The organism is Sphaerisporangium siamense (genome assembly GCF_014205275.1).
Lineage (GTDB): Bacteria > Actinomycetota > Actinomycetes > Streptosporangiales > Streptosporangiaceae > Sphaerisporangium > Sphaerisporangium siamense.
Window position 1 is genome coordinate 628,515 of sequence record NZ_JACHND010000001.1, and the last position, 56,208, is coordinate 684,722.

57 protein-coding genes and 1 tRNA gene (2 of these 58 running past the window's edge) are annotated in these 56,208 nt (G+C 70.8%); 25 read left to right on the plus strand and 33 right to left on the minus strand.

The features are described 5' to 3' along the window. Positions 1–350 carry the 5' portion of a helix-turn-helix domain-containing protein gene (locus tag BJ982_RS02890; RefSeq protein WP_184876286.1) on the minus strand. 511 nt of this gene lie to the left of the window's left edge, so the window shows 350 of its 861 coding nt (coding positions 1–350); it begins with the start codon at positions 348–350; its stop codon lies beyond the left edge, outside the window. A 467-nt stretch (positions 351–817) separates the two neighbouring features. Between BJ982_RS02890 and BJ982_RS02895 the strand changes: the two genes are divergently transcribed. The 4 genes from BJ982_RS02895 to BJ982_RS02910 all read left to right on the plus strand — a co-directional run bounded on the left by BJ982_RS02895 (position 818) and on the right by BJ982_RS02910 (position 3,534). After that, complete coding sequence (locus BJ982_RS02895) at positions 818–1,132, plus strand: hypothetical protein (protein WP_184876288.1); 315 nt, start codon at positions 818–820, stop codon at positions 1,130–1,132. Continuing rightward, a complete protein-coding gene (locus tag BJ982_RS02900; RefSeq protein ID WP_184876290.1) occupies positions 1,129–1,785 on the plus strand; it encodes a hypothetical protein in 657 nt (218 codons plus the stop codon). The genes BJ982_RS02895 and BJ982_RS02900 overlap by 4 nt, the downstream gene beginning before the upstream one ends. Positions 1,786–1,914: 129 nt before the next feature. After that, the gene (locus BJ982_RS02905; RefSeq protein ID WP_184876292.1) at positions 1,915–2,526 is read left to right on the plus strand and encodes an HD domain-containing protein; all 612 of its coding nucleotides are present in this window, start codon (positions 1,915–1,917) and stop codon (positions 2,524–2,526) included. 135 nt (positions 2,527–2,661) lie between these two features. Further along, the gene (locus tag BJ982_RS02910; protein ID WP_203959402.1) at positions 2,662–3,534 is read left to right on the plus strand and encodes a Rieske (2Fe-2S) protein; all 873 of its coding nucleotides are present in this window, start codon (positions 2,662–2,664) and stop codon (positions 3,532–3,534) included. A gap of 21 nt (positions 3,535–3,555) precedes the next feature. Here the strand turns inward: BJ982_RS02910 and BJ982_RS02915 are convergent, their stop codons facing one another. The 4 genes from BJ982_RS02915 to BJ982_RS02930 form a co-directional block, all read right to left on the minus strand. Next, complete coding sequence (locus tag BJ982_RS02915; protein ID WP_239123569.1) at positions 3,556–3,807, minus strand: DUF8836 family protein; 252 nt, start codon at positions 3,805–3,807, stop codon at positions 3,556–3,558. Positions 3,808–3,819: 12 nt separating this feature from the next. Then, positions 3,820–4,575: a sulfite exporter TauE/SafE family protein gene (locus BJ982_RS02920; protein WP_184876294.1), complete on the minus strand. Its 756-nt coding sequence runs from the start codon at positions 4,573–4,575 to the stop codon at positions 3,820–3,822. 120 nt (positions 4,576–4,695) lie between these two features. Next, positions 4,696–5,616, minus strand: coding sequence for an SPFH domain-containing protein (locus BJ982_RS02925; protein ID WP_184876296.1), 921 nt, complete (start codon positions 5,614–5,616; stop codon positions 4,696–4,698). A 239-nt stretch (positions 5,617–5,855) separates the two neighbouring features. Beyond that, positions 5,856–6,650, minus strand: a complete 795-nt coding sequence (locus BJ982_RS02930) for an ABC transporter ATP-binding protein (protein WP_184876298.1) — start codon at positions 6,648–6,650, stop codon at positions 5,856–5,858. Positions 6,651–6,781: 131 nt separating this feature from the next. Between BJ982_RS02930 and BJ982_RS02935 the strand changes: the two genes are divergently transcribed. Both BJ982_RS02935 and BJ982_RS02940 read left to right on the plus strand, forming a co-directional pair. Next, positions 6,782–7,540, plus strand: a complete 759-nt coding sequence (locus BJ982_RS02935; RefSeq protein WP_184876300.1) for an Rv1486c family protein — start codon at positions 6,782–6,784, stop codon at positions 7,538–7,540. A gap of 125 nt (positions 7,541–7,665) precedes the next feature. After that, on the plus strand, positions 7,666–8,664 hold the full coding sequence (locus tag BJ982_RS02940) for an IS481 family transposase (protein WP_184876302.1): 999 nt from the start codon (positions 7,666–7,668) through the stop codon (positions 8,662–8,664). Here BJ982_RS02940 and BJ982_RS02945 read toward each other — a convergent pair. After that, the gene (locus BJ982_RS02945; RefSeq protein ID WP_184876304.1) at positions 8,661–9,296 is read right to left on the minus strand and encodes a response regulator; all 636 of its coding nucleotides are present in this window, start codon (positions 9,294–9,296) and stop codon (positions 8,661–8,663) included. The two genes, BJ982_RS02940 and BJ982_RS02945, sit on opposite strands and share 4 nt — an antisense overlap. Beyond that, positions 9,293–10,426, minus strand: a complete 1,134-nt coding sequence (locus tag BJ982_RS02950) for a GAF domain-containing sensor histidine kinase (RefSeq protein WP_239123269.1) — start codon at positions 10,424–10,426, stop codon at positions 9,293–9,295. The genes BJ982_RS02945 and BJ982_RS02950 overlap by 4 nt, the downstream gene beginning before the upstream one ends. Before the next feature lie 124 nt (positions 10,427–10,550). On the opposite strand from BJ982_RS02950, the gene BJ982_RS02955 reads away from it, so the two are divergent. The 4 genes from BJ982_RS02955 (at position 10,551) to BJ982_RS02970 (ending at position 14,033) form a co-directional block, all read left to right on the plus strand. Next, positions 10,551–11,237 (plus strand): SDR family NAD(P)-dependent oxidoreductase, encoded by a 687-nt coding sequence (locus BJ982_RS02955; RefSeq protein ID WP_184876308.1) that lies wholly within the window; start codon positions 10,551–10,553, stop codon positions 11,235–11,237. Further along, on the plus strand, positions 11,234–12,250 hold the full coding sequence (locus BJ982_RS02960; RefSeq protein WP_184876310.1) for an S-adenosylmethionine:tRNA ribosyltransferase-isomerase: 1,017 nt from the start codon (positions 11,234–11,236) through the stop codon (positions 12,248–12,250). The genes BJ982_RS02955 and BJ982_RS02960 overlap by 4 nt, the downstream gene beginning before the upstream one ends. Before the next feature lie 74 nt (positions 12,251–12,324). Next, on the plus strand, positions 12,325–12,891 hold the full coding sequence (locus tag BJ982_RS02965) for a hypothetical protein (RefSeq protein WP_184876312.1): 567 nt from the start codon (positions 12,325–12,327) through the stop codon (positions 12,889–12,891). Between the two features lie 572 nt (positions 12,892–13,463). Beyond that, positions 13,464–14,033: a DUF11 domain-containing protein gene (locus BJ982_RS02970; protein ID WP_184876313.1), complete on the plus strand. Its 570-nt coding sequence runs from the start codon at positions 13,464–13,466 to the stop codon at positions 14,031–14,033. 71 nt (positions 14,034–14,104) lie between these two features. Here the strand turns inward: BJ982_RS02970 and BJ982_RS02975 are convergent, their stop codons facing one another. Both BJ982_RS02975 and BJ982_RS02980 read right to left on the minus strand, forming a co-directional pair. Continuing rightward, positions 14,105–14,980, minus strand: a complete 876-nt coding sequence (locus BJ982_RS02975) for a lysophospholipid acyltransferase family protein (protein ID WP_184876315.1) — start codon at positions 14,978–14,980, stop codon at positions 14,105–14,107. Further along, positions 14,977–15,819: a GNAT family N-acetyltransferase gene (locus tag BJ982_RS02980; protein WP_184876317.1), complete on the minus strand. Its 843-nt coding sequence runs from the start codon at positions 15,817–15,819 to the stop codon at positions 14,977–14,979. Before BJ982_RS02980 ends, BJ982_RS02975 begins: the two co-directional genes overlap by 4 nt. 112 nt (positions 15,820–15,931) lie before the next feature. Between BJ982_RS02980 and serB the strand changes: the two genes are divergently transcribed. Beyond that, positions 15,932–17,158 carry a phosphoserine phosphatase SerB gene (gene serB / locus BJ982_RS02985; RefSeq protein WP_184876319.1) on the plus strand — a complete coding sequence of 409 codons (1,227 nt, stop codon included), beginning with the start codon at positions 15,932–15,934 and terminating at the stop codon, positions 17,156–17,158. Positions 17,159–17,219: 61 nt separating this feature from the next. Here serB and BJ982_RS02990 read toward each other — a convergent pair whose 3' ends face one another. The 4 genes from BJ982_RS02990 to BJ982_RS03005 form a co-directional block, all read right to left on the minus strand. Then, positions 17,220–17,702, minus strand: coding sequence for a SixA phosphatase family protein (locus BJ982_RS02990; RefSeq protein ID WP_221482264.1), 483 nt, complete (start codon positions 17,700–17,702; stop codon positions 17,220–17,222). 89 nt (positions 17,703–17,791) lie between these two features. Next, positions 17,792–20,128, minus strand: coding sequence for a sodium-translocating pyrophosphatase (locus BJ982_RS02995; protein WP_184876321.1), 2,337 nt, complete (start codon positions 20,126–20,128; stop codon positions 17,792–17,794). A gap of 925 nt (positions 20,129–21,053) precedes the next feature. Beyond that, a complete protein-coding gene (locus tag BJ982_RS03000; protein WP_184876323.1) occupies positions 21,054–21,521 on the minus strand; it encodes an ATP-binding protein in 468 nt (155 codons plus the stop codon). Positions 21,522–21,523: 2 nt separating this feature from the next. After that, positions 21,524–21,874: an STAS domain-containing protein gene (locus BJ982_RS03005; protein ID WP_114029683.1), complete on the minus strand. Its 351-nt coding sequence runs from the start codon at positions 21,872–21,874 to the stop codon at positions 21,524–21,526. 155 nt (positions 21,875–22,029) lie between these two features. Here BJ982_RS03005 and BJ982_RS03010 point away from each other — a divergent pair, with 155 nt between their 5' ends. Then, complete coding sequence (locus tag BJ982_RS03010) at positions 22,030–24,348, plus strand: DNA 3'-5' helicase SftH (RefSeq protein WP_184876325.1); 2,319 nt, start codon at positions 22,030–22,032, stop codon at positions 24,346–24,348. Positions 24,349–24,712: 364 nt separating this feature from the next. Here the strand turns inward: BJ982_RS03010 and BJ982_RS40845 are convergent, their stop codons facing one another. The 8 genes from BJ982_RS40845 to BJ982_RS03050 form a co-directional block, all read right to left on the minus strand. Next, the gene (locus tag BJ982_RS40845; RefSeq protein WP_376697681.1) at positions 24,713–25,096 is read right to left on the minus strand and encodes an Rv3654c family TadE-like protein; all 384 of its coding nucleotides are present in this window, start codon (positions 25,094–25,096) and stop codon (positions 24,713–24,715) included. 9 nt (positions 25,097–25,105) lie between these two features. After that, positions 25,106–25,624 carry a TadE family type IV pilus minor pilin gene (locus BJ982_RS40235; RefSeq protein ID WP_184876330.1) on the minus strand — a complete coding sequence of 173 codons (519 nt, stop codon included), beginning with the start codon at positions 25,622–25,624 and terminating at the stop codon, positions 25,106–25,108. Positions 25,625–26,297: 673 nt separating this feature from the next. Further along, complete coding sequence (locus BJ982_RS03025; RefSeq protein WP_311772219.1) at positions 26,298–26,606, minus strand: DUF4244 domain-containing protein; 309 nt, start codon at positions 26,604–26,606, stop codon at positions 26,298–26,300. A gap of 436 nt (positions 26,607–27,042) precedes the next feature. Next, the gene (locus tag BJ982_RS03030; RefSeq protein ID WP_239123267.1) at positions 27,043–27,624 is read right to left on the minus strand and encodes a type II secretion system F family protein; all 582 of its coding nucleotides are present in this window, start codon (positions 27,622–27,624) and stop codon (positions 27,043–27,045) included. 435 nt (positions 27,625–28,059) lie between these two features. Continuing rightward, complete coding sequence (locus tag BJ982_RS03035) at positions 28,060–28,812, minus strand: type II secretion system F family protein (RefSeq protein WP_184876334.1); 753 nt, start codon at positions 28,810–28,812, stop codon at positions 28,060–28,062. A 311-nt stretch (positions 28,813–29,123) separates the two neighbouring features. Next, a complete protein-coding gene (locus BJ982_RS03040) occupies positions 29,124–30,278 on the minus strand; it encodes a TadA family conjugal transfer-associated ATPase (protein WP_184876336.1) in 1,155 nt (384 codons plus the stop codon). Then, on the minus strand, positions 30,275–31,567 hold the full coding sequence (gene ssd / locus BJ982_RS03045) for a septum site-determining protein Ssd (protein WP_184876338.1): 1,293 nt from the start codon (positions 31,565–31,567) through the stop codon (positions 30,275–30,277). Before ssd ends, BJ982_RS03040 begins: the two co-directional genes overlap by 4 nt. 1,463 nt (positions 31,568–33,030) lie before the next feature. Further along, positions 33,031–33,819 (minus strand): Fic family protein, encoded by a 789-nt coding sequence (locus tag BJ982_RS03050; RefSeq protein ID WP_184876340.1) that lies wholly within the window; start codon positions 33,817–33,819, stop codon positions 33,031–33,033. Positions 33,820–34,541: 722 nt separating this feature from the next. On the opposite strand from BJ982_RS03050, the gene acs reads away from it, so the two are divergent. The 4 genes from acs (at position 34,542) to BJ982_RS03070 (ending at position 38,638) form a co-directional block, all read left to right on the plus strand. Next, the gene (acs, locus tag BJ982_RS03055; protein ID WP_184876342.1) at positions 34,542–36,518 is read left to right on the plus strand and encodes an acetate--CoA ligase; all 1,977 of its coding nucleotides are present in this window, start codon (positions 34,542–34,544) and stop codon (positions 36,516–36,518) included. Between the two features lie 184 nt (positions 36,519–36,702). Then, positions 36,703–37,215, plus strand: coding sequence for a phage holin family protein (locus BJ982_RS03060; RefSeq protein ID WP_184876344.1), 513 nt, complete (start codon positions 36,703–36,705; stop codon positions 37,213–37,215). A gap of 8 nt (positions 37,216–37,223) precedes the next feature. After that, on the plus strand, positions 37,224–38,150 hold the full coding sequence (locus tag BJ982_RS03065; protein WP_184876346.1) for an alpha/beta fold hydrolase: 927 nt from the start codon (positions 37,224–37,226) through the stop codon (positions 38,148–38,150). Continuing rightward, on the plus strand, positions 38,147–38,638 hold the full coding sequence (locus BJ982_RS03070; RefSeq protein ID WP_184876348.1) for a DUF309 domain-containing protein: 492 nt from the start codon (positions 38,147–38,149) through the stop codon (positions 38,636–38,638). Before BJ982_RS03065 ends, BJ982_RS03070 begins: the two co-directional genes overlap by 4 nt. Positions 38,639–38,683: 45 nt before the next feature. Here BJ982_RS03070 and BJ982_RS03075 read toward each other — a convergent pair whose 3' ends face one another. Next, positions 38,684–39,874 (minus strand): MarP family serine protease, encoded by a 1,191-nt coding sequence (locus tag BJ982_RS03075; protein WP_184876350.1) that lies wholly within the window; start codon positions 39,872–39,874, stop codon positions 38,684–38,686. Between the two features lie 164 nt (positions 39,875–40,038). Between BJ982_RS03075 and BJ982_RS03080 the strand changes: the two genes are divergently transcribed. Then, complete coding sequence (locus tag BJ982_RS03080) at positions 40,039–40,572, plus strand: HEAT repeat domain-containing protein (RefSeq protein ID WP_184876352.1); 534 nt, start codon at positions 40,039–40,041, stop codon at positions 40,570–40,572. Here the strand turns inward: BJ982_RS03080 and BJ982_RS03085 are convergent. Continuing rightward, a complete protein-coding gene (locus BJ982_RS03085) occupies positions 40,569–41,216 on the minus strand; it encodes an NUDIX hydrolase (RefSeq protein ID WP_184876354.1) in 648 nt (215 codons plus the stop codon). The genes BJ982_RS03080 and BJ982_RS03085 overlap by 4 nt on opposite strands. Positions 41,217–41,307: 91 nt before the next feature. Then, positions 41,308–42,027 (minus strand): endonuclease III, encoded by a 720-nt coding sequence (gene nth / locus BJ982_RS03090; protein WP_373869670.1) that lies wholly within the window; start codon positions 42,025–42,027, stop codon positions 41,308–41,310. Positions 42,028–42,154: 127 nt separating this feature from the next. On the opposite strand from nth, the gene BJ982_RS03095 reads away from it, so the two are divergent. Then, positions 42,155–42,835 (plus strand): Crp/Fnr family transcriptional regulator, encoded by a 681-nt coding sequence (locus BJ982_RS03095; RefSeq protein WP_184608933.1) that lies wholly within the window; start codon positions 42,155–42,157, stop codon positions 42,833–42,835. Between the two features lie 19 nt (positions 42,836–42,854). Here BJ982_RS03095 and BJ982_RS03100 read toward each other — a convergent pair whose 3' ends face one another. From BJ982_RS03100 to sp36, 4 genes are read right to left on the minus strand one after another with little or no spacing between them, the layout of a single operon-like run. Next, on the minus strand, positions 42,855–43,652 hold the full coding sequence (locus BJ982_RS03100) for an MBL fold metallo-hydrolase (protein ID WP_184876356.1): 798 nt from the start codon (positions 43,650–43,652) through the stop codon (positions 42,855–42,857). Further along, on the minus strand, positions 43,649–44,482 hold the full coding sequence (locus BJ982_RS03105; protein WP_184876358.1) for an NUDIX hydrolase: 834 nt from the start codon (positions 44,480–44,482) through the stop codon (positions 43,649–43,651). The genes BJ982_RS03100 and BJ982_RS03105 overlap by 4 nt, the downstream gene beginning before the upstream one ends. Next, the gene (locus tag BJ982_RS03110; RefSeq protein WP_184876360.1) at positions 44,479–44,940 is read right to left on the minus strand and encodes a RidA family protein; all 462 of its coding nucleotides are present in this window, start codon (positions 44,938–44,940) and stop codon (positions 44,479–44,481) included. The genes BJ982_RS03105 and BJ982_RS03110 overlap by 4 nt, the downstream gene beginning before the upstream one ends. Beyond that, positions 44,937–45,092 (minus strand): Sp36 family protein, encoded by a 156-nt coding sequence (sp36, locus tag BJ982_RS03115; protein ID WP_184876362.1) that lies wholly within the window; start codon positions 45,090–45,092, stop codon positions 44,937–44,939. The genes BJ982_RS03110 and sp36 overlap by 4 nt, the downstream gene beginning before the upstream one ends. Before the next feature lie 179 nt (positions 45,093–45,271). Here sp36 and bagA point away from each other — a divergent pair, with 179 nt between their 5' ends. Further along, positions 45,272–46,276, plus strand: coding sequence for an ATPase BagA (gene bagA / locus BJ982_RS03120; protein ID WP_184876363.1), 1,005 nt, complete (start codon positions 45,272–45,274; stop codon positions 46,274–46,276). A 58-nt stretch (positions 46,277–46,334) separates the two neighbouring features. Further along, positions 46,335–47,507, plus strand: a complete 1,173-nt coding sequence (bagB, locus tag BJ982_RS03125; RefSeq protein ID WP_184876365.1) for an ATPase BagB — start codon at positions 46,335–46,337, stop codon at positions 47,505–47,507. Between the two features lie 141 nt (positions 47,508–47,648). Here bagB and BJ982_RS03130 read toward each other — a convergent pair whose 3' ends face one another. Further along, positions 47,649–47,945 carry a WhiB family transcriptional regulator gene (locus tag BJ982_RS03130; protein ID WP_114029663.1) on the minus strand — a complete coding sequence of 99 codons (297 nt, stop codon included), beginning with the start codon at positions 47,943–47,945 and terminating at the stop codon, positions 47,649–47,651. Between the two features lie 299 nt (positions 47,946–48,244). On the opposite strand from BJ982_RS03130, the gene BJ982_RS03135 reads away from it, so the two are divergent. After that, a complete protein-coding gene (locus BJ982_RS03135; RefSeq protein ID WP_307784650.1) occupies positions 48,245–50,461 on the plus strand; it encodes a transglycosylase domain-containing protein in 2,217 nt (738 codons plus the stop codon). A 232-nt stretch (positions 50,462–50,693) separates the two neighbouring features. Here the strand turns inward: BJ982_RS03135 and BJ982_RS03140 are convergent, their stop codons facing one another. Continuing rightward, positions 50,694–51,149 (minus strand): GatB/YqeY domain-containing protein, encoded by a 456-nt coding sequence (locus BJ982_RS03140; protein ID WP_184876368.1) that lies wholly within the window; start codon positions 51,147–51,149, stop codon positions 50,694–50,696. Between the two features lie 56 nt (positions 51,150–51,205). Here BJ982_RS03140 and BJ982_RS03145 point away from each other — a divergent pair, with 56 nt between their 5' ends. From BJ982_RS03145 to BJ982_RS03160, 4 genes are all read left to right on the plus strand, one after another. Then, positions 51,206–52,111, plus strand: a complete 906-nt coding sequence (locus tag BJ982_RS03145) for a metallophosphoesterase (RefSeq protein ID WP_184876370.1) — start codon at positions 51,206–51,208, stop codon at positions 52,109–52,111. Positions 52,112–52,196: 85 nt separating this feature from the next. Then, positions 52,197–52,270, plus strand: a tRNA-Pro gene (locus BJ982_RS03150). Positions 52,271–52,682: 412 nt separating this feature from the next. Then, positions 52,683–53,123, plus strand: coding sequence for a hypothetical protein (locus BJ982_RS03155; RefSeq protein ID WP_184876372.1), 441 nt, complete (start codon positions 52,683–52,685; stop codon positions 53,121–53,123). A 1,041-nt stretch (positions 53,124–54,164) separates the two neighbouring features. Further along, positions 54,165–54,371 (plus strand): DUF1918 domain-containing protein, encoded by a 207-nt coding sequence (locus BJ982_RS03160; protein ID WP_184876374.1) that lies wholly within the window; start codon positions 54,165–54,167, stop codon positions 54,369–54,371. A gap of 37 nt (positions 54,372–54,408) precedes the next feature. Here BJ982_RS03160 and BJ982_RS03165 read toward each other — a convergent pair whose 3' ends face one another. The 3 genes from BJ982_RS03165 to BJ982_RS03175 all read right to left on the minus strand — a co-directional run. Next, a complete protein-coding gene (locus tag BJ982_RS03165; RefSeq protein ID WP_184876376.1) occupies positions 54,409–54,690 on the minus strand; it encodes a multicopper oxidase domain-containing protein in 282 nt (93 codons plus the stop codon). A gap of 74 nt (positions 54,691–54,764) precedes the next feature. Next, entirely contained in the window at positions 54,765–56,162 is a 1,398-nt protein-coding gene (locus BJ982_RS03170; RefSeq protein WP_184876378.1) for a serine hydrolase domain-containing protein, read from the minus strand. 11 nt (positions 56,163–56,173) lie between these two features. After that, on the minus strand, positions 56,174–56,208 hold the end of the coding sequence (locus BJ982_RS03175) for a hypothetical protein (RefSeq protein WP_184876380.1). It continues 223 nt past the right edge of the window; the window shows 35 of its 258 coding nt (coding positions 224–258); its start codon lies off the right edge, out of view — the gene reads right to left on this strand; its stop codon occupies positions 56,174–56,176.

Genomic DNA, 56,208 nt, shown 5'->3' on the forward strand with positions numbered 1-56,208 from the left:
GGTTCCCAGTTGCGCAGCTCCACCGCCTCCGATTCGAGGTCGATGAGCTCCACGGTCGGTTCCGGCAGGGAACTGCGGTACTCGTCCCACCACCCCTTCTGGGCGGCGCTCCTGCGCAGGTCCAGCAGCTCCCGCCGCAGGACCTGGTCGGCCTCGTACAGCTCCAGGAGGGCCTCGACGTCCTTGAGCGTGGGGAACGTCTTGGCGGTCTCGATCCTGCTCACTTTGGCGGCGGACCAGCCCAGCCTGGTCGCCGCGTCCTCGCCGATCATGTCGGCGCGCTCCCGCAGCCGCCGGAGTTCCCGGCCGAGCCGCTGACGGCGGAGAGAAGGACTGCCACGGTCAGGCACACGGCCTCCTCGTCGAGACACAAGTGGTGGGCGCAGGCGTCGTCGCCTCCACGGACGTGATCCTAGCCGCTCCACCGTGCAACTTGCACATTAAGTTGCACGGCATCAGATGAAATCACTTTCAGATTTTCTTGCGGACGGCCTTGCAAGGCAATATGCCATGAGGGAGCATTTGAGAAGTAGAACCCCGGAAGATCCGGGAAGGGGGGCGAAATGATCTCGTGGGGAGATGACCAGGGGACGTTATTCGATCACGTCCGCTTCCGGCGTCATCCCCACGCCCGATTCCGCCGCGCCGGCACCACGGACAACGACCTCAAAGGGAGGAAAGATCTGGAACGCCGGCATCTGTTAGATGGGGGATGAAACGCCCCTTTTGGGCGTGTACGAAAGCCGGGCCGAAGGCTGCCACCTGTCGACCCGGCCATTACGAGAACTCCGTCCCAAGCCAAAGTCAGGAGTCTCCGATGACTCACCACGGTACCAAGCAATTGTCGCGAATCAAGAACTACTTGGCCCGATTACTGGAACGTGCCGACCGTGCCATCTGCGCCGAACCGGACGAGCGGGCGCGCAAGCGCGGCTGGACGGTCACGCGGACCGGGTTCGGCGCGAGGAGCTACCGGGACCCGCGCTTCGACCGGCTGCGCGGCGCCGGCGGGCCCGGCGCCCTCCCCGAGGACGGTCCCCGCGCCGTACGCGCCCGGCCTCCGGCCGGCCGTGACGACCTCCTGTACGCCACCTCCCGGCGTGCCGTCCCCACGGGGAGGGAGCGGTCATGAATCCGCGCAACACGCGGCACGGCTCCCACCACCTCGCGCCGCCTCCGCCGCCCGGGGCGCTCACCCGGCTGTGGCGCCGGCGCAGCGAGGTCCTCCTGGCCACCGGTGCGGTCGTGTTCGGCGTGGGGGCGTACGCGGCGCACGGCTGGGTCGGGTTCGGGCTGCTCACGGGGCTGGTCGCCGCCCCGGCGACGGTCAGGGCGGGCCGCAGCCGGTTCGTGGCGCACTTCTGGTGCGTCTACTCCCGGCGCCGCATGCAGCGGGTGTTCATGAACACCTCGCTGCAGACCCCGGCCGGCCGCGTCCCGCTCATCCTCTGGATCACCCCGACGCCGGCGGGCGAGAAGGCGCTGATCCTGTGCCGGGCGGGCATCAGCCCGGAGTCCTTCCACGCCTACGCCGCCGAGCTGGCGGCGGCCTGCGGCGCGGGCGCCGCGCGGGTGGCCCGGCACCGCAAGTGGTCCAACCTGGTGACGGTCGAGATCGTCCGGCGCACGGCCGTCCCCGCGCGGGAGCCCGTGGGCGTCCACCGCCTGATCTCCGACCCGTACCGCTGGGAGTCGCTGGACCTCCCGTACCCGGAGGCGTTCCCCGAGATCGCCGGGCGCGCGGAGCGCCGCGACCGGCGCGAGGACGTCTTGACCTGGCACTGAGCCCTGAGGTGCGGCGGTCATCCCGCGTCGGCGAACGGCCCGGACGGCGCACGGCCGTCCGGGCCTGACACGGCCGGGAACGGCGATGCCGGGCGGTTTCTGGTGCTTGCCGGTAATAGGCTGGTCGGCGTGACCACCGTGCCCGATAAGGAACGTCTGCTGGCCCAGGTCGGTTTCGCCGTGGAAATCGACAAATTGAAGCGCGTGCTCCGCCGCAACACCTTGATGGACGGCTCGCGCAGGGAGAACGACGCCGAGCATTCGTGGCACCTCGGGATGCTGGCCATGGTCTTCGGCGAGCACGCCCCGCCGGGCACGGACCTCGGGCGCGTCACCGCGATGCTGCTCCTCCACGACATCGTCGAGATCGACGCGGGCGACGCGTTCGTCTACGACGTGGCGGCGGTCGAGGTGCAGCGCAAGGCCGAGCGCGTGGCGGCCGACCGCATCTTCGGACTCCTCCCCGCGGACCAGACGGTCACGCTGCGGGCCCTGTGGGACGAGTTCGAGGAGCGGGTCACGCCCGAGGCCAGGTTCGCCCGGGCCCTCGACCGGCTGGCGCCGATGCTGGCCAACCACCACACCGAGGGCGGGAGCTGGGTACGGCACGGGGTCACGATCGAACAGGTGATGGAGAAAGTCGAGATCATCCGGGAGGGATCGCCGGCGCTGGGCGACTACGCGACCGAGATCGTCGAGCTGTCGGCGGCCCGTGGCCACCTGGCTCGCGGCCAGGCGTAGCGCTCTTCACGGTGTTCCCTTCGGGTCTTAGGGGTACGTCCCCTAGGGCGAGAGGGGGCGAAAGTGGAGGAAACTTCGAAGTCCATCAACTCGCGACGCCGTCGAACGATCAGGGAGTCCCTGGGCCTGGGACCCATGACGTTGCCGGTGAAGGTCACCGAGCGCCTTGAGCACGTCAGGGCGGGCGACCATATGATCACGCGGCTGGCCAAGACGGTCCGCCGCCGGCTCCCCCTCGGGAGCCGCACGAGAGACCTGTTGCACGGCGTGCCGACCGGGCATCCCCTGCATCCCCCGCTCGCGACCGTCACCCTGGGCTGCTGGACGGCGACGGCCGTGCTGGACGTCATCGACGCCGACCCGCGCGCCTCGCAGGCCGTGCTGGCGACGGGCATCGCCGGGGCCATCCCCACGGCCGCGGCCGGGATCACCGACTGGTCGGTCCTGCATCTCGGGCAGCAGCGGGTGGGTTTCGTGCACGCGCTGGTCAACCTGACCGCGCTCGGCCTGTACTCCGGATCCCTGCTGGCCAGGCTGGCCGGGAACCACCGCGCGGGGCGCGCCCTGGCGTTCGCCGGGCTCGGCGCGGCCGGCGTCGGCGGGTACCTCGGCGGCCACCTGGCCTACCGCATGGCGGCCGGGCCCACCCACGCCGAGACGACGACGCATCTGGTGCCGCTCGGCTGGCACGACCTGTGCCGGCTGTGGGACCTGCCCGACGGGCGTCCCGTCCCCCGGCGGCTCGGCTACATCCAGCTCTTCGTGCTGCGCCACGGGGCGCAGGTGAAGGTGCTCGCCGACCGCTGCTCGCACCTGGCCGGGCCGCTGCACCAGGGGCGGCTCAAGCTGGAGAACAACGAGGCGTGCGTCGTGTGCCCCTGGCACGGCAGCACCTTCCGGCTGGAGGACGGCGCCGTCGTCCACGGCCCGGCGACGTCGCCGCAGCCGTCGTTCGAGGTCAACGTGCGCGGTGACGGGCTCGTGCAGGTGCGCCCGCGCCAGGTCTGAGCGTCCCGGCCGCCCGGCGCCTCACGCGCCGTCGCGGTCGGCCGCCGGATGCTCCACGAGGGCCAGGATGCGGCTCGCCATGAAGCGCGCCGTGCGCACGGGCGTGCCGCTCCTGGTCACCTCGCTCACCTCGACCAGGCCCCTGCGGGTCGCGACGTCCACGCGCCGGCCCGCCTTCGTCGCGACGACCTCGTACGTGCGCGGTCCGAGTGTCCCGCCCGCGTCTATGACGATCTCGACCCGGTCACCCTTCATGTCCAGGTAAATACCCACTTGCAGTCCTGGTTATCCGTACACCAGTTTGACTATCGCGACGACGCCGACGCAGACGATCACCGCTCTCAGCACCCGCGGCGGCATCCTCCGGCCGATCTTGGCCCCGACGAAGCCTCCCACCAGCGTGCCCAGCGAGACGAAGAGCACGGCCCACCAGTCGACCGGGGCGATCACCGTGAACAGGAGGGCGGCCGTGAAGTTGACCAGCAGCGACAGCAGGTTCTTCGCCGCGTTGACCCGCTGCAGGTGGTCGTCGAGGAAGATGCCGAGCAGGCCGACCAGCACCACTCCCTGCGCCGCGCCGAAGTAGCCGCCGTAGACGCCCGCGGCGAAGACGCCGGCCCACAGCCACGGCCCGCCGTCCGCGCGCGGCTCGTCCTGGCGCGCCGACAGCCAGGCCTGCAGGCGGGGCTGGACGACGACCATCACGCACGCCAGCGCGATGAGCACCGGGACGATCACCTTGAAGGCCTCGGCGGGCAGCAGGAGCAGCAGGAAGCCGCCCGCCAGGGAGCCGAGCACCGAGCCGACGCCGAGCCGGAGCAGGCGCCGCCGCTGCCCCGCGAGCTCCGGGCGGTAGCCGAGCACGCTGGTCACGCCGCCGGCCACCATGCCGATGTTGTTGGACACGTTCGCGACGATCGGCGGGTACCCGAGGGCGACCAGCGTGGGAAAGGTGATCAGCGAGCCCGACCCCACGACCGCGTTGATGGCTCCCGCCGCCAGCCCGGCCGCGAGGATCGCGGCGACCTCCCACGCTGTCAAGACCTCACCCTCCCTCGGGACTTCGCCCGATGCTAGGTCGTCCGCCCCGGCCCGGCGCGCGGCAGGGTGCCCGGGCGGCATCCGGGAGGTCAGAGTACGGGGGAGGCCGGCGCGGCCGGGTCAGCGGGCCGGAGGAGCGTCCTTCGGGCGCCGGTCGAACAGGCCGCCCAGCCCTTCCAGCGCCTTGCCCATCTCGGACGGGACGATCCACACCTTGTTGGCGTCGCCCTTGGCGATCTCGGGCAGCGTCTGGAGGTACTGGTAGGCGAGCAGGTTCTGGTCCGGGTTGCCCTCGTGGATCGCCCGGAACACCATCGCGATCGCGTCGGCCTGGCCCTTGGCCCGCATGGCCTGCGCCTCGGCGTCCGCCTGCGCCCGCAGCACCGCGGCCTCCGCCTCGCCGCGCGCCTTCAGCACGGCGGCCTGCCGCTCCCCCTCGGCGGTCAGGATCGCCGCCTGCTTCTGTCCCTCGGCCGACAGGATGGACGCGCGCTTGTCGCGGTCGGCGCGCATCTGCTTCTCCATCGAGTCCTGGATCGAGGCGGGCGGGTCGATGGCCTTGAGCTCGACCCGGTTGACGCGGATCCCCCACTTGCCGGTGGCCTCGTCCAGCACGCCGCGGAGCTCGGAGTTGATCTCCTCACGGGAGGTCAGCGCGCGCTCCAGGTCCATGCCGCCGACGACGTTGCGCAGGGTGGTGACGGTGAGCTGCTCGACGCCGGTCAGGAAGTTGGCGATCTCGTACGTCGCGGACTGGGGGTCGGTCACCTGGAAGTAGATGACGGTGTCGATCGACACGACCAGGTTGTCGGAGGTGATCACCGGCTGGGGCGGGAAGGAGACGACCTGCTCGCGCAGGTCCACCGTGGTCTTCACCGCGTCGACGAACGGCACGACGATGTTCAGGCCCGGCGTCAGCGTGCGGTGGTAGCGCCCGAGCCGCTCCACGATGTACGCCCGCGCCTGCGGCACGATCCGGACGGTCCGATACAACGCGAACCCGGCGATGGCCACCACGACCACGGCCACGATCAGTGTCAATGGCGCTCTCTCCGTTCGCGCGTCGTGAGGACGCCTTTGAGCCGGTGCTCTTCCGTCGTCACTCGGAAGGGGGCTCGTTCCTCACCCCCTTCCTCCCTCCTCCTCCAGAGCACCGGCGCGTCCTCACGGAGAAGTGAGCGGGGTTGGAATTATAGGCGCACCGTAAGGGGGAATGGTGGGAGTTATCTCCATTCGCGGGGAAATGGGGATTTTGGGAGGGAGAGACAGGGGTGTACTAGTTAGCCGGGGAGGGCGCGGGCGTACCAGCGGCCGTCGGGGCTGCGTTCCAGGCTCAGGGGGACGCCGAAGGTGCGGGAGAGGTTGTCGGCGGTCATGACGTACTCCAGGGGGCCCTGGGCGACCACCGCGCCGTGGCGCAGGAGCAGGACGTGCGTGAAGCCGCTCGGCACCTCCTCGACGTGGTGTGTGACCAGCACCATCGTGGGCGCCGTGGCGTCGTGGGCCAGCGCGGACAGGCGGCGCACCAGGTCTTCGCGGCCGCCGAGGTCGAGGCCGGCGGCGGGCTCGTCCAGCAGCAGCAGCTCGGGGTCGGGCATCAGCGCGCGGGCGATCTGGACCCGTTTGCGCTCGCCCTCCGACAGAGTGCCGAACCGGCGCCTGATCAGATGGGCGCACCCGAGCTGGTCGATCAGCTCGACGGCGCGCGTGACGTCGCCGGAGTCGTAGTCCTCGTTCCACCGCCCGAGAATCGCGTACGAGGCGGTGAGCACGAGATCGATGACCTTCTCGTCGGAGGGCACCTTCTCGGCGATCGCCGAACTGGCGAGCCCGATGCGGGGCCGCAGATCGAAGACGTCCGTCTGGCCGAGCCGCTCGCCGAGGATCTCGGCCGTGCCCTCGCTGGGGTACATGAGGGCCGCCACGACCTGCAGGAGCGTGGTCTTCCCCGCGCCGTTCGGCCCGATGACGACCCAGCGCTCGTCCTCCTCGACGGTCCAGTCGATGCCCCGCAGCAGGGCCGCGCCATCTCTGCGGACGGCGACGTCCTGGAGCCGAAGCACCTGACCACCCATCCCCACTACCTCCCTGACATAGAACCCGGGCGGCCCGGTCACCCCGGAACCACCCGGCTTCACCGCGCGGGTGCCCCCGCCCGATGCCTCCGGACCAAACCTATTGCAGCATCAACGCATATCGTGGATCGGTGCACCCCGATTCACCGATCTCCGCCACCTTGGTCGCATGGGGCAATTCTTGGCTTGCCGGACATGTCGGCCTGGACGAAGCAGTGGACCGGCTGGAGCGCGCCGCGGGACCTCACGTCGTCTCCGTTGAGGGAACAGAGACCCCGCTGCGCGTGTTCCTCGCCGGCCTCCGCGCCGAGGGCGTGACCGGACTGCGCCTCTCCCTCCCTGTCGCCGGCGACCCGCTCGGGCTGACGGGTCCTCCCCCCTTCACCATGGCCGCCGTCGACGCCGGCGAGGCCGCCACGGCGCTGCTCCCCGGCGGCTGCGCCGGCCTGGTCCCGGCGCTCGACCGCCGCGGGTCGTCCTACACGGGCGTTCTCTGGACGGCGATGCCCGCCTCGCCGGCCCCGCCCGACGTCCCCGCCCTCGCCGAGGCCGAGCACGCCCTCACGCTGGCGATGCGCTCGGCCACCGACACCCTGGTCGCCGTCGAGGGGCCGGGCGGCGGCCCGCCGTCGATCGCCTCCGGCGGCGAGGGCCTCGCGCCCGGGTACCCGGCCCGCGCCCACCGCGTCGCCGCCCTGACCGCGCGGCTGGCGGCGGTGCTGCGCCTGGCCGACGACCGCGGCCTCACCGCCGGGCAGATCGCCACGCGCGGCCAGGCCCTGCGCGACCTGGACCGCGCGGTGCGGCGGGCCCGCGTGGCCGCCCACAACGCGATCATGGAGGGACGCCCGGCCTCGCTCAACACCCCGCCGGGCGGCTCCCGCCCCTGACCGCCTAGCTGTACTGACCACAGAGGTTGGGTACGGGGCGACACGAGCGAATGATCTTGTAATGGGTGAGGGCCTTCGGGTTCGGTGTGGATTGCGACATCTGCACCAAGACCCGAAAGGCCCTCATGCCCCACCGTAACGCCCCCCTGACCGAACTGGGACGCCTTCGCCTGGCCCGGTGCGTCGTCGAGGACGGCTGGCCACTGCGCCGTGCCGCCGAACGCTTCCAGGTCGCGGTGACCACCGCCCGCCGCTGGGCCGAGCGCTACCGCCTGCACGGTGCGGCAGGCATGACCGACCGCTCCAGCCGTCCACGCCACAGCCCTCGGCGTACTCCAACCCGTACCGAGCGGCGCATCATCAAGGTCCGTCTGGCCCACCGCTGGGGACCGGCCCGCATCGCCTACCTGCTGCGCCTCAACCCCGCCACCGTGCACCGCGTCCTGACCCGCTACCGCCTGGCCCGCCTGTCGCATCTGGACCGCGCCACGGCCACCCCCATCCGCCGCTACGAGCGCGCCACCCCAGGTGAACTCATCCACGTCGACATCAAAAAGCTGGGCAACATCCCCGACGGCGGCGGCCACAAGATCCACGGCCGGGCGGCAGGCGGCCGCAACAGCTCCGCCCACCGCGACCCGGCCCGGCCACGAACCCGCCACGGCCGCCCCAACCTGGGCTACGGCTATCTGCACAACGCCATCGACGACCACTCCCGCCTGGCCTACACCGAAATCCTGCCCGACGAGACCAAGGAAACCGCCACCGCGTTCTGGCTACGGGCCCAGGCATACTTCACCAGCTGCGGCATCACCGTGCAGCGGGTACTGACCGACAACGGCTCGGCCTACCGCTCCCACCTATGGCGCGACACCCTGACCGCAGCCGGCATCACCCACAAACGCACCCGCCCCTACCGTCCCCAGACCAACGGCAAGGTCGAACGCTACAACCGCACCCTGCTGGACGAATGGGCCTACGCCCACCCCTACCGGTCAGAGACCGAACGCCGCCAAGCACTCCCACAGTGGCTCCACACCTACAATCACCACCGCGGCCACACCGCGCTGAACGGCGCACCACCCGCCAGCCGCGTACCCAACCTCACGGGACAGAACACCTAGCCCAGGCCATGGCGTACCGCGTAGAGCGCCGCCTGGGTGCGGTCCTGGACTCCGAGCTTCATCAGCACGTTGGAGACGTGGGTCTTGACGGTCTTCTCGGCGACGACGAGCCTTCTGGCGATCTCGCGGTTGGACAGGCCCGAGGCGATCAGCGCCAGCACCTCGCGTTCCCGCTCGGTCAGCACCGCGATCGGCCCGGGGGCCCGCCCGGCCTCGGCGCCGCGACCGGCCAGCATGGCGTCGGCGGCCTCGGGCGCGAGCAGCACCTGGCCGCCGTGGACCGCGCGGATCGCCTGCACCAGCGCCGCCGGGTCGACGTCCTTGTAGAGGAAGCCCGCGGCCCCCGAGCGCATGGCGGGCGCGACGTCCCCCTTGTCGCTCACCGACGTCAGTACGATGACCCGCGCCCCGACGCCGCGCTCGGCCAGCCGTCCGAGCGCGCCGAGGCCGTCCAGCACGGGCATCTTCAGGTCGAGCAGCAGCACGTCGGGCGCCAGCGAGGCGGCCAGCTCGACGGCCTCGGCGCCGTCCGCGGCCTCGCCCACGACCTCCAGGTCGTCCTGCAGGCCGAGGAACGTCCGCAGCCCCTGGCGCACGACGGGATGGTCGTCGGCGATCAGCACCCGGATCACGCGGGGACCTCCAGCAGGACGGTGGTGCCCGCGCCGGGCTCGGAGGACACGCGCAGCGCCCCGCCGGCCTCCTCGGCGCGGTCGCGCATCGACACCAGGCCGAGCCCTCGGGTGGGCCCGTCCACGTCGAAGCCGTCGCCGTCGTCGCTGATCTCCAGCGTGAGGCGCGACCCCGGCACGCTCAGCCGCACGGCGATGGAGGACGCGCCCGCGTGCCTGAGGGCGTTGTGCACGGCCTCCTGGGCCACGCGCAGGACGGTGACCTCGGTGGCCGCGGGCAGGTCACCCGCCTCCCCGGTGGCGCTGAACGAGACCGTCTCGGGGTTGAGGCGGTCGAGCAGGGCGACGTGCTTGCGCAGGGTCTCCACGAGGCCGTGCCGGTCCAGCTCGGCCGGGCGCAGCTCGACGATCACGGCCCGCAGCTCGGCCAGCGCCTCGCCCGCCAGGCGCTCCACGCGCTCGATCTCCGCCAGGGCGCGCCCGGGGTGCGCGTGGACCAGGGCGGCGGCGGCCTGGGCGGTGAGCCGCAGCGAGAACAGCTTCTGCGTCACCGCGTCGTGTAGCTCACGGGCCACGCGGGTGCGCTCCTCGACGACCGTGAGCTCGCGCCCGCGCTCGTACAGGCGCGCGTTGGTCAGGGCGATGGCGGCGTGCGCGGCGAACAGGGTGAGCAGGTCCTGGTCATGGGAGGTGAAGCCGCCGGGGGCGCGCTTGTTGGACAGGAAGATGATCCCGAGCACCTGGTCGCCGTCCCGGATGGGCACGCCGATGAAGTCCTTGAGCACCGGGTGCGCGCTCGGCCACCACTCGAACCGCGGATCCTCGCGGATGTCGGGCAGGCGCACCGGGGCGGCGTCGCGGAGCATCGCGGCGAGCATGCCGTGCTGGCGCGGCAGCGGGCCGATGGCGTCCCACTGCTTGTCGCTGAGGCCCTCGGCGACGAACTCGGCGAACGAGCCGTCCTCGTCCGGCACGCCGAGCGCGGCGTACCGGGCGTCGAGCAGGGTCTTGGCCGAGCGGACGATGACCTGCAGCACCTCGCGGACCGACAGGTGGCGCGTGACGGCCAGCACCGCCGAGCTGACGGCGTGCAGCACGGCGTCGCGCTCGCCGCGCGGTTCGGAGGTCACGCCCACACTGTAGGCGGGCGCGCCGGGCGGGGGGCCTCCGCCGTTGGTCCTAGGCCCATGAGCGCAGGACGGGGCCGGTCGCGGGCCCGATGCCCGCGCGGCGGCGCGCTCCTAGCGTCGGGGCATGACCGATGAAACCCCTTCCGCCCCGCGGCGCACGGCGCTGGTCACGGGCGCCTCCCGCGGCCTCGGCCTGGCCCTCGCGCGGGAGCTGTCCGCCCGGGGCTGGCAGCTCGTCATCACCGCGCGCGGCGCCGCCGACCTGGAGAAGGCCGCGCTGGAGACCGGCGCCACCGCCGTGCCCGGCGACGTGACCGACCCCGCGCACCGGGCCGCCCTCGCGCGGGTCGCCAACGAGTTCGGCGGCCTGGACCTGCTGGTCAACAACGCGAGCACGCTCGGCGCGGTCCCGCTGCCGCCGCTGGCCGCCTATCCCCTGGACGTGCTCGCCGGCGCCGTACAGGCCAACGTGATCGCGCCCCTGGCCCTGATCCAGGCGACACTGCGCGGGCTGCGCGAGCGCGGCGGCGCGGTCGTCAACATCACCTCCGACGCGGCCGTCGAGCCCTACGAGGGCTGGGGCGGGTACGGCCTGACCAAGGCGGCGCTCGACCACCTCTCGTACGTGCTCGCCGTCGAGGAGCCCGGCGTCGCCGTCTGGTCGGTGGACCCGGGCGAGATGCGCACGCGCATGCTCGCCGACGCCGTCGGCGAGGAGGAGGCCGCGGGCGCCGACGACCCCGAGGTCGTGGCGCCGTTCATCGCCGACCTGGTCGAGCGACGGCCGGAGAGCGGCCGGGTGAGCCGGTGATCGCCTTCGACCTGCCCAGGGTCCGTGAGGCCCACGAGCCGCCGGAGGCCCGCGGCCTGGCGCGCGACCACGTCCGGCTGATGGTCTCCAGCACCGAGACCGGCGCCGTCACCCACCACACCTTCACCGACCTGCCGGAACTGCTGCGGCCGGGAGATCTGCTCGTCGTCAACGACTCGATCACCCTGGCCGCCGCCGTGCCGCTGGACCGGCTGGCGGTGCACTTCTCCACCGCGCGCGAGGACGGCACGTGGCTGGTGGAGCTGCGCCGGCGCGTGGGAGGGGCCACGGCGCCGTACCCGGGGGGCGCGCCCGGCGAGTGGCTGCCGCTGCCGGGAGGCGCGACGCTGCGGCTGCTGGAGCGCGAGACGCCGCGGTTGTGGCGTGCCGCGCTCGACCGGGACGTCCCCGGGTACCTGGCCGAGCACGGGCTGCCCATCCGGTACTCCTACGTGCCGCGGGAGTGGCCGTTGTCGGCCTACCAGACGGTGTTCGGCGTGCGCCCGGGCAGCGCGGAGATGCCGAGCGCGGGACGGCCGTTCAGCCACGAGCTGGTGACCGCGCTCGTCAGCCGGGGGATCCTCGTCGCGCCGGTCACCCTGCACACCGGCGTGGCCTCGCCGGAGAAGGACGAGCCGCCGTACCCGGAGCGGTTCGCGGTGCCCGAGCACACCGCGCGCCTGGTGAACCAGGCCGAGGGCCGGGTGATCGCCGTGGGGACGACGGTGGTGCGGGCGCTGGAGACGGCGGCGCTCGGGGCCCCGCGGGGCAGGGTGCGGGCCGCGGCGGGCTTCACCTCGCACGTCGTCACCCCGGCCGAGGGCGTGCGGGCGGTGGACGGCCTGATCACGGGGCTGCACGAGCCGAAGTCCAGCCATCTGATGATGCTGTCGGCCATCGCCGGAGAGGAGCTTCTTTCCCGGTCATATGAGGAGGCACTCCGCGAAGGCTACCTATGGCATGAATTCGGAGACGTCCACCTGATCACGTCGGGTAAATTTCCAATAAAGTGACACACAAGGACATTACAAGTCCGCCGCCCCATGATGGGTCAGTCGTTCAGTCACCTCTACGGGAGTTCTCACCCATGCGTCGGTACCTCTCCACTTGTGCCGCTCTCACCGTGGCCGGAGCCCTGGCGGGCGCCTCGCTGGCCACCTCTGCCTCGGCGTCCACGTCCGCGGCGACCTCGGCACAGCACACGGTCACCACCACCCAGACGGCCGCCAAGCCCCAGTCGCCGCTTTCCACCCGCATCGTGTGGAACAAGGCGGTGCGCCGTGGCGGCACGATCACCTACTCGGTCAAGAGCACCAACAAGGGTGAGTGGGCGACCGACGTGGCCGGCCTTTTCGCCACGCTTCCGAGGGGCGCGAGCAAGATCCGCGTGGTCAGCAGGTCGAAGGCGTTCTGCGAGGTTTCCGGCCGCGATCTGTTCTGCCTTTATGGCACCCTCAACTCGGGCCGCTCGGCCTCGCTCAAGGTGAAGGTGTGGCTGAAGAGGAGCACCCGCGGCACGGCCGTGGCCGAGTTCGGCCACTTCTCCATCGACGTCCCCGCGGGCGTGGACATCACCAACGAGGAGGAACTGAACAAGCTCGACATCCAGAACCAGATCCTCTGGAAGACGTTCAAGACCAGGATCGTGCGCTGAGCAGGGCGGGCGCGCCACGTCGCGCCCGCCGCCGGCATGGCGAGGCGGCCACCGTCCCGACGGTGGCCGCCTTGTCGCGTTCCGGGGGTCCGGGCCCGGGTACGGGAAATGCGGCCGGGTAATGGCGGCAAAACGCTGCGTGATACCCCCACGCGGGAACCGTCGCGGCGGCGGCACGCGGGCTTTTCCCCTTGTCTTTCCGTCACCGCCCGCTCACGCCCGCGCCGGACGGCCATCCCTTCCCTGCTATAGGGATGGTCCACATTCGCATCACAATATGCGGGTAAATGGGAAATAAGGTGTGACGGGCGCCGGAGATCATGATAGAAACGTGCCGTTTACGTGCGGGCTTCGCTGACGAGCCTCCGGAAGCTCCGGCACGGCCGCACGCGCGTCCGACGGGACTCCTCGTCCCATCGCCGGAAGGCGCCACGCCTCCCCGGCCCACGCACCCACGTTCGACGCCGTGGAGCCCTGTGCTCCGCGGCGTGCGGTTCCGCGCGCTCGCGTGCCACGGGAACGTTCCCGAGCGCGTGGTCCCGGCCCTGTCCCCCATCCCATGGAGAATCCCTATGCGTCACCCGCTCGCCAAGATCGTGGCAACGGCCGTCGCCGTTCCGCTGACGGGAGCCCTGATGTTCGCCGCGCTCCCGGCCTCGGCCGCGACGAGCGCGAAGAGCAGCACCGCGACGGCCGAGGCCGCCGGCGAAGACCCGTACTCCGCGTTCTCGGTGACGGTCACCGGGCCCAAGAAGGTCAAGCGCGGCGGCGAGATCACCTACCGGATCAAGGGCGTCAACAACGGCCCCTGGACCGCCGACGACTACTACTTCGGCGGCACGCTGCCCAAGGGCATCCGCGGGCCGGTCTACTACGACGGCCCCAAGGGCACCAAGTGCGGCTTCTTCCCCGACGGCTTCTGGTGCTGGCCGCCGTACGTGCTGGAGAAGGGCGAGAGCACCTGGCTGACCATCACCGTCCGGCTGAAGAAGGGCACCACGGGCACGGCCACGGCCAAGCTCGGCGTCAACACCTGGAACTGGCCGACCGGCGCGGAGGACCTGAGCCGCGACGAGCTCAGGAGGGTCGGCGTCAAGGGCTGGTACTTCACCAAGCCGGTGAAGACCAAGATCGCGCGCTGAGCACACCGGGGGAGGGCCCGTCCGCCGGGCGGCCCTCCCCGCGGGGCATGGGCGCCAGGCCCCCGGTCGGGCTACGCCGCGACCAGCACGTCGTGGCGGCGCGGGGCGTCCCCCGACACCGTGGCGTGCGCGATGCCCGCCAGGGACCGCCGCGTGACGCCCGCCGCGGGCGCGTAGGCGACCTGCGGGAACATCGTCACCTCGACCACGAGGCCGCGGGCCGCGATCACCCGCCGCAGCGACGCCGGCAGCGTGTCGTCGCCCACGAACGCCGGCCCCGTCGCCGGGTCGCTCCCCTCGTCGCGGAACCGCAGCCGGACCGGCCGCACCGGCGCGCCCGCGTCGATCGCCGCCTGGAACATCGCCGGGCGGAACGGCCCCATCGCCCTGCCGCACGTGGTCGTGCCCTCGGGGAAGACCGCGACGTCGTGCCCGGCGCGCAGCGCGCCCGCGACGTCCCGCACGGTGCCGGGCAGCGTCGAGAGCCGTTCGCGGTCGATGAAGATCGCGCCACCGGACGCCACCAGCGAGCCCAGCACCGGCCAGCGGGCGATGTCGCTCTTGGCCAGCGGCCTGCACGGCGTGATCGCGGCCACCACCAGCGGATCCAGCCACGACACGTGGTTGGCCACCAGCAGCGCGCCGCACGTCCCCGCGCCGGGCGCCACCGGGGCCGCGGACGCCGCCGAACCGCCCAGCACGCTGAACCCCTGCGCGACCTCCAGCCGGATGCCGAGCACTCGCAGCAGCAGTCTCGCCCAGCGCATGGTGACCTCGCCGCGCCGCCGGTCGTCGAACCGGCGGGCCACCAGCGACCAGGAGACGCCGCCCGCCACGACCCCGAGGGCCCCGAGCACGCGCAGCGCCCGCCGGACCGGGCCCGCCGTCCTGGCGGGGGACCTGACGCAGCCGCCCACCGTGCAGGCGGCGACGGGGAGCCAGCTCATTCGGTCACCCCGAGGAAGTGCCGCAGGTAACGGACGTCCACGTTGGCCAGCGACAGCAGCACGAAGAAGTCGGCCGTCCCGAAGTCCGGGTCGTGGGCGGGGGCGCCGCAGATCCACGCGCCGAGGCGCAGGTAGCCGCGCAGCAGCGGCGGCACCACGAACCTGCCCGGACGGGCCACGCCCGCGTCCGGCCACATGCGGTGCGGCGTCACCCGGTACTTCTCCGGGCCGAACGGGACGTTGTCCACCACGCCCGCGGCCGCCGCCCCTCCGTCGTCCAAGGGGATCGAGCAGCACCCGCCGAGCCAGCCGTAGCCGCCGCTCACCATGTAGTGGGCGATCCCCGCCCACATCAGCCCGATCACCGCGCCCCCGCGATGGTCCGGGTGCACGCACGTGCGCCCGGCTTCTACCAATCCGGCCCGGATCCCGGAGAGCGCGGAAAGGTCGAACTCGCCGTCGGAGTACAGGCGGTCGGCACGGCCCGGCGCCAGCATCCGATAGGTGCCGACCACCGTGTCGCCCTCGCGCACCAGCAAGTGGTCGCAGTAGGCGTCGAACCTGTCCACGTCCAGCCCGGAGACCGGCGAGTCCAGCCGGGCGCCCATCTCGCCGGCGAAGACCTCGTACCGCAGCCGCTGCGCCGCGCGCAGGTCGGCCGGCGTCCTCGCCAGCCCGAGCGTGTACCGCCCGCGCGCGTCGGTCAGACCTCGATCGGAAAGCCCTGGGGTTCCCGGGACGCCCGCCGGAGGCGGGAGGGCGGAGGTGGGATCCGCCGGTACGGCGGCCCGCGCGGAACCGTTACCGCCGTGGACACGGTCGGTGAAGACCTGGGTCATGGCATGCCTCCTCATGTGGCACACCCATGAAGACATGCGGAGATGGCTATCTGCCGTCCGTATGGTGAACCGCTTACGCGTTCACTCTGAGCGGTCGGTAGCGTTGTCCGCGATGAAGCAGCGCACGCTTTTGATCACGCTCACCGGTCCCGACCGGCCCGGGGTGACGTCCCGCTTGTTCGGCACGCTGGCGTCCTTCCCCGTGAACGTCGTCGATGTCGAGCAGGTCGTCATCCGCGGCCGTCTCGTGCTCGGCGTCCTCGTCATGTACGCGGGCGGGCCGCCGACCGGCACCGGCGGCACCCTCGGCGCCATGTGGGCCGCCGTCGAACGCGTGGCCGAGGACCTCGGCATGGAGGTCGAGCTCGCCACCGGCACCGACACCAAAGAGAAGCGCCGCAGGGGACGTCTCCACGTGACCGTCCTCGGCGAACCGCTCGAACCCGCGGCGCTCGCCGGCATCGCCGGCCGCATCTCCGCCGCCGGCGCCAACATCGACCGCATCGAACGCCTGGCCCACCTGCCGGTCACGTGCATCGAGCTGGAGGTCTCCGGCGCCGACCCCGCCCTGCTGCGCACCGCGCTCGCCGCCGAGGCCGTGCTCCAGCAGGTCGACGTCGCCGTCCAGCGCTCCGGGCTCCACCGGCGCACCAAGCGGCTGATCGTCATGGACGTCGACTCCACGCTGATCCGCGGGGAGGTCATCGAGCTGCTGGCCGCGCACGCCGGGTGCATGGACGAGGTCGAGAAGATCACCTCGGCCGCGATGCGCGGCGAGCTCGACTTCGCCGCATCCCTGCGCGAGCGGGTGGCCCTGCTCGAAGGGCTCCCCGCCGACGTCTTCGAGGCCGTACGGCAGGAGGTCGTGCTCACCCCCGGCGCCCGCACGCTCGTGCGCACGCTCAAGCGCCTCGACTACCGCTTCGCCATCGTCAGCGGCGGCTTCACCCAGATCACCGACGCACTGGTGGAGGAGCTCGGCATCGACTACTCGGCCGCCAACACCCTGGAGGTCGTGAACGGCAAGCTCACCGGCCGCGTCGTCGGCGAGATCGTCGACCGTCCGGGCAAGGCGCGGGCGCTGGAGCGGTTCGCGCGGCAGGCGGGCATCCCGATCAGCCAGACCGTCGCCATCGGGGACGGCGCCAACGACCTCGACATGATCGGCGCGGCGGGGCTCGGCATCGCCTTCAACGCCAAGCCCGTGCTGCGGGACGCGGCCGACGCCGCCGTCAACGTGCCCTACCTGGACACGATCCTGTACCTGCTCGGCATCTCGCGCGAGGAGGTCGAGGCCGCCGACGCCGAGGACGGCCTGGCGGCCCCGGGCCCGGCCTGACCCCCGGCGCCCAGCCATCCCGGGACGGCCCGCCGGCGGCCGTCCACGGGTGTGCGGGCGCTCAGTCGTCCCTGGGCTTCCAGCGGTGCACCACGCGGCCGTCCCCGGGGCCGAGGCCCGCCCAGCCGTCCGTCTCCAGCACCGCGAACGCCCCCGGCGGGAACCCCTCGTCGTCGTGCGACAGGGACAGGTTCATCACCAGCTCGTGCACGCCCGGATTGTGGCCGACGAGCAGCAGGGTCGAGACGTCCTCGTCGGTCCGGCCGACGAGTTCGAGAAGCTCGTCGGGGTACGCCTCGTAGATCTCGCTCTCCAGGTGCAGGGGAGCCGAGGGCGCCAGGTCCGCCAGGGCCAGCTCGGCGGTCTGCCGGGTCCGCAGCGAGGGCGAGCAGAGCACCAGATCGGGAGACAGCCCCAGCGACCTCAGCGCCCGCCCCGCACGCCCGGCGTCGCGCTCGCCGCGCCCGGTCAGGGGGCGCTCCCTGTCCGCCAGGCCGGGCACCTGCGCGGCCTTGGCGTGTCTCAGGACGATCAGCGTGTTCATCTGCCCAACTATCCCATTACACGCGTACGGCCACCGCCCAACCCGGGCGGCGGCCGTACGTCTTCTGCGTCAGGCGATCAGGACCCGGGTCAGCCGGGGACCTTCTCGCTCTCGACCTGCGGACGCGGGTCGTCGCTCGACGGGGCGATGCTCGTCGAGCGCCGCTTGGAGATCACGACCGCGCCCACGACGACCGCCACCGCGACCACCGTGACGCCGACGCGCAGAGCGGCGTTGTCGGCGTAGGTCACGACGGCCGGGGCGATGAGCAGGGCCACCAGGTTCATGACCTTGATCAGCGGGTTGATCGCCGGGCCCGCGGTGTCCTTGAACGGGTCGCCGACGGTGTCGCCGATGACCGTGGCCGCGTGGGCGTCGGAGCCCTTGCCGCCGTGGTGGCCGTCCTCGACCAGCTTCTTGGCGTTGTCCCAGGCGCCGCCGGAGTTGGCCAGGAACACGGCCATCAGCGTGCCCGCCGCGATGGCGCCGGCGAGGTAGGCGCCGAGCGGGGCGTACCCGAGGGCGAAGCCGACCGCGATCGGCGTCATGACGGCGAGCAGACCCGGCGTCGCCAGCTCGCGCAGCGAGTCGCGGGTGCAGATGTCGACGACGCGGCCGTAGTCGGGCAGCTCGGTGCCGGACATGATGCCGGGCTTGGTGCGGAACTGCTCGCGGACCTCGTACACGACACGCCCGGCCGCCCGGCCCACGGCGCTGATCGCGAGCCCGGAGAACAGGAACACGACCGCCGCGCCGACGACCAGGCCGACGAGGACGTTCGGGGCGTCCACGCTGAGGCTGAACGACGAGAACTGGCCCAGGGCGTCCTTCACCCCGGCCGAGGCGGTGGCCAGCTTGTCTTCGACCGCTGTCCTGAAGGACCCGAACAGCGCCGTCGCGGCGAGCACCGCGGTCGCGATCGCGATGCCCTTGGTGATCGCCTTGGTGGTGTTGCCGACCGCGTCCAGGGAGGTCAGGATCGTCGCGCCCTCGCCCTCCACGTCGCCGGACATCTCGGCGATGCCCTGGGCGTTGTCCGACACCGGGCCGAAGGTGTCCATCGAGACGATGACGCCGACGGTGGTGAGCAGGCCGGTGCCGGCCAGGGCGACGGCGAACAGCGCCACCGTCACGTTGCCGAAGCCCAGCAGGAACGCGCCGTAGACGGCGCCGCCGATGAGCAGGGCGGAGTAGACCGCGGACTCCAGGCCGACGGAGATGCCGGAGAGGATGACGGTCGCGGGGCCGGTCAGCGAGCTCTCGCCGATCTCCTTCACCGGACGGCGGTTGGTCTCGGTGAAGTAGCCCGTGAGGATCTGGATCGCGCTCGCCAGCACCAGGCCGACCAGCACCGCGCCGATGGCGATCACGCGCGGGTCGGCGTCGAGCTGCGCCACGCCGGCGCTCACGCCGCTCAGCTCGGCGAACGTGCTCGGCAGGTAGATGAACGCCGCCACGGCGACCAGGATCGCCGAGATGATCGCGGAGATGAAGAACCCGCGGTTGATGGCCGCCATGCCGGAACGGTCGCCGTTGCGCGGGGCCGTGGTGAAGATGCCGATGATGGCGGTCAGTACGCCGATCATGGGAACGATCAGCGGGAAGACCAGGCCCTCCGTGCCGAAGGCCGCCTTGCCCAGGATGAGGCTCGCGACCAGCATGACCGCGTAGGACTCGAACAGGTCGGCCGCCATGCCGGCGCAGTCGCCGACGTTGTCGCCCACGTTGTCGGCGATGGTGGCGGCGTTGCGCGGGTCGTCCTCCGGGATGCCCTGCTCGACCTTGCCGACCAGGTCGGCGCCCACGTCGGCCGCCTTGGTGAAGATGCCGCCGCCGACACGCATGAACATCGCGAGCAGCGCGGCGCCGAAGCCGAAGCCCTCCAGGACGCTCGGCGCGTCGCCCTTGTAGATGAAGACGACGATGGCCGCGCCCAGCAGGCCGAGCCCGACGGTGAACATGCCCGCCACACCACCGGTGCGGAAGGCGATGCGCATCGCCGGCCTCTCGCCGGACTCACGGGCGGCGGCCGCGACGCGGACGTTGCCCCGCACCGCCAGCCACATGCCCATGAAGCCGGTCAGCGCGGAGAACACCGCGCCGACCACGAAGAAGACCGAGCGCCCGACGGCCACACCGGTCGACTCCGACGGCAGCAACAAGAGCAGGAACGGGATGAGGATCACAAAGACGGCCAGAGTGCGGAACTGCCGCGTGAGATACGCGGCAGCGCCCTCCTGTACGGCCCGCGCGATGTTCTGCATGCGCTCGGTGCCTTGACCGGCGCCGAGCACCTCGCGGACGAGGCCGCCCGCGACGGCCAGCGCGATCAGCGCCACCGCGGCCACCACGACCACGATCGTGAGATGGGAACCGCTAAGGGATACCGCTGCGGCGTCGTCAGCGGCGAGATAGAGCCTAGACATCCGTCCTCCTCGGCCAGACGGGTAGGTCCACAGCTCAGACCGCGCTGCGGAATGAGTTCGGGGGGCGGCGCGCATCCGAGCTGGATTGGCAGTGCCGCTTCCGGTAACGTCCGCAGATCCCGCAGGGCGTCTGTCGATCTGCGGGGACAAAACCTTGGCCGGTGCGGGGAGTCTACGCAGGCACGCGTCAGATATGAAGCCTCTCGCGACTGCTAATTAGGCCTCCGTCCAGTAAGCGTCCGGGCTTTGCCCTGCAACGACACGGTTTTCCTGCGACGATGCGCTCCGGCGTCCGGTTTTCGGACAGAAACTTATTGCCAGAACTTTGTGTCCCTAACTACCTGGGCATACCTCTTCACCCCTCCCCCGGACACGATCGACCGCCCCGCGCCGCCCTCCCGCGACCCCCGCCGGACGCCTTCCGAATACCCTTCGGGCGCCTTCCCGGGTATCTCTTCACCCTCATTTCACACGGCCGCCACCCGCCGTCCAGGTGCCCCGGAGTTCGCGGCTGCCACACTCATCACTCGATGTGGGGAAAGTCCGGGCTATATGCGGCGTGGTGCCCGACGGCCGGAGTCGCGTCGTATACGCGTTCGCGCGGCCACCGCTCAAGGCGCGCGAGGGTTCGGGCGCGTTCCGCCCGCGTTTCATCGGCGGACCGGCGATGCCGCCTGCTCACGGGCACGGCGACGGGGCCGGCGGGCGATGAATGCCGTCCTGGACCGGAGCGTCGGGACATTTCAGGACGTCACACAGCGAAACACGACGAGCGCCGCGGACGGCGGGACCGGTCGTCTGCGGAGGCTCCGTCCGGAGCGCCCGGACTCTCGTCCGAAGCGCTCGGAAGTGTCGGAACGTCGATCTCAGGCCGGTACGGCACAAGGCGTCCCGGCGCCGCGCCCCTGAGAGCGGCCGGGCCGCGTCAGGCCGTCGCGAAGCCGGCGGTCGCGGGCCAGCTCATCCTGATCCGCAGCCCCTTGGCACTCGGGTACACCTCGACGTCGTCGGCGAGCGCCGCGATGACGGCGATGCCGAACCCGGACATCAAGGTGTCGGCCGGGAGCAGGCTGGCCAGCTCGGTCCCGTTGACGGGCGTCGGCGGCCCGTCCCCGTCCTTGTACGCCTGTTCGAGGTCGTCACTCGGGGCCGAGTCGGTGACGGTGACCTCGAACCGCCCCGACTCGTCGCACAGCTCGATGCGGATCGGCTCGCCTGGGCAGTGAACGCGGTGCGCCTCCACTGCCCGAGAGCAGGCCTCACCCACGGCGAGCCGCACTTCGTCCAGCAGAGCCTCCGGTACCCCGGTACGGCGGGCGATCGCGGTGGCGACCAGCCGTGCCGTCCGAACGTGAGCCGGCAGTGCACTGAACGTCAGCTCGACGGTGGCCATGACTACTTGTCTCGGCCGTGAGCTTCCTTGGCCTCTTCGACCGAGGCGTAAATCCCGAAGACCTTCGTCAGACCGGTGATCCGGAAGATCTTCAGGATGCGTTCCTGCGTGCAGACGAGCTCCAGGGAGCCGTCGTGCGCCCGAACGCGCTTGAGCCCGCCGACCAGGACACCAAGTCCAGTGGAATCGAGGAAGTCCACCTTCTCCATGTTGACGAGCAGGTGGAAGTTGCCCTTGTTCACCAGGTCGATCAGCAGCTCACGCAGCCTCGGCGCGGTATAGACGTCGATCTCACCCTCGACTTCCACGATGGTGAGCCGGTCTTCGGTGTGGTGGTCCAACTTCAGATCCACAGATCCTCCAGCGCCTTGCCTGCTGAGTCCACGACGAGGGGTCTGACATGCTGGGACCCCAGGTCCCAGCGCGCAATACCCTGACGCGCGGCATTCAACCACGCCCCGTCTTCGTGTCTATACGAAATCACGACTCCGGGCGACTCTCCCCCAAGATGCCAAACTGGAAACCAGTGACTGCGACTACTTCACCCTCAAGGCGACCAGGCCCGATCCTCACACGCCTGCTCGCGGTGCCCGCACGCCGGGAGCGTGTCACCCATGTGGAACACGTTCCCGCACGTCAGGCGGGTCATGTGCGCTGGCCGGAGTGGGTTGACCAGCGGCTTGTCAGCCGTCTGCGAAATCAGGGCGTCGACGGCCTCTGGGAGCACCAGGCGATGGCCGCCGACCTGGCACATCGTGGCCAAAACGTGATCATCGCCACAGGAACCGCGTCGGGAAAATCTTTGGCCTACCTGGTGCCGGCCGTGTCGGAGATCCTCTCCGGAGGCACCGTCCTTTACCTGACGCCGACCAAGGCCCTCGCCGCCGACCAGCTCCGGTCGCTCGCCGACCTCGGCCTCGACGAGGTGCGCGCGGCGACCTATGACGGCGACACCCCGCCCGACGAGCGCCAGTGGGTGCGGCGGCACGCCAACTACGTGCTGACCAACCCCGACATGCTGCACCGGTCGATGCTCCCCCGCCACTCGGCGTGGACGTCGTTCTGGCGGCGGCTGAAGATGATCGTCGTGGACGAGTGCCACGGCTACCGCGGGGTCTTCGGGTCCCACGTGGCGCAGATCCTCCGCCGGCTGCGCCGGATATGCGGCAAGTACGGCTCCCGGCCGGTGTTCATGCTCGTCTCGGCGACGGTGAGCGACCCCGCGGTCGCGGCGATGCGCCTCACCGGGCTTGAGATGGACGAGGTGACCACGGACGCCTCTCCCAGGGGTTCTACCACCTTCGCGCTGTGGGAGCCGCCCCTGACCGATCTGCGGGGCGAGGGCGGCGCCCCCGTCCGGCGGACGGTGACGGCCGAGACCGCCGACCTGCTGAGCGACCTGGTGATCGACGACGTGCGCACGCTCGCCTTCGTGCGCTCGCGCCGGGGCGCGGAGACGGTCTCGCTCATCGCGCGCGGCAACCTGGAGGAGATCTCGCCCGAGCTCCCCGCCAAGGTCGCCGCCTACCGCGCCGGGTACCTCGCCGAGGACCGGCGGACGCTGGAGAAGGCGCTGCGGTCCGGCGCCATCACCGGGCTCGCGACCACCAACGCCCTGGAACTCGGCATCGACGTCTCCGGGCTCGACGCCGTGCTCATCGCGGGCTGGCCCGGCACCCGGGCGTCGCTCTGGCAGCAGGCAGGCCGCGCCGGCCGTGACGGGCAGGACGCCCTCGCCGTGCTGATCGCCCGTGACGACCCCCTCGACACCTACCTCGTCCACCACCCCGAGGCCCTGTTCGGACGGCCGGTCGAGGCGATCGTGCTGGACCCGGACAACCCGTACGTCCTCGGCCCCCACCTGTGCGCCGCGGCCGCCGAGATCCCGCTGTCCGAGGCCGACCTGCCCACCTTCGGCCCCTCCGCGGCCGAAGTGCTGGACGACCTCGTGGCCCGCGGCCTGCTGCGCCGGCGCGCCCAGGGCTGGTTCTGGACGCGCAGGGACCGCGCCGCCGACCTCGCCGACATCCGCGGCTCGGGCGGGCCCCCGGTGCACGTCGTGGAGGCGTCCACGGGACGGTTGCTCGGCACCGTGGACGAACCCTCCGCCCACACCGCCGTCCACACCGGGGCGGTGTACCTGCACCAAGGCGGCACCTACGTCGTCGAGCAGCTCGACCTGGACGCGAGCGTGGCCCTGGTATCGTCCGCCTCCCCCGACTACTCCACCTTCGCCAGGGACGTGACCGACATCACGGTGCTGGAGTCCGTGCGATCCCACCCGCTCGGGCCGGGCGAGCTGCACTTCGGCACGGTCGAGGTCACCCGCCAGGTCGTCTCCTTCCTCAAGCGCCGCCTCCAGACCGGCGAGGTGCTCGGCGAGGAGCCCCTGGACCTGCCGCCGCGCACGCTGCGCACGCGGGCCGTCTGGTGGACGCTGCCCGAGGAGGTGGTGGCCCCCCTGCGGGCGGCCGGCCTCGACGTCGCCGGCGCCGCGCACGCCGCCGAGCACGCCTCCATCGGCCTGCTGCCCCTCTTCGCCACCTGCGACCGCTGGGACATCGGCGGCGTCTCCACCGAACTGCACCTCGACACCGGCCTGCTCACGGTCTTCGTCTACGACGGCCACGAAGGCGGAGCCGGCTTCGCCGAACGCGGCTACGCCCGCGCCCGCGACTGGCTCACCGCGACTCGCGAGGCCATCGCCTCCTGCGAATGCGACCGCGGCTGCCCCTCCTGCATCCAATCCCCCAAATGCGGCAACGCCAACGACCCCCTAAACAAACCCGGCGCCCAAACCCTCCTAAACCTCCTCCTAACCCCATAACCCATAACTCCACCTCCGGGCGCGCCCCGCCCCCAGCTTGACGATCAGGACCAACCCGCACGTTCACCCCTTTTAAATATCCGGCGCGCCCAAAAGCTCCTTAACCCGCTATCAACCCCCTAACCTCTCACCTCCAAGCCCGACCCTGCCCACCTTGATCGCCACGATCAGCCTCCACGTCAACAAACCCCTGAACAATCCCCGCCCCCTTGATGACCGGGCCCATCCCGCACGTGCAAGAGCCCGTGAACCAACCCGGCTCCCCAACCTTCCTGGACCTGTTTCTGGCCCCCATAACTCCGCCTTCAAAAGGCCGGTCCGGTCGGTTTCATAAGCGGGACCGGTCCTCACGTTCGCCGTACGGCTAGACGGGGCCGGCGCGGGCGGTGGCGGTGAGGGTGTGTGGTCCTGGCCAGGGGACGTTCAAATGAACGGCGACCGTGACGTCCACGGTTCCGTCGTGGAGGACGCAGTTCCGCACGGTGGCCCCATTGGCATGGGCGAGATCGCGTGCCACACCACATGCCGCCTCAGGCTCCGCGAGCGCGTGGCGCGCGGCAGCCAGTGCGCTGAGGTCCGCCGCTGCCTGCGCCCGATGACGCGTCACCCGCACGCCCCCGGCCACCACCGCGACCCCGGCGAGAAACCAGACAACCCCCATGAGCACCACCACCCAAACCGTCCCCGCACCGCGTTCCCACCCCCGTGACACGCGTGCGTTCGAGCGGGTCAGACAGAAGCTGATCATCGTTCGGTATCACTCGTTCAGGCCGGCCATGGATGCGCCCGTCTCCACGTCCGTGCCGGCGGACACGCTCACGCCGGGTTCTGTCGTGGATACGGCCGAGGCGCTGACCGAGATGGGTGGAACGGTGAGGGCCCAGCCAGGATGAATGGCGGCGGAGACGGTGACTCGGCTGATTCGGGAGTGCCGTTCCACCGATACGGAAGCTCCACGAGGACCAGCACGGGCTGCGGCCTCACGCACGCCGTCCAATGGCTCACCTCTGGCGGCGGCCCGAGCTCCCGTTCGAGCGGCATCCACGCACTCCATCTGCGCCGTGATGACCGCGATGCCCCACAGCGCCGCCCCAAGAACAAGCACAAGCGCGGGCAGCGCCACCGCCGTCTCAGCCGTCACAGACCCCTTATCCCGACGCCGAGCCCCGTACGGAGTCCAACTGCACAAAAGAGAAGACACGAGACGCCGTAGCACATAAGAAACCGATCCCAGCGGACGACACCTCAGTACGCTGAACACGAAGAGCACCTCCATACCGCCACCTGAACTCTTGATCCTCACGAGTCGGCTGACCCACTAAACGGCGTGAAACTTACAGCGCCGATGACCAGACCGACGAGGCACAACCGGGCGGTGACACCGATACTGGCAACAAGTCCCATGACGTTGCATAGCCGTCAAATGCGAAAATCCGCCAAACCCTAATTGCAATCACCTTCTACCCACCCCCTCCCACAACACAACATAGTTCCTGCCTGTGTAGATTTACATGACTCTGACTGCAAGAGCCTGATGGCGACAGTTTTTTACGGCGCTCATAACCCTTACTCGCGGAAGTCGATTAGGGCCTGACTCAGGCCCGTTGTCGGCGTACTCCAGCCGTGCCACCTAGCACTTAGTGGCTTGGGAGAGCCGCCCGTCGAGATCAGTGGCGCAATGAGGCGCCAACTGGGCCGAATGTCTTCCTGAACGATCTGTGGTGACGCCAGGTCTCTCGCCATGACGCCCCAGTCCCCGTACCGGCCGAGTATGACTAAGGGCGGGGATGCCCTCAGGTCGCTCCGATCTAGTGGTATGTCCTCAGGTCGCCAGTCCGACGCGCCACCTGAAGCAGGCGCATCAAAGGGATCGGGGGTGGCGACGGGCGTCCGAGTCTTCTAGGGAGGACGGTGAGCGGCCCGTCGCCTGGTACCGAGTCGAGTGGGCTCTAACCCGCCAGCTGCAGGGCTCGGCCGATGACGTCGGACAGCATCTTGCGTACCTCTTCACTGCTGACGATCTTGAAGAGCAGCCCCGCGAACGCGCAGGCCGCGATGGTGCCCACCGCGTATTCGGCGGTCGACATGCCCGCCTCCGCCCGCGCCCGAGCAATGGTCGCGAGCCGACGCCCCTCAGCACGGAAGCGCCCGGCCCACCTCCGCAGCCGGCGCCTGACCGTACGCGCCCTGTTCGCCGACCACACCGCCGGTGCGTGCCGGACGAACGCGCGGATCCACCTCTTCATCGGACCTCCCATGAGTCTCTTCGCGGCCGTGGCTGCCCGCCGCCTCGGCTCGTCGCGCACAACGAGAGTCCCTCAAACGACCAGGGGAAATGGCTCCCGAGCGACGTTCTGTGGATAGATCCGCCACAGTCACGCGTGCCTGTGGACAACCACCACGGGGAAGCTCCCTAGGAGCCGCCGCCTCGGCTGCCGGCCGGGTCCAGGGACCGCATCGACGACCGCCCCGCGGCCTCGCGCCCGCGCAAGAAGAAGAACCCACTCGACGCACCGACGACGGCTTTGCCGTGTTGTCCCGACCGGACGAGGCTTGACCTGTCACCGCAGGGAGCCTGACGTGTGCAGAAGTCTGTCGTCGCCACCCTTCTTCGGCTTCACGTCGATCAGCCGGATCGCAAGGTGGAGCGTCTACCACCCGCCGATCCCGCAGGTGGGCTGTGCTTGCCGGGGTTCAGTCGTGAAAGACCTGTGCGGCGAGTCCGGCGACCACGGGGATGATCCCGAGGAAGACGAAGGCGGGAAGGAAGCAAAGGCCCAGTGGTGCGACGACCTGGACGCCGACGCGCCGAGCGGCGGCCGACGAGGCGGTCCGGACTTCGTGGCGTGCGTCGTCGGCGAGCCTCGCCAGAACGTCGGCGACGGGGGCTCCGCTGAGCGCCGCGCGTGTCATCCCTCGCGCGAGAGCGGCCAGCGAAGCTTCACGCTCCAGGGCCTGCCACGCGTCCTCCGGCCGGGCGCCGAGCCTCAACTGTCCATTGACCCGTGCCAGTTGCTCGCCGAGAGGACCGCGAATCGCCTCTGCCGTGGCCTCTACGGCACCGCCGATGGGCTGACCTGCCTTCAAGCAGGCGACCATCAGGTCGAGGGCGTACGGGAGGTCGGCGACGATGCGTCGTTCACGCCTGCGGGCATCGCCCGGCTTCCGGCGACGCGCCATGATCGCCGCCACGGCACCGACGACCGCGCCGACCGGCAACCCTGGCCAGACACCGGCGAAGAGCAACCCCCCGAATGCGGCCCCGGCCACCGTCACAGCGTCCCGTACTCCTAGAGATCCACGGTTCGGAGGAGGGTTCCCATCCTGATCCGCGAACGACTCGTCACCTCGTTCCAGACCGTGAGACCCACTCCGCAGCCGGGCGAGCCGGTCCGCAGGATCCCACGCCCCGACCGCGAACCAGCCCGCCAACCCCGCCAGCCCAACAGCCACAAGAATCCCCATCACCCATCCCCCGAGATCACACCGCCGACCGCCCCCACCACACGCCACCCCGCCCCAGCCCTCCCGCCCTCCAAGAGCAGGACCGTCCTGTACTCCCGGCACAGCGCATATCGCATCTCTCGCCACCCACTCCGGACACCTTGCGCCCCTGTTCTGCGGGTTGGATCGCCCTCGGGCAGACGAGTTGAGTAGAGCTTGTGATCATGGACGGTGCTCTACAGGCGCTTCTTGAGGTGGTTCCTGTTGTCATATGGCCGTCTGTTGCGCTCGGGCTGCGAGCCAGGTCGTCCACCACAAGCCTGTGACGTCCAGCGCCACACCCACCACGAGGCAGGCGAAGCCGGCCGGGCCGCCGAAGAGGAACGACAGCGGGTGGAGGCCCAGGCCGGCGGCGAGCAGCAGACCCAAGGCCGGAAGCCCGGCGAGAAGGCGCGCGGTCGAACGGGGACCCGCCAACTGGGCCGTGACCTCGGAACGGTGGCCTTCCGCCTCTCGCAGCGAGGTGCCCAGCCGGTCGATCAGGGCGGCCAGCCCACCACCGACGGTCAGGCTAACCCGCCAGCATGCGGCGAGGCGCAGAAGCCCCTCACCGCCATGGTCGGGGGCCGCACGCTCCAGGGCCGCGGCGACGTCCCCGCCATCGCGGGCGATCGCGACCACCGGCCGGAGCACGCCGGGGTCCGGCGGGTCGAGGTAGGAGACGGCACGGGCGAGAGCTTCCCCCGGAGTGCGACCGGTGGACAGTTCCGCCACAAGCCCCTGGCACAGCTCGATCGAGACCCTTCGCCACGCGGCGGCCCGCCGTGCACCCTCAGACCACCGGACAATCCTCGCCGGACGCGCCCATGACCACCGCTTCGGCACACCGTCCGCGCGCAGCAGTCCCCGCAGACGAACGACCTCCCCGGACGGCCCACTCCACACCAGTGCGGCGACCACGCCCAGAACCACCGCGACAGACAACACGTCCAACTCCTCACCCAACGAGCCGACCATCATGATCCAGACCCCGGCAGCAGGAGCCGTCAGGCAGGTCCAATCCGCCCACTCCCTTCACAGACCCTCCAAGCTGCCGCGAAGGAAGTGATTACGCCGATCGCATCCGCGCTCTCTCCCCCATAGACCGCCATCCGAGAGCCCAGCTTCGAGTGATTCCGAGCGCCAAGCCCGCTCCCGGCCCCCTCCTGGCCCGTTCGAGTTTGCTCCGCTGTAGGCCACCATCCGAAAACCCAGCCTCGGACCGAACCGGTCCCGCCGGTCACGCCCTCATTCCTGCCGCCACTTCACGTACCGCTATCTCAGGTGCTCCTTTAGGGAGTGGTGGGGGCTTGGGCGCGTAGGGAGGGAAGCGCGGGGCCGGGGGTGGGTGGGCCGTTGGCGGGGAAGGTCAGGGCTGGGGTGATCTCGATCAGGCCTGAGGGAGCCCGCTCGACCGTGCAGATCTCTGCGACTCGGCGTCGTCCGCCGCCGGGGTCGCGGACCACGTGGATCACCGCATCAAGGGCCGCCGCGATCTGACTGTGGACGGCCTCGCGAGTGAGCCCGGCGGCGCAGGCGAGGGCTTCCAGCCTCGCCGGGACGTCGGCGGGGTTGTTGGCGTGCAAGGTGCCGCAGCCGCCCTCGTGGCCGGTGTTCAAGGCACCCAGGAGGTCGACCACCTCGCTGCCGCGGACCTCCCCTACGACCAGCCGGTCGGGGCGCATGCGCAGGGCTTGGCGGACCAGGTCGCGCAACGTGACCTCGCCGACGCCCTCCAGGTTGGACGGGCGTGTCTCCAGGCGGACGACGTGCGGGTGGAGCGGGCGCAGTTCTGAGGAGTCCTCCACAAGGAGCAGCCGCTCGCCCGGATCGGCGAGGGACAGCATGGCGGAGAGAAGGGTGGTCTTCCCGGTGCCGGTGCCGCCGGTCACGAGGAAGGCGAGGCGTGCGGCGATGATCGCGCGTACGGCGGCGGCGCCAGGGCCTGGGACCAGTTCCTCCAGCGTGAACGACCGGCGGGGCGGGAGCCTGAGGGATACGCACGTTCCTTCGGGGGCCACTGGCGGAAGGATCGCGTGCAGGCGTACCCCGCCGGAGAGGCGCGCGTCCACGTATGGGCAGGCGTCGTCCAGGCGCCGCCCGGCCGCCGCGGCGAGCCGCTGGGCCAGCCGCCGGACCTCGTCCTCGGAGGAGAACACCACCGGCGTGCGGCGCAGGCCGTGGCCGTCGTCGACCCAGACCTCGCGGGCGCCGTTGACGAGCACGTCGGTGACGTCCGGCTCGGCCAGCAAAGGCTCCAGCGGGCCCGCGCCGATGAGGTCTGCCCGCAGGGCGCGCGCCACCGCGAGGACCTCGGCGTCGCCCAGCACGGCCCGTTCGGCGCGCAGCGCGGCCGCGACCTGGGCCGCGGTGGGCTCCGCCGCCGTCCTGGCCAGGCGCACCCTCACCGCCTCGACGAGCTCGGGCGGCACGTTCACCCGGCTCATCCCGGCTCCCCACGGTGATCAAAAACGCCGTGGCGCGAGGGCCGGCCGGTGGAGTGACGTGCGGTCCCGGCGGTGAGTGGCCATGGCGTAGGGGTGGTGAGCCGGCGTGAGGTCTCGTTCAGGAGAGGGCGGCCCGAGCCTTCCGCGACGCGGCGGCGTGAGCTCTCGCTTCTCAGTGAGTCCGAGGGCTCGGTCGTGCGATGGCGTGCGCTCTCGGGCTTTGAAGAGTTCGGACGGTTGGTGGGGTGGTGGGCTGAGATGCGGGGGGTTAGGTAGGTGGTACAGAAGCGGGCTAGAGGGGTGCGGGGGGTTAGGGGCGGGGCGTCGCCGCGGTTGAGGGCTTCGGAGACGCCTCGTTGGTCGGGGAGGACGCCTGCGCAGGGGATGCCGAGGGAAGTGGAGATGACGTCCGGGTGGAGAGTGCCCGCGCGGGCGACGGCCGCGACGGTTGAGGTGTGCCGGCGCAGTTCGATCAGGACCTGGGAGGCCGCGAGGACGCCTCTGACGTCGGCGGGGACGAGAAGCAGGGTGGAGGCCGCTCGGGAGAGCGCCTCGGCCGCCGCGGGGCCGATGTGGCGGGGCAGGTCGACGACGATCAGGTCGCAACCGCGGTGGGCGGCTCCCAGGACGGCGCGCATGGCCTCCGGCGGGATGGGCGGGGACTCGCCGCGGTGCCAGGACAGCACGGTGAGCTCTCCGAACGTCGGCAGCGCCTTCTGCAGCGCGGCGAAGCTGACCCTGCCCTCGCGCTCCGCGATGTCGGGCCATCGGGCGCCGGTGGCCTGTTCCTGGCCGAGGACGACGTCGATGCCGCCGCCGAGCGGATCGGCGTCGATGAGAAGGCTGCGCAACCCTCGCCGTGAGCCCCAGAGCGCGAGGGACGCGGCGAGCACGCTGGCGCCGGAGCCGCCGCGTCCGCCGATGACGCAGATGGTCTCTCCGGCTCTGGCCGAGGGCTCGGACGCTTCCGCGAGCTCGTCCACCAGGCGCCTTTCCTCGGACGGCAGCCGAAGCAGTTCCTGGGCGCCGACGGCCACGCATCTTCGCCAGACCGCGGGGTCGTCCGAGGCGCGGGTCACGAGCAGCACGCCTGGCCGGGAAGGCGGGCCGGTGGCGGCGAGAGCGTCGGCGGCGTCGGCTCCCACGACCACGAGCGGGGCGTGTTTCCAGTACGGGCGGGCGTGCGCCGCCGCGTGCGCCACGTCGATCTCGACGCCGGCCGCGGCGGCGACGCGCAGCAGATCGTCGAGCAGTTCCTGGTCTTCGGTGATCACCAGTGGGCGGTGCATGGGTCCTTCCCTTCCTGCGGTGGAGGACCACTGTGCGCGCTCGCACGCCCACCCAAGGCTCCCGAACTGGATTCTGTGGATAACGTGCCAGGTCTCAGCCCATGCCGTGCCGTGCCGTGCCGAGCTGGGCAGGGCAAGGCAGGGCCGAGTGCGTGGGCGCGCCCCCGGCTGGGTGGGGCCGAATGCTGGGCGAAGGTCCACCGGGTTAGGCGGAGCCGAGCAAGGCGGGACCGGGTGCTGGGCGCTCCGGCTGGGCGGGGCCGGGTGCTGGGCGAGACCCGACTGGGTTGGGCGGAGCCGGGCAGGGTGGGCGGAGCAAGGCGGGACCGAGCCTGGCGTGGGAAAGCACCACCGTAATCACTGGAGCTGTGGACCGGATACCGGTGACCGGGGGCCCATGGGGCGGATACCCGGCGAGGGGCCAGTGGGGCACGTATCGACGAGGCGCGCCTGGGAGCGGGGCGATGGCCGGGGGCGGTGGATCCGGTGCCTGGGGGTGGTCCTGGGGCGGAAGTGTCGCAGGGGAGGAACGGAGGGAAACGGGGGAGAAAAGAGGCGACCCCCGCCGGGGGGGGGGGGGGGAGAGCGGGGGTCGCCAACCGGTCCGGCTCCGGGGGGGTAGAGCCGGTCCCGTTTCAGAAGAAAGTTTTCAGTCCGCGGAGACTGCGGCGCGGCACGGGAAGGTCAAAACTTTCCCAAGACCGTTCGCCACAGTCATGTGGACACCCACGTATGGTGCCCGATGAACTCAAGTTTCGTCGAGGAGCAATCTCTGATTTCCACTAGTTTTTTTCAGCCGTAGCGATGCGGCTACTGGAAGTACGCGAAAATCGGCCCCACCCGCCGTCATCACCGACGGTGATCAGAGACGTTTCACTGGCGCCTGTCAGGAGCCCGGCGAATCCCCCGGGGCGGCCGGACGGCCGGCGGAACCCGCGTACCCCGCTCCGGGGGCGCGGCAACGCCAGGAGTCGGTAAAGGTCTTGCTCCGAGGGGTTCCCATCAGGTCGAATCCGACGTACAAAGGTGGCACGGACCATGTGTCCGAGTACGTCAGCCGGGTACCCACGCGCGACCAGCCGCGGGAGGCGTGTCGAGACGGGCTTGACCCGCTCCGACTGATTCAAGGTGCACGCTTGGTAACCCGGTGTGGCGTACTGGCAACGGCGTCCCACACACGGGACGCCGTTCGCTTCGTCTGAGGCCGTGTTAGGACACCCCTCGTGACGGGAAACCTTCCTGTGGGCCACCAATCGTCTCCGAATACTCGCCGCACGCCCGACGTCACGGCGGGAAATTCTTCGCCGCGACCCGCCAGCCGGGCGGCGAACGGCGTCGCGGCGGCCCTGGAAACCGAAATGCCGGTTACGGGCCGATCAGCTGACAGCTTCGGAACGACCCGTACACACCCCCAATGATCCGATCGATCACCCCGGGAGAACGCCCCCCGGACCCCGGCTCGATCACCCGCGCTGGAGGGCCTCGCAGACGGCGACCGACTCGCGCACGCCCAGCCGGACGGCCTCCGCGCAGTGCCGCACCCAGCCGGCGACCCCTTCCGAGGTGCCCTTCAGGTAGCCCCGCAGGCTCTCCCCGTAGGACTCCCCCAGCTCGACGTGACCGGCCTCGACCACGACGAGGGACTTGGGGTCCAGGCCGAACTCGACCAGCGTGAGGCGCTCGGCGGCCCTGGCGACGATGCCGTCCGCCGTCCCGAACGGGCGGAGCACCGCGATCTCGGCGTGCGCGATCGCGGCGAGCACCAGCGCGGGGGCCTCCGTCGGCGTGGTGATCAGCTGGACGAGGGAGGCGACGCGGGCCGCGGCGGCCTCGGCGCCGGGGGCGGGGCCGAGGCCCTGGAGATCCGACGTCGCGGGGCCGGTGCGCGGGCGTCCGAGCGCATCCTCGCCGGCGACGACCCCGGCGGCGGCCAGCATGTGCAGCCGCGCGAGAACCTGCCGCGGCGCGGTCCGCCAGGTCGCCCCGAGGCGTCCCACTTCGGCGGACACGCGCAGCGCCCCCTGGGCGAGCGCCTGCCCGGCCTCCCCGGAGCGCAGCGTCTCCAGCGGGACGTCGTCGCCTTCGAGGGCAGCGGAGGCGCGGGCGCCGCGCAGGGCCGACTCCGCGGAGACCTCTGGCCTGCGGCGGCGCAGGACGCGGTGGCCGTACAGCCGGTCGACCGCGGCGCGTGCCTCCTGGACGGCCTCGGGGACGCCGGGGAGCCCGGCGATGACTGCCAATGGGTCGCTCACGCCTCCCGACCCTACCTGCGGGTAAACGGGGCGCTCCGGCACCCCCGGCGCGTAGCCCGAAATGCCCCTTATCCGGACCCGGCCAAGGCCCAAAACCCCAATGTCCCCACTGGCCCCCGAATTCCCGAACGGGACCCCTTGGCGCAACAGACCCGACTTGCCATGACATGCCATGAAGTGCCCCAGATGGCCATCTGTCACACTGAGATCACCCTGGACGAAGCCGCGTCCCACCGAGAGCGACCCTCTCCAAGACGCCCTGCGCGCCGACAGAAGAAGAGCCCACCTCATCTCTACCTACGGGTAACCTCGGACCGGACACCCTCCGGCCACACCGCTACCCGCCAGTAGGCTTTGACGCAGGTCAACACAGGGTCAAGGCGTCGCCGACACAAGCCGTCGGATGTGTGGACCGGTTCACAAGACCGCATGGAACAGCCCAAGAGACACATGATCCGCGAATCGGCAAGACCGCTCGGCGCGCGGTTCGCGCCGTTCAACGAACGGCGCGGAGAAAGCCCCGGGTCCGCATGGTATTTGTCATTGGATATCATTCCCACAACGAATCCGCTGCTTTTGTGACTCTTGGTTAAGTCCTTTGTGAAGTGCGCGTGCCCGGTGACGGCCCGCCACCGCCCGTCCGTCCCTCTTGTCCCCACAGCCTCGAGACTGGTGGAGTGGGAACCAGCCGTATCGAGCAAGGCCATGTGAAGGAGTACGTTGTGGCCCCGGAAACCCCTGGTCGTGAGACCCAGGAGACTCTGTCGAACCTGCTGCACGAGACCCGCCGCTTCGAGCCGCCGGCGGAGCTCGCGGCGTCCGCCAACATCACGGCCGACGCCTACGACGAGGCGGAGCGCGATCGTCTCGGCTTCTGGGAACGTGCGGCCGACCGGCTGACCTGGGGACGTCGCTGGGACACCACCCTGGAGTGGAACGCCCCGTTCGCCAAGTGGTTCGTGGGCGGCACGCTGAACGTCGCCTACAACTGCGTCGACCGCCACGTCGAGGCCGGCCGCGGTGACAAGGTGGCCTACCACTGGGAGGGCGAGCCCGACGGCCACAACCGCACCCTGACGTACTCCGACCTGCTGCGCGAGGTCAGCAAGGCCGCCAACGCGCTCACCGAGCTCGGCGTCGGCAAGGGCGACCGCGTCGCGATCTACATGCCCATGATCCCCGAGCTGCCGATCGCGATGCTGGCCTGTGCCCGCATCGGCGCGATCCACTCGGTGGTCTTCGGCGGCTTCTCGGCGGCGGCGCTGAGCGGCCGCATCCAGGACGCCGACGCCAAGCTCGTCATCACCGCCGACGGCGGTTTCCGCCGGGGCGCGCCGAGCGCGCTCAAGCCGACCGTGGACGAGGCCGTCGCCGAGTGCCCGGGCGTCGAGCACGTGCTCGTCGTGCGCCGCACCGGCCAGGACGTCCAGGTGACCGGCAAGGACATCTGGTGGCACGACCTGGTCGACCGGCAGAGCGACACGCACGAGGCCCCGCAGCACGACGCCGAGGACCCGCTGTACATCCTGTACACCAGCGGCACCACCGGGAAGCCGAAGGGCATCCTGCACACCACCGGCGGCTACCTCACCCAGACGGCCTGGACGCACCACGCGGTGTTCGACCTCAAGCCGGAGTCGGACATCTACTGGTGCACCGCCGACATCGGCTGGGTGACCGGCCACTCCTACATCGTGTACGGCCCTCTGACCAACGGCGCGACCAGCGTGATCTACGAGGGCACGCCCGACACCCCGCACAAGGGGCGCTTCTGGGAGGTCGTCCAGAAGTACGGCGTCACCATCCTCTACACCGCCCCCACGGCGATCCGTACGTTCATGAAGTGGGGCGACGACATCCCCGCGAAGTACGACATGTCCTCGCTGCGCGTCCTCGGCTCGGTCGGCGAGCCGATCAACCCCGAGGCGTACGTCTGGTACCGCGAGCACATCGGCGGCGACCGCTGCCCGGTCGTGGACACCTGGTGGCAGACCGAGACCGGCGCCATCATGATCAGCCCGCTGCCCGGCGTGACGGCCGCCAAGCCGGGCGCCGCGATGCGCCCGCTGCCGGGCGTGTCCGCCGACGTCGTGGACGACCAGGGCGTCTCGGTGCCGGACGGCGGCGGCGGCTTCCTGGTGGTCCGCGAGCCGTGGCCGTCCATGCTGCGCGGCATCTGGGGCGACGAGAAGCGCTACACCGACACCTACTGGTCGCGCTTCGACGGCATGTACTTCCCCGGCGACGGCGCCAAGCGCGACGAGGACGGCGACCTGTGGCTGCTCGGCCGCGTGGACGACGTCATGCTCGTCTCCGGCCACAACATCTCGACCACCGAGGTGGAGTCGGCGCTGGTCTCGCACCCGAAGGTCGCCGAGGCGGCCGTCGTGGGCGCGACCGACCCGATCACCGGCCAGGCCATCGTGGCGTTCGTGATCCTGCGCGGCAGCGCGGAGGAGAGCGCGGACATCGCCAAGGAGCTGCGCGACCACGTGGCCAAGTCGCTCGGCCCGATCGCCAAGCCCCGGCAGATCCTGGTCGTGCCCGAGCTGCCGAAGACCCGCTCCGGCAAGATCATGCGCCGTCTGCTCCGCGACGTGGCGGAGAACCGCAGCATCGGCGACGTCACCACGCTGGCCGACAGCTCGGTGATGAACCTGATCTCCCAGAAGCTGCCCTCGGCGTCCACCGAGGACTGACCCGGCTTCGGTAGGGCGCGGATCCGGCTGCGGATCCGCGCCCTACGCTTTTCAGGGACGGACACCCGTGGTCCCCGGTGACGGGCTTCCGTGGCGCCGGCGAGGGAACCGGAGCGGGAGGCGCGACGACAGGCGTCATCACGCAGGATGAATATGACCGGAAAGATCCGATAGGAGAGCGAACATGGCCGCACCGCCCGAGGAGGAGTCACTCGGCGCCCTCGTCGCCCAGGCGACCAACCACATATCCACCCTGGTACGCGCCGAGATCGAGCTGGCGAAGTCCGAGCTCAAGTTCGACGCCAAGCGGGTCGGCACGGCCGCGGGGCTGTTCGGCGTGGCGGCGTTCATGCTGCACCTGTGCCTCATCCTCGCGTCGTTCGCGATCGCCTACGGGCTGGTGCAGCTCGGCATGATGCACTGGCTGGCCTTCACGATCGTCACCGCCTTCTACCTGATCGTGGCCCTGCTGCTCGGGTACGTCGGCTACCGCCGCCTGAAGGGCCTCACCGGCATGAAGCGCACGGCGCGCAGCCTGAGGAACCTCAAGGAGGTCGTCGACCTGGACGACGAGCCGGCCGCGCCGAACGGGCGCCGCGCCGAGCCGTACGGGGCCGGGACGGTGGGCCACCACCGGGTGCCGGTGGGCACCGAGACCGGCTCCCCCGATCCCGGGCACACGAGCCCGCGGCCGTGAGTCCCGCCATGGCCACCCGCCCTGACGAGTCGCTGGCCCGGGTCCCCGGGCCCTGGACGCACCGCTCGGTGCACGCGGGCAACGGCATGTTCCACATCGCCGAGGCGGGTGAGGGGCCGCTGGTGCTGCTGCTGCACGGCTTCCCGCAGTTCTGGTGGACCTGGCGGCGCCAGCTGGCGTCGCTCGCCGGGGCGGGGTACCACGCGGTCGCGGTGGACCTGCGCGGGTACGGCGCCAGCGACAAGCCGCCCCGGGGGTACGACCTGCCGAGCCTCGCGGGCAGCATGGCGGGGCTGATCCGCGCGCTCGGCGAGACCTGCGCGGTCGTCGTCGGGCACGACTGGGGCGGGCTGGTCGCCTGGACCATGGGCGCCCTGGACCCGAAGGTGGTGCGCCGCCTGGCCGTGGTCTCGGCCCCGCACCCGCTGCGGCTGCGCCAGGCCCTGCTCACCGAGCCGTTCGGGCAGCTCAGGGCCAGCGGCCACCTGTTCGGCGCGCAGCTCCCCCTGCTGCCGGAGCGCAGGCTGACCAAGGACGGCGCGGCCCGCGTCGGGCGGCTGCTGGAGGACTGGTCGGGCCCGCACTGGCCCGGCGAGGACGAGGCGCGCACCTACCGCGAGGTGTTCGGCATCCCCACCGTCGCCCACTGCGCGCTCGAATACCACCGCTGGTTCGTGCGCTCGCAGTTCCGCCCGGACGGCAAGCGGTACCGCAAGCTCATGCGCACCGAGCTGGAGATGCCCACGTTGCAGACGCACGGCGCGCTCGACACGTGCACGCTGCCCCGCACCGCCCAGGGGTCCAGCAGGTACGTCGCCGCGCCGTACCGCTGGCGGCTGATCGAAGGGGCCGGCCACTTCCCGCACGAGGAGCGGCCCGAGCAGTTCGACCAGGAGCTGCTGACCTGGCTCGCCGATCCCGAGCCGGACCGATGACCGGGGTCGGCGCCAGGGACCGCGATCCCCTAGGGCGCCCGCGCAACGCCCGGCCCCGGGACGAGTTCGGCCGCCCCCTGCCCAAGGGGACGCCCGGCGTCGAGCGGGTGCCGGACGACTACGCCCCGAGCGCCGGCCGCGCGCTGGCCGACGCCGCCGCCTACCTCGACGAGGGACGGCCCTTCCACGCCCACGAGGTGCTGGAGGCCCGGTGGAAGACCGGCCCGGAGCGGGAACGGCCGCTGTGGCAGGGTCTGGCGCAGATCTGCGTGGGGCTGACGCACCTGCAGCGGGGCAACGCGCGGGGCGCCGCGGCGCTGCTCGGCCGGGGCGCGGCCCGAGTGTCGGAGTACGCGGCCCGCGAGCCGCACCCGGGCGCGCCGGACCTGGCCGAGGCCGTGCGCGTGGCCCGCGGCCTGGCCGAGCGCCCGCCGGACGACCCGGCGGACGCGATCGGCCTGCTGGCCGGCGTGCTCAAGGCCGGCTGACCGCGAGCCCGCCGTACGCCCTTATCGCCGGCGGGCCGGCGCGGGCTAGTCGCAGTCCTGGGTGTCGACGTGGGTGGTGGCGCCGCTGCCGGTGTCGGCGTCCGGGCGCACCTCCTTGGCGGTGAGCGCGTACCCCGTGTCGGGCTGGTCGGTCGCCGCCGCGAAGATCACGCCGTACACCTGCCCGGTCGGCGTGAGCAGCGGCCCGCCGGAGTTGCCCGGCTGCACCAGGCCGCGGATGGCGTACACCTCACGGGTGACGGTCTTGCGCGAGTAGATGTCGGACGCCTTGGCGTTCTGCGTGCCGCGGAGCCTGGCCGCGCTCGTGGTGAACCCCTTGCCCTTGGGGAACCCGGCGATGATCGCGCTGCCCTGCTCCTCGGGCGTGTAGTCGAACTTGAGCGGCGTGACGTTCAGGTCGGGGACGTACAGGATGGCGATGTCCCGATCGGGGTTGTAGAGCACCACCTGCGCGTCGTGGCCGTCGCGCTCGGCGTCGGTGACCCGCAGGTCCTGCGTCACGCCGGCCACCACGTGGGCGTTGGTCATGACGTGGTTCGGCGCGTAGACGAACCCGGTGCCCTCGATGCGCTTGCGGCAGGCGGGCGCGGTGCCCTGCACCTTGACGATCGCGCGCCGGGCGCGCTGCATGCCCGGCCCCTTGACCACGCTGGCGTCGGGTGGCGGGACCTCGATGATGCCGCCGTTGCCGATCGCGTTGAACACCTGCGGGAACTCGGAGGTGTCGACGAACTCCTTGAACGACAGCCGCCAGGCCTTGGCACGCTCGGGCATGGCGGCGTCGACGGTCTGCAGCAGCAGCGAGCCGTTGGTCTGCTGGCGCAGCCACGGGAACGGCGCGACCGAGAGCAGCGAGCCGATCAGCCAGGCGATGACCAGCACCGATAAGGCGCTGGTGAACGTGCCGCCGAGCGCGTCGACCGTGCGCGCGGGCTCCCAGGTGATGTGGCTGCGGACCACCGCGCCGATCGTGGAGCAGGCGAACTGCCCGACGACGGCCGCCAGGAACACGATCACGATCGCGAGCAGCGCCTGGTCGGTGGGCGCGTCGACGACCGCGTGGGCGATCGGCGGCGCGATGAGGACCCCGAGGAACCCGCCGCCGACGAAGCCCAGGAAGCTGAACGCCCCGATGATGAAGCCTTGCCGGTAGCCCGACACGGCGAAGGCAATCACGAGAACAATCAGGATGAAATCGAGGAGATCGCCGCTCACGCTTCAACGGTATCCAGCGCGGCCACACGCCGTGCACGCCTTGGCTCGATATCGTTGGCGGCATGGTATCGATCGGGGGATCGAGCGAGGGTCGCACACACGAGCACCCGGGCACGGGCACACGCGCCTCCCCGTCCTCCGGGGGCCCGCGACCGACGCCGACCATGAACGCCGACACCGCCCACACCCTGACGTCGCGCACCGTGGGCGAGCTGATCGCCATCGCGCTCGCCGACGAAGACCCGGACGGCCCGATCCGCTGGAAGGCCGTGAGCGTCCTGCACGGGCGGGGCGACGCGGAGACCTTCACCGAGGCCAGGCGGCTGTGCGCGGGCGACCACCGCGCCGAGCGGGTGCTCGGGGTGGACATCCTCGGGGAGCTCGGCGCGCCGCAGCGGCCGTTCATCGACAAGACCCTGTCGGTGCTGCGCTACCTGGCGGCCTGCGAGGAGGACGTGCGCGTGCTGCACGCCGTGCTGATCGCCTTCGGGCACCTGCGCGACCCGCGCGCGCTGCCCTCGGTGATCGAGCTGGCCACGCACCCGGACGCCACCGTGCGGTACGGCGCGGCGTACGCCCTGTCGCACGTCCTCGGGCGCCCGCCGGACCCGGCCGGGCTCGCGGCGCTGCGGCGCCTGGCCCGCGACCCGGACGACGACGTCGCCGACTGGGCGGCGCTCGGGCTGATCCTCCCCTAGCGGCGGGCGAGCCTGAGCACCTCGGGCGGGAGGTCCTCCACCCTGCCGTCGTCCCAGGGGCGTGCGAAGCCGGTCAGCGTCAGCACGTCGTTCAGGACGCCGGCCGTGAAGCCCCAGACGAGCATGCCGCGCACCCGGAACGCGGGGCCGGCGTAGCCGCCGGGAAGGCGCAGGCCGAGGCGGTTGCCGGGGTCGGCCAGCTCGGCGAGGGGCACTCGGGCCACGGCGTCCACCTCGTCCGGCGAGGCGGCGTGCACGGCGCAGGGGGTGTGCCACCAGGCCAGCACGGGCGTCACCCGGTTGTCGCTGCGCCAGACGTACAGTTCGGGCAGCGTGCCGAGCACGCGGACCCCGGCGCGGTCCAGGCCGGTCTCCTCCTCGGCCTCGCGCAGGGCGGCGCCCACGGGGCCGCCGTCGCCGGGGTCGACTCCTCCGCCGGGGAAGGCGGGCTGGCCCGCGTGGTTGCGTCCCCGGGCGCTGCGCTGGATCAGCAGGATGTCGGGGCCGTCGGACGACCGGCCGAAGAGCAGGAGGACCGCCGCGGCGCGTCCTCCGGAGGCGGGAGGCCGCAGGGGCGCGGGGACGGGGTGGTCGGCGGCGTTCGCCGCCAGGTCGGTCAGCCAGCCGGGGACGGGATCACTCATGCCATACCTCCTGCGGGGAGCAACATCGGCGCCGCGCGGCTGCTTCCCCGCAGTTCCGCCAGGTTCCGGCCGGGAGCCCCGGCACACCGTCCTATGAGAAGGGCCCGGTGCGCACCAGCTTGGCGGCCTTGTCGGGCTCGGTGGGGCCCTCGCCGAAGGACGGGCAGAGGGTCGCGAGCGGGCACACGCCGCAGGCGGGCTTGCGCGCGTGGCAGATGCGGCGGCCGTGCCAGATCAGGTAGTGGGACATGTCGGTCCACTGGCTCTTGGGGATCAGCTCGCCCACGGCGTGTTCGATCTTGACGGGGTCGGTCTCGGTGGTCCAGCCGAAGCGGCGGGTGAGCCGCTGGAAGTGGGTGTCCACCGTGATGCCGGGGACGTCGAAGGCGTTGCCGAGCACCACGTTGGCGGTCTTCCTGCCGACGCCGGGCAGCGTGACCAGATCCTTGAGCTTGCCGGGGACCTCGCCGCCGTAGCGCTCGCACACGACCTGGGCCATGCCGATGATGCTGTTGGCCTTGGCGCGGAAGAAGCCCGTCGACCGGATGATCTCTTCCAGCTCTTCGCGATCGGCGCCCGCGTAGTCAGCCGCTGTCCGATATTTGGCAAAGAGTACGGGAGTAACCATGTTGACCCTTTTGTCCGTACACTGCGCGGAGAGAATCGTCGCGACCAGCAGCTCAAGAGGGTTGCCGAAGTCGAGTTCGCAGTGGGCATCGGGATAGGTTTCCGCCAGGATTCGGGTCATTCGCCGGGCTCGGCGCACCAGGGCGAGCCGGGACTCCCCAGCGGAGGTCACTTTGCGGGGCACCCCGACAGCCTACGCGGACGGGCTCCATGAGACTCCCTTGATGCGGTACGTCACAATGTCTAACAGCGCGCGCCCCCCAGGCGTGGTGCGCAGTCGTGCGGGCGCGACACTGGAACGAGGAGGCACCGTGAATACCGACGACGTGCTGGGTAAGGCCCCTTTGTTCGCCGCGCTCGACCGCGAGGGTGCCGCCGCGCTCCGCACGAGCATCACCGAGGTCCAGCTCCACAAGGGCCAGACCTTGTTCAGTGAGGGCGAGACCGGCGACAGGCTCTACGTCGTCCTGGACGGGAAGATCAAGCTGATCCGCACCGCCCCCGACGGCCGCGAGAACCTTCTGAGCGTGCTCGGACCAGGCGAGATGTTCGGCGAGCTCTCGCTGTTCGACCCGCGTCCCCGTACGGCGAGCGCCATCGCGCTCACCGACGTCCGGCTCGCCGGGCTGGGGCACGACGACCTGCGGCCATGGCTGACCGGGCGTCCCGAGGTCGCCCTCCACCTGTTGCGCGCCCTCGCCCAGCGGTTGCGGCGCACCAACGACGTCATGGCCGACCTGGTCTTCACCGACGTCCCCGGACGGGTCGGCAAGGCGCTGCTCGACCTGGCCGAGCGCTTCGGCCAGCGCACCGAGGAGGGCCTGCGGGTCCACCACGACCTCACCCAGGAGGAGCTGGCGCAGTACGTCGGCGCCTCCCGCGAGACCGTCAACAAGGCGCTGGCCGACTTCGCCCAGCGCGGCTGGCTGCGCATCGAGGCCAAGGCCGTCGTCATCATGGACGCCGACCGCCTCTACGCCCGCTCCCGCTGAGCGCGCCGGACGCCGCCGGTCACGCGCCGTCGAGGTAGGCGAGCTGCGCCCGCACCGACATCTCGGCCGCCGGTTGCAGGTCCTCCTCCAACCCCGCGTACACGATCGCGACGATCTCGGCGGGCGTTCCCGCGCCGTCCCGCCGTGCGCGGGCGATCTGGTCCAGGCGTTGGCGCCGGTGGGCGATGTAGGCGTCCAGCGCGGCGATCGGCTCGGGCAGCACCGGGCCGTGCCCCGGCAGCAGGGCCTTGGCGGCGGTGACCTCCGCGCCGGCCCGCAGCCGGTCCAGGCTGCGCAGGTAGTCGGCGAGGTCGCCGTCGGGGGCGATCACCGTCGTCCCCCTGCCGAGGATCGTGTCGCCGGTCAGCATCGCCTCGTCGGCGGGCAGCCAGAAGCACAGCGAGTCGAACGAGTGCCCCGGCGTGCCGACGACGCGCAGCTCGACGCCGCCGCCGGTCACCACGTCGCCGTCGCAGAGCCCTTCGTCACCGAGGACGTGCCGGGGGTCCAGGGCGCGCACCGGCGCGCCGACCATGCGGGCGAACCGCGCGGCGCCGCCGCTGTGGTCCTCGTGCCCGTGGGTCAGCAGGATCGCGGCCACACGCCGGTCGCCCAGGTGGCCGGCGACGCGGCGCAGGTGCCGCTCGTCGTCCGGCCCCGGGTCGACGACCAGCGCGGTCGCGGCGTCAGGCTCGCCGATCACCCAGGTGTTGGTGCCGTCCAGGGTCATGGGCGAGGCGTTGGGCGCGAGCACGCCGGTCGCGCGCGTGGTGCCGGAGCCGTCCGGACCGCCGAGGGGGATTCGCAGGCCGCTCATGACACCCCATCATGACCTTCGGGGATGACCAGCCACATCTCGCCCTCCACCTCGGCGGCGCGCGGCTGGAAGGTCACGACCCGCCGCTCGCTGGCCAGGACCGACGCGACGTCCTCGAACGCCGCGACCTCCGTCAGCGTGCGGATCGTCGGGGGCATCAGGAAGATCTCTCCGGCGTCCGCCCGGCGCAGCGCCTCGCCGGGGCGCATCCACGCCACCTGGTCGGCCTCGCCGCCCACGTCGCGGGTGCGCTGGCCCGGCGGCAGCGCCGCCACGAAGAACCGCGTGTCGAACCGCTTGCTCTCGACGTCCGGCGTGATCCAGTGCGCCCAGGGCCGCAGCAGGTCGGTCCTGAGCACCAGGCCACGCCGGTCCAGGAACTCCGCCAGCGACAGCTCACGGGCGATCAGCGCCTCGCGGTCGGCCTCCCAGTCGTCGCCGGTGGTGTCGGCGACCAGCGTGTCCGGGCTCGGCCCCGCCAGCAGCACGCCGGACTCCTCGAACGTCTCGCGCACGGCCGCGCAGACCAGCCCGCGCGCCGTCGTGGCGTCCGCGCCGAACGCGCGCGCCCACACCTCCGGGGAGGGGCCCGCCCAGGCCACCCGGCGGTCGGCGTCACGCGGGTCCACGCCGCCGCCGGGGAAGACGTACGCCCCGGCGGCGAAGCTCATGCTCGTGCTGCGCCTGAGCAGGTAGACCTCTACGCCGCCGCCCGAGGGGCGCAGCAGCACGACGGTCGCGGCGTCCCTGGCCGGGACGGGGGCGATCTCACCGGCGAGGATCGCCCGCGCCCGCACACCGGACTCGCCGCGCAGCGGGATGCCGTTCATCTCACCTCGGCGATCAGCTCCACCTCGACCGGGGCGTCCAGCGGCAGCACCGCGACGCCGACGGCGCTGCGCGCGTGCCGCCCGGCGTCCCCGAACACCTCGCCCAGAAGCTCGCTGGCTCCGTTGATCACCTGCGGCTGGCCGGTGAAGCCCGGAGCGCTCGCCACGAAGCCGACCACCTTGACGATGCGCACGATGTTGGACAGGCCGCCCGCCACCGAGGCCACCGCCGCCAGCGCGTTCAGCGCGCAGACGCGGGCCTGCTCCTTGGCCAGGTCGGCGTCCAGGTCGGCGCCGACCTTGCCGGTGACGGCGAGCTTGCCGTCCACCAGCGGCAACTGGCCCGAGGTGTACACGTGATCGCCCGTGCGCACGGCCGGCACGTACGCGGCCAGCGGCGGCACGACCTCGGGCAACGTCAGGCCGAGCCCGGCCAGCCGCTCCTCGGGTGTGCTCACTGCTTCACTCTCTTCAGGTAGGCGACGAGCTGCTCGGCGTTCGGGCCGGGGATGACGGTGACGAGCTCCCAGCCGTCCTCGCCCCACTGGTCGAGGATCTGCTTGGTGGCATGGGTCAGCAGCGGGACCGTCGCGTATTCGAAGCTGTTCATGGTGAGACTGTAGACGGATCGGGGGCGGCCGGGTCCCGGGCGGGGACCTTTTGCAAACTATCAACGATGACCGGAAAAGCCCCTGGTGTAGGGCTTTTCGCCGGTCATGGGCGACGGGCGGGTGTCGAGGGGGTGGGGAACGGCGAATCGCCAAGTGACCGTTGGGTAGCCTTCGAGACGTGAGCGCTCGCGACATCGACTGGGACGGCGTGCGGCTGCACGTCGTCACCGGCAAGGGTGGCACCGGCAAGACCACGGTGGCCGCCGCCCTGGCACTGGCCCTCGCCGCGGGCGGCAAGAAGGTCCTCCTCGTCGAGGTCGAAGGACGGCAGGGCATCGCCCAGGTCTTCGACACCCCGCCACTGCCCTACGAGGAGCGCAAGATCGCCGTCGCCCCGGGCGGCGGCGACGTCTACGCCCTCGCCGTGGACCCCGAAGAGGCCATGCTCGAATACGTCGAGATGTTCTACGGCATGCGGCGCGCGGGCAAGGCGCTCAACAAGATCGGCCTGGTCGACTTCGCGACAACCATCGCCCCCGGCCTGCGCGACGTGCTCGTCACCGGCAAGACCAGCGAGGCCGTGCGCCGCCGCGACAAGTCGGGCAGGCGCCTGTACGACGCCGTCGTCATGGACGCGCCGCCCACCGGCAGGATCACCCGCTTCCTCAACGTGACCTCCGAGGTCGCCGGGCTCGCCCGCATCGGCCCGGTCAAGAACCACGCCGACCTGGTGCGCGGCGTCGTGGCCTCGCCCGAGACCGCCGTGCACTTCGTCACGCTGCTGGAGGAGATGCCCGTTCAGGAGACCCTTGACGGCGTCGAGAGCCTGCGCGCCGCCAACCTGCCCGTGGGCGGCGTTTTCATCAACATGGTGCGCCCCGAGCTGCTGCCCAAGGTCGCCCTGGACGCCGCCGCGAAGGGCTCCTTCGACCCGGGCGAGCTGGCGCTCGGGCTCAAGGCCGCCGGGCTCGCCGACGGCCCCGCCGACGCGTCCGCGATCGCCGAGGCCCTGGCCGCCGAGATCGCCGAGCATGCCCGGCGCACGTCGTTGGAACGGCGCGAGCGCCGTGCGCTGGCCCGAGCCAAGATCCCGCGCTATGACCTGCCGCTGCTGACCGACGGCGCCGACCTGGCCGGGCTGCACGAGCTGGCGCAGGCCATCCGCGCGCAGGGAGCGGCGTGAACGTCGGGCACATCGGGCACATCGTCAGGCGAAGCCCCCACCGGAGGACCTCCCCGTCATGACCACGACCATCCCGGACCCGACCGGCCAGGCCGCCCACACCGGCCGCCGGGTCTCGCCCGTCCTCGACCTCGACGCCATCCTCGACGACGAGGGCACCCGCATCGTGGTGTGCTGCGGCTCCGGCGGGGTGGGCAAGACGACGACGGCGGCGGCGCTGGCGCTGCGGGCCGCCGAGCGGGGGCGTCGCGTCGTGGTGCTCACCGTCGACCCGGCGCGCCGCCTGGCGCAGTCCATGGGGCTCACCGAGCTGGACAACACCCCGCGGCCGGTCGCCGGCGTCAAGGGGACGGGCGAGCTGCACGCCATGATGCTCGACATGAAGCGGACCTTCGACGAGATCATCGAGGCGCACGCCGACCCCGAGCGCGCCCGGCAGATCCTCACGAACCCCTTCTACCAGTCGCTGTCGTCCAGCTTCTCCGGCACGCAGGAGTACATGGCCATGGAGAAGCTCGGCCAGCTGCGCCGCTCGGACGAATGGGACCTGATCATCGTCGACACGCCCCCGTCGCGGTCCGCGCTGGACTTCCTCGACGCCCCCGAGCGGCTCGGCCGCTTCCTGGACGGGCGGCTGATCCGCATCCTGACGGCTCCGGCCAAGGCCGGGGGCCGCAGCGCGTTCAAGCTGCTCAACGCCGGGTTCGGCCTGGTGGCCGGGGTGCTGACGAAGATCCTCGGCGCGCAGTTCCTCAAGGACATCCAGACGTTCGTCGCCGGGCTCGACGCCGTGTTCGGCGGGTTCCGGCAGCGTGCGGAGCAGACCTACCGCCTGCTCCAGGCCCCCGGCACCGCCTTCGTGGTCGTCGCCGCGCCCGAGCGGGACGCGATGCGGGAGGCGTCGTACTTCGTGGAACGGCTCGCGGAGGAGCGCATGCCCCTGGCGGGCCTGGTGATCAACCGGGTGCATCGATCTCCGGCGCCGGCCCTCTCGGCCGCGCGCAGTACGGCCGCCGCCGAAGATCTGGAAGCGCGTGGCGAGCACGAGCTGACCGCCGCCGTGCTGCGGCTGCACGCCGGACGGATGCAACTCGCCGCTCGCGAGCACCGGGAGCGCGACCACTTCGCCTCGGCACACCCCACCGTGCCGATCTCCGAGGTTCCCGCGATGCCGGAGGACGTCCATGACCTCGCCGGCCTGCGTCGGATCGGCGAGCTTCTGTCCTCGTGACCGGCGGGCGGACGGCGACCGTGATCGCCGTGCTCTCCCGGAAGGTCGGTTCTGACCCGGTTACGCCAGTGAGGGGCTGAACCGTCAGCCCCTCTGTCGTGTCGTCGGAGCGCGAGGCGACGCCGCCCCCCGCTCCTGAACTCAGCCGGCGATCAGCTCGTTGGTCCGCTCGTACTCCTCCTTGGCGACCTCCAGAAGGTCGCGCCAGGAGGTCACATCCGGCCGCCGCCTGAGCAGCGCCCGGCGCTCTCGCTCGGTCATGCCCCCCCAGACACCGAACTCGATGCGGTTGTCCAGCGCGTCCGCGAGGCACTCCGTACGGACCGGGCATCCTCGGCAGATGAGCTTCGCCCTGTTCTGCGCGGCACCCTGCACGAACAACGCGTCAGGATCCGCACCTCGACAGGCGGCACGGGAGGTCCAATCCGTGATCCACATTTCGACCCCACTCCCCTATAGGTGGTCAGTCGTCACTTGGCGGCCGACGGGCGCGGGCGTCGAGCCTCCTTATTCAGTTGCCGCAGAGGAGAACGTACGCAACCAGACGTTGGGACCGACAGACCCCGGGCGGGTCAATTTCCCACATGGTCATGTCAGGCCATGTGGCCGGGAATGACTAGTCATCTCCGAGCCGGGTAGCGGGCGAGTCAATGCGAAATGGACTTTGGGTACCTATTGAGTCATGGGTTCGGCATACCCTTGGACTCGTGCAAGCTCAAGGTAAAGCTCACGGGTCCGTGTTCGGGAACCTGCTGCGGCTGCTCGGAGCCGCGGTGGCCGCGGGCGTCCTGGCCGCGGCGATCGCCCTGCCCGCCGTGGGCGGTGCCGGCATGGGCGTCAAGAGCACCACTGACGTGCTCAATCTCAAACCCGAAGACCTCGAGGAGCCCCTGCTTCCCGAGAAGACGGTGATCCGCGACGCCAGCGGCGCGAAACTCGCGCAGTTCTACTACCAGAACCGCGAATCAGTGAAGCTGGACAAGGTCGCGCCCATCATGCGCCAGGCCATCATCGCCATCGAGGACTTCCGCTTCTACGAGCACGGCGCCCTCGACCTCGAAGGCTCCGTCCGCGCTCTCATGAAGAACTTCCAGTCCGGCGGCGTGGCCCAGGGCGGTTCCTCGATCACCCAGCAGTACGTCAAGCAGGTGATCTTCAACAAGGCCGAGACCGAGGAGGAGAAGGCCGCGGCCATCGCCCCGACCGTGTCGCGCAAGCTCAACGAGCTGCGGTACGCCATGGCGGTCGAGCAGCAGAACACCAAGGACCAGATCCTTGAGAAGTACCTGAACATCGCCTACTTCGGCGCCAGCTCGTACGGCATCCAGGCCGCGTCCAAGCGGTTCTTCGACAAGCCGGCCTCCGAGCTGAACCTCGAAGAGGCCGCCACGCTCGCGGGGGCCGTGCAGAACCCCAACGCGACCGACCCCAACCTCGGCAAGCAGCAGAGGGCCGCCCTGCTGGCCCGGCGCAACGTCGTCCTGGACCGCATGGCCGAGCTCGGCAAGATCACGACACAGCAGGCGATCGAGGCCAAGACCAAGAAGCTGACGTACAAGGACATCGCCATCCCCGGCGGGTGTGAGCAGAGCAAGTACCCCTACTTCTGCCTGTACGTCCAGCACGAGATCCTCAACGACCCGCAGTTCGGCAAGACCGAGAAGGCCCGCCGGGAGTTCCTCAACCGGGGCGGCCTCGTCATCAGGACGACGCTCGACACGAAGATGCAGAAGGCCGCCGAGAAGGCGATCAAGAAGTTCGTCCACGCCTCCGACAAGCCCGTCGCCGCCGAGGCCCTCATCGAGCCCGGCACCGGCGCCATCAAGGCCATGGCCGCGAGCCGCAAGTTCGGCGGCAGCAAGAAGAAGAACGAGTCGAACTACAACCTCGTCGCCGACGTCGCGCACGGCGGCGGCACCGGCTTCCAGGCCGGGTCCACGTTCAAGGCGTTCACGCTGGCCACGGCCCTGAAAGAGGGCATGCGCTACGACGACGGCATCAACTCGGGCAGCAGCTACCAGGCCGGCGGGTACAGCGACTTCAAGAACTGCAAGGGCGAGAACGTCGGCGACCCCAGCCACGTGGCCCACAACTCCGAAGGTGGCGGCGGGTTCAAGACCCTCAGAACCGGCACCTGGGGCTCGGTGAACACCTTCTTCCTCCGACTGGAGCAGAAGGTCGGGCTCTGCGACGTCGTCAAGACCGCCAAGGACCTCGGTATCAAGCGCGCCGACGGCCGCAAGCTGAGCGAGGTCGAGACCTTCACCCTCGGCGTCAACGAGATGGACCCGGTGACGGTAGCCGCCGCCTACGCCACGTTCGCCTCCCGCGGCAGCTACTGCAAGCCGATGGCGATCACCTCGATCACCGACCGCACCGGCAAGAAGACCCAGTTCAAGCCCGACTGCAAGCAGGCGCTCGACGAGAAGGTCGCCGACGCCGTCAGCGGCATCCTGTCCGGGGTCTTCACCAAGGGCACCATGTCCGGCGTCGGCGGCATCGGCCGCGACGCGGCGGGCAAGACCGGCACCACCGACGGCTCCATGACCGCCTGGTTCGCCGGGTACACCCCCGACCTGGCGGGCGCCGTCAGCCTGGGCGACCCGCGCGGCTCCTACACCCACCCGCTGCGCAACATCCGCATCGGCGGCCGCTACTACGGCGAGGTGTTCGGCGCGACGATCTCCGGGCGCATCTGGAAGGAGACGTTCCTCAAGGCGCTGAAGGGCATCGAGGCCTCGTCGTTCACGTCGCCGGACATGAGCCAGTTCGGCGGATGCAGCGGCGCCTGCGCGCCCAAGCCGCCGCGCAAGACCCACGGCGAGGACGGCGGCCCGTTCGAGGTGCCGAACGGCAACGACGGCGGCGGGGACATCCCTAACATCCCCGACATCCCCACCGGCGGCGGCGGCACCGGCATCTACCCCGTCACCCCTGGCATCGCCCGGGACTGACCCAGCCCCGGCTCCACACAGCCGAAGGGGCCCGCCACGGCCATCACACCGCGGCGGGCCCCTTCGGCTTGTGTCCCACGCCTCCAGCCCGCCTGGGACCCGTGCCCGGCCCCTCGGCCGGCGCACTGGTAGGTGGCCGTCCCTCAGCCGACGACGTCCGTCCCTCAGTCGGTGAGGCGGGCGCGGACGGCCTGAGCCCGCATCCCTCCCGCGAACGACGTCCGTCCGTCCCTCAGCCGGCCAGGTGGGCGCGGACCGCCTGGGCGACCCTGCCGCCCTCCGCGCGGCCGGCGACCTTGGGGTTGAGGACCTTCATCACCTGGCCCATCGCCTTCGGCCCCTCGGCGCCACTCTCGGCGATCGCCTCCTGGACCAGACGATCGAGCTCCTCGTCGCTGAGCTGCGCCGGCAGATACTCCTCAAGGACGCCCTGCTCGTCCTGCTCGGCCCGCGCCTGCTCGGCCCGGCCGGCCCCCGCGAAGGCCTCCGCCGCCTCCCGCCGCTTCTTGGCCTCCTTGGTCAGCACCTTGACGACCTCGTCGTCCGAGAGCTGCCTGGCCTCCTTACCCGCGACCTCCTCCGTGCTGACGGCCGCCAGAGCCATGCGGATCGTCCGCGTCCGCAGCTCGTCCCGCGCCTTCATCGCCGTAGTGAGATCGGCCTTCAGCTTGTCCTTCAAAGCACTCATGGCGACCATCTTGCCGTGAGGAGGCGGGGGCGGGTGGGCTCGGGCATCATGAAGGGGTGAGGAAAGCTGCCGCGATACCCCTGTCCCTGCTCGGTCTCGGCGTCGCCGGGCTCGGCTACGCGTCCGTCGTCGAGCGCAACTGGTTCCGGTTGCGCCGCTTCGACGTGCCGGTCCTCCCGCCGGGGCAGCGTCCGGTGCGCATTCTCCAGCTCTCCGACCTGCATCTCACGCCGGGGCGCACCCGCCTGATCAACTGGGTCCGCTCGCTGGACGCCCTCGAACCCGACCTCGTGGTGAACACCGGCGACACCATCGCCCACCCGGACGCCGTCCCGGCCTATCTGCGCGCCGTCGAGCCCCTGCTGGCACGTCCGGGCCTGTTCGTCTACGGGTCCAACGACCTGTACTCGCCGCACTTCAAGAACCCCGCCCGCTACCTGTGGCGCTCGTCCAAGGGCGACAGCCGGCGCAGCGTCCCCGACCTGCCCTGGCCGGAGCTCGGCGAGGGCATGACGGCGGCGGGCTGGCTGGACATGAACAACACCACCGCCAGCATCAAGGTGGGCGATCTGGACGTCTTCGTGGGCGGCATCCACGACTCGCACATCAACCGCGATCGCTACGACGAGATCGCGGGCCCCACCCCCGCCGAGGCCGACCTGCGCCTCGGGGTCATGCACTCCCCCGAGCCCAGCAACATGTCCCGCTTCGCCGCCGACGGCTACCAGTTGCTCCTCGCCGGTCACACCCACGGCGGCCAGCTCTGCATCCCCTTCTACGGCGCCCTGGTGACCAACTGCGGCATCGACCGCGCCCGCGTGAAGGGCCTCCACAGGCACGACTCTGCCTGGCTCCACGTCTCCGCGGGCCTCGGCACCTCCCCCTTCGCCCCCGTCCGCTTCTCCTGCCCCCCGGAGGCCACCCTGCTCACCCTCGTCCCCCGCCGCCCCGCCCGCCCCTGACCCTCCTCGATCACCCTCCAGGGTGACGCGAGCACCGCCAAAGTCCGCTAGACTCATGCGAGCACAAGCAAAACAGCCAGTGCACCGGGGTGTAGCGCAGCTTGGCAGCGCGCTTCGTTCGGGACGAAGAGGCCGTGGGTTCAAATCCCGCCACCCCGACCCAGCAGTACCAGCTCAAAGGCCGGTTCCGATCTTCGGACCCGGCCTTCTGCGTTACCGGGTGACCAGCTGAGTGCCTACCGCCCCCAGCCCACAGGTGCACTGCTGCCCGAAGATCTGATCCATGGCGACGCCGCCCGTCGCGCCGAACGTGTGATGCACCGCTTGGACAGAGCAGGGGTGCGCCGGGACTTGCGGGCCTTGGTGTCGCCTCCTGCGCGTGCCGACCGCCATACGGCCAGATGAGGCGGGACGGGCGGATTCGCGTCCGGATCACCGTGCAGGTCCACGTGATACCAGATTGACGTTCACGCGCGAGGAGATGGCCGAAAATGGCATAACTATCGTGATCTAATGACTAGGAATCCCGGATTGGTTTGGTAGTCACAGGGGCAGTGACAAGATCTATCGTATGCTCGCACGCGCGTGGCTCAACACCGATGATCAGTTCGTACCAGGCACCGAACTTTTCCGCTCGGACCGTTACTTCAGCGTCTGGGCCTACACCGTCAGTCATGGTCAACTCTTGCTTCGCACATCGACGGCCACACGCGGTGAAGGAGACCAGTCCCGAATCGACGTCCTTTTCAAGCCGGTGAGAGTGACGAAACTCCAACACGCATACCACGGCCTCGTCATCCGATGCGCCACCCAAGAGGAGGCGAGCTGGATTCACGCGGAGAACAGCGGTATCGATCAGCGGTCACGGTGCCTGATCCTGGAGAGCGCCGGCATTCGGGATTACATCGTGACCCTCGCCGTCGGCTGGGAAGAGGACATGGAGACAGCTCGGGATCCGAGCCGACTCGCGCATTTCGCCCCGGGAAGTGACCTAAGTCGCATCCTGAAGTAGGCCGAGGTGGCCGCTCGCCTACACCGATGGAGTGGTACGTCGACAGTTCAACATCTGCCTCACCGCCCGGGTCACGGGAGTCCGCAGGGCAGTTGGTCCAGCGCGAATAAGGAGACAGCTCATCAGGGCAAGGGAAATTCTGATCGGGTTATCGACGATTGTCCTCAGCGCAGGCGCTGTTGCCGCAGCAGTGGGACTGTACGGCCGAAGCCCTTCGGGTGAACGTCACCCTGTCGCCGTTACCACCAAGCACAGCGTTCCAGAGTCCACGAAGTTGTGGTTTCCACATTCCCCCGACGGGAAGGCCAGGAGCTTCGCACGGCGCACTGATGGTGGAACCTTCACGTCACCCAGGGACATCCTTATTCTGGTGAACGACCTGCGAATCAATTGCGAGGAGAGACTCCACACCACTACGAATGAATTACATACTGGACTGTGTAACACCGGCACCGCAGATGTCATATTCTATACCGTCGACCCAGGCTATAAGTTGCCCCGCTCCCTTACGCAGGACGTTCCCCGCGGCTATCGAGTCCGCGGACGTAATTGGCTTCTGGTCGCCGACGCCGACCCGCGGTTCGGTCGAGCCGTGGTGAAACATATCGGCGGGAAAGTTACAGGCGGACGACCATGAACGCCGAGGCGCCATGAAGGCGTCCTTGCCCATAGGTATCGCCGCCACCACAGGCAGCCCCCATACCAGCAACGCCTGCCCCGAACGCCGCGTCAGCGTTCTCCATGCACACCACAATCAAGCGGCACCGCTGCCGGCAGTCAGGCCGTGCGCGGGCCAGCCCTCGGAGGGCCACCCTCCGCGCCGCACGATCGGGCACGGTGCGATCAAGGGGTCCGGCTACCCTGGCGACGTGGGGTCACCACTGGGTTCGTCGACTGGGACGGTGTCGCGGACGAGCTGACCTTCGATCTCTGGCGGGCGCCGTCCCTCGAGAATCATGACGCTTCGCCTTGATGGGACGTCTGGCACCTGTTCCGGCCGGGAGTGGATGGGAAGGTGAAGGGTGAGGGGAGGAGGCGGACATGAAGGCTGAAGTCGGGGATCGGCTGGTTCTTGAGGGGACGCGGCCGGGGAGTCATCGTCGTGTCGGCGTCATCACGGGGCTGCACCATGACGACGGGTCGCCGCCGTATGACGTGCACTGGCTCGATCAGGATCATGATTGCCTGGTCTTTCCTGGGCCGGACGCCCACATCGAGCACCCGGCCACCGGGCGCCAGAGGGGCTGACGGCCGGACGTATCACCGCCGGTGGACGCACCGCCGGTCAGGGGCCGATGCGGTAGGGGCGCATCATTTCGTTGTCCTCGTGTTCGAGGACGTGGCAGTGCCAGACGAAGAGGCCGGGGCGGTCGAAGTGGGCCTTGAGGCGGGTCGTCTGGTGGGGATGGGCGATCACGGTGTCCTTGTCGCCGCGTTCCCAGGGCTCGGGAGGGCGGATGCCGTGGTCGAAGCCTCGGCGGTCGGTGACCTGGAAGGCGATCTCGTGGATGTGGACGGGGTGGGCGTCGGGGGTATGTGGATGGGACGGCCGGGGTACGGCGCACATGTCGAGACTTGGCCCGTCACCCCGCGAAGCCACCCCTCAAGGTCCAAACATGGACATATCCATCGGGCCGCCGCTTACCGGGGGGTGGGGTCGGTGGTTCTCGGGTTCACGCGGCAGTTGGTGTGGAGGTAGCGGGCCGGGCCGTCGGTGAAGTCGTAGATGGCTACGGTCTGGGGGTCTTCTCGGGGGTCGTCGGGGAGCATCAGGAAGTGGGTTTCGCTGATGGGGCGGAGTTCGTATCTCACGCGTTCTGGTTGGCGGAGGAAGGCGGCCTGCACGGGGTTCTGGACCAGGGTGAGGGCGAGGCTCCCGGCTTCGGCGCGTACCTCGTAGCGGATGCCGGGGCGCTCGTAGGCGCCTTCGTAGCGGGAGAGATCGAGGATGAGCGCCGGGTCGGGGGCCGGCAGGGCGGGGATCGTGGTCAGGTTCAGGGTGGAGAGGATCTCGTCGAACACTTTCCGGTAGAAGCCGTCGCGTGGTCCCGCGTTCGCCAGCATCGTGATGGCGGTGCCCGAGCCGGGCAGGACGCGCAGGCGGGCGTGCTGGCCGATGGTGCTGCCGTCGTGCGCGTAGACGGTCTCGCCGTGCCAGTCGCAGACGATCAGGCCGAGGGCCCATTCCGGCCCGAAGGTGTACGGGTCGGGTATCGGCACGCGGGATCGCGTCATCTCGCGGACGGCCTCCGGCGAGAGGACGCGGGTGCCGTCCGGCGCCTGTCCCTCGTTGAGGAGGACGTGCGCCATCGCGAGTACCTCCCGGGCGGTCGAGGCGATGTTGCCTCCGGGGCCGAACGAGCGGGGTAGATGGGCCACGGGTGAGAGGAGCGGGTCCTCGTCGAGGGACGGGATCAGGTATCCCGTGGCGGCCCGGTCCGGGTCCACCTGCCCCTGCCAGGTGGTCGTGGCCGTCAGGCCGAGGGGGACGAACAGGCGGTCGCGCATGACGGCGTCCCACGGTTTGCCGTCGATCACCTCCATGACGCGGGCGAGGATCGCGTAGCCGAGGGCGGCGCTGTATCCGTGGGTGTGGCCGAGCGGGTGGACCTGGTGCGCGTCGGCGATGGTGGCGACCATGCGCTCGTACACGTCCTCGCCCTCGCCGGGGTCTCCGATGTCCTCCTCGATGCCGTTCGTGTGGTTCAGCAGGTGCCGGGGGGTGACCTTGGCGCTGACCTCGGGGTCGGCGACCCGGAAACCGGGCAGGTACGTCCGCACCGGCTCGTCCAGGCCGACCTTCCCTTCGTCGACGAAGCGCATGAAGGCGAGGGCGGTCCACGTCTTGGTCATGGATCCGCACTGGTAGACGGTGTCGGTCGTCGCGGGTTCGCGCGTCTCCAGGTTCTTCAGGCCGACGGCGAAGTCGGTGACCCGCCCGTCGTGGAGGACGCCGATCGCCGCGCTCGGGATCCGGTACTCGGCGAGGAGCTCGGTCACCCGGGCGCGGACGCGCGTCAGATCCGGTTCGTCGGTCATCGGGGCGGCCGCTATCTCGGGAGGCCGACCGCGTTGGCGGCGTCGG

Bases quoted from the DNA above. Each gene is read 5' to 3' on its own strand.
- BJ982_RS02895 (WP_184876288.1), top strand. From the start codon at position 818: ATGACTCACCACGGTACCAAGCAATTGTCGCGAATCAAGAACTACTTG.
- BJ982_RS02900 (WP_184876290.1), top strand. From the start codon at position 1,129: ATGAATCCGCGCAACACGCGGCACGGCTCCCACCACCTCGCGCCGCCT.
- BJ982_RS02910 (WP_203959402.1), top strand. From the start codon at position 2,662: ATGACGTTGCCGGTGAAGGTCACCGAGCGCCTTGAGCACGTCAGGGCG.
- BJ982_RS02930 (WP_184876298.1), bottom strand. From the start codon at position 6,650: ATGGGTGGTCAGGTGCTTCGGCTCCAGGACGTCGCCGTCCGCAGAGAT.
- BJ982_RS02940 (WP_184876302.1), top strand. From the start codon at position 7,666: ATGCCCCACCGTAACGCCCCCCTGACCGAACTGGGACGCCTTCGCCTG.
- BJ982_RS02955 (WP_184876308.1), top strand. From the start codon at position 10,551: ATGACCGATGAAACCCCTTCCGCCCCGCGGCGCACGGCGCTGGTCACG.
- BJ982_RS02965 (WP_184876312.1), top strand. From the start codon at position 12,325: ATGCGTCGGTACCTCTCCACTTGTGCCGCTCTCACCGTGGCCGGAGCC.
- BJ982_RS02970 (WP_184876313.1), top strand. From the start codon at position 13,464: ATGCGTCACCCGCTCGCCAAGATCGTGGCAACGGCCGTCGCCGTTCCG.
- BJ982_RS02975 (WP_184876315.1), bottom strand. From the start codon at position 14,980: ATGAGCTGGCTCCCCGTCGCCGCCTGCACGGTGGGCGGCTGCGTCAGG.
- BJ982_RS02980 (WP_184876317.1), bottom strand. From the start codon at position 15,819: ATGACCCAGGTCTTCACCGACCGTGTCCACGGCGGTAACGGTTCCGCG.
- serB (WP_184876319.1), top strand. From the start codon at position 15,932: ATGAAGCAGCGCACGCTTTTGATCACGCTCACCGGTCCCGACCGGCCC.
- BJ982_RS02990 (WP_221482264.1), bottom strand. From the start codon at position 17,702: ATGAACACGCTGATCGTCCTGAGACACGCCAAGGCCGCGCAGGTGCCC.
- BJ982_RS02995 (WP_184876321.1), bottom strand. From the start codon at position 20,128: ATGTCTAGGCTCTATCTCGCCGCTGACGACGCCGCAGCGGTATCCCTT.
- BJ982_RS03000 (WP_184876323.1), bottom strand. From the start codon at position 21,521: ATGGCCACCGTCGAGCTGACGTTCAGTGCACTGCCGGCTCACGTTCGG.
- BJ982_RS03010 (WP_184876325.1), top strand. From the start codon at position 22,030: ATGCCAAACTGGAAACCAGTGACTGCGACTACTTCACCCTCAAGGCGA.
- BJ982_RS40845 (WP_376697681.1), bottom strand. From the start codon at position 25,096: ATGATCAGCTTCTGTCTGACCCGCTCGAACGCACGCGTGTCACGGGGG.
- BJ982_RS40235 (WP_184876330.1), bottom strand. From the start codon at position 25,624: ATGGAGGTGCTCTTCGTGTTCAGCGTACTGAGGTGTCGTCCGCTGGGA.
- BJ982_RS03025 (WP_311772219.1), bottom strand. From the start codon at position 26,606: ATGGGAGGTCCGATGAAGAGGTGGATCCGCGCGTTCGTCCGGCACGCA.
- BJ982_RS03035 (WP_184876334.1), bottom strand. From the start codon at position 28,812: ATGATGGTCGGCTCGTTGGGTGAGGAGTTGGACGTGTTGTCTGTCGCG.
- BJ982_RS03040 (WP_184876336.1), bottom strand. From the start codon at position 30,278: ATGAGCCGGGTGAACGTGCCGCCCGAGCTCGTCGAGGCGGTGAGGGTG.
- ssd (WP_184876338.1), bottom strand. From the start codon at position 31,567: ATGCACCGCCCACTGGTGATCACCGAAGACCAGGAACTGCTCGACGAT.
- BJ982_RS03060 (WP_184876344.1), top strand. From the start codon at position 36,703: ATGGCCGCACCGCCCGAGGAGGAGTCACTCGGCGCCCTCGTCGCCCAG.
- BJ982_RS03065 (WP_184876346.1), top strand. From the start codon at position 37,224: ATGGCCACCCGCCCTGACGAGTCGCTGGCCCGGGTCCCCGGGCCCTGG.
- BJ982_RS03070 (WP_184876348.1), top strand. From the start codon at position 38,147: ATGACCGGGGTCGGCGCCAGGGACCGCGATCCCCTAGGGCGCCCGCGC.
- BJ982_RS03080 (WP_184876352.1), top strand. From the start codon at position 40,039: ATGAACGCCGACACCGCCCACACCCTGACGTCGCGCACCGTGGGCGAG.
- BJ982_RS03085 (WP_184876354.1), bottom strand. From the start codon at position 41,216: ATGAGTGATCCCGTCCCCGGCTGGCTGACCGACCTGGCGGCGAACGCC.
- BJ982_RS03100 (WP_184876356.1), bottom strand. From the start codon at position 43,652: ATGAGCGGCCTGCGAATCCCCCTCGGCGGTCCGGACGGCTCCGGCACC.
- BJ982_RS03105 (WP_184876358.1), bottom strand. From the start codon at position 44,482: ATGAACGGCATCCCGCTGCGCGGCGAGTCCGGTGTGCGGGCGCGGGCG.
- sp36 (WP_184876362.1), bottom strand. From the start codon at position 45,092: ATGAACAGCTTCGAATACGCGACGGTCCCGCTGCTGACCCATGCCACC.
- bagB (WP_184876365.1), top strand. From the start codon at position 46,335: ATGACCACGACCATCCCGGACCCGACCGGCCAGGCCGCCCACACCGGC.
- BJ982_RS03130 (WP_114029663.1), bottom strand. From the start codon at position 47,945: ATGTGGATCACGGATTGGACCTCCCGTGCCGCCTGTCGAGGTGCGGAT.
- BJ982_RS03140 (WP_184876368.1), bottom strand. From the start codon at position 51,149: ATGAGTGCTTTGAAGGACAAGCTGAAGGCCGATCTCACTACGGCGATG.
- BJ982_RS03155 (WP_184876372.1), top strand. From the start codon at position 52,683: ATGCTCGCACGCGCGTGGCTCAACACCGATGATCAGTTCGTACCAGGC.
- BJ982_RS03160 (WP_184876374.1), top strand. From the start codon at position 54,165: ATGAAGGCTGAAGTCGGGGATCGGCTGGTTCTTGAGGGGACGCGGCCG.
- BJ982_RS03165 (WP_184876376.1), bottom strand. From the start codon at position 54,690: ATGTGCGCCGTACCCCGGCCGTCCCATCCACATACCCCCGACGCCCAC.
- BJ982_RS03170 (WP_184876378.1), bottom strand. From the start codon at position 56,162: ATGACCGACGAACCGGATCTGACGCGCGTCCGCGCCCGGGTGACCGAG.